The sequence below is a fragment of the uncultured Arthrobacter sp. genome (genome assembly GCF_964021775.1).
In the GTDB taxonomy this organism is placed as follows: Bacteria; Actinomycetota; Actinomycetes; order Actinomycetales; family Micrococcaceae; genus Arthrobacter.
Window position 1 is genome coordinate 1 of record NZ_CAXHZI010000024.1, and the last position, 56,044, is coordinate 56,044.

43 protein-coding genes and 1 tRNA gene are annotated in these 56,044 nt (G+C 69.6%); 24 read left to right on the forward strand and 20 right to left on the reverse strand.

Going from position 1 to position 56,044, the window contains the following annotated elements:
• The coding region (locus ABIN76_RS15405) for a biotin/lipoyl-containing protein (protein WP_346960552.1) at positions 1–933 on the forward strand (933 nt) is incomplete at its 5' end.
• Between the two features lie 33 nt (positions 934–966).
• Positions 967–1,698 carry a glutamine amidotransferase gene (locus ABIN76_RS15410; protein WP_346960553.1) on the forward strand — a complete coding sequence of 244 codons (732 nt, stop codon included), beginning with the start codon at positions 967–969 and terminating at the stop codon, positions 1,696–1,698.
• Positions 1,699–1,854: 156 nt separating this feature from the next.
• On the opposite strand, the gene ABIN76_RS15415 is transcribed toward ABIN76_RS15410, so the two are convergent.
• Complete coding sequence (locus ABIN76_RS15415) at positions 1,855–3,267, reverse strand: MFS transporter (protein WP_346960554.1); 1,413 nt, start codon at positions 3,265–3,267, stop codon at positions 1,855–1,857.
• Positions 3,268–3,456: 189 nt separating this feature from the next.
• Here ABIN76_RS15415 and ABIN76_RS15420 point away from each other — a divergent pair, with 189 nt between their 5' ends.
• The 6 genes from ABIN76_RS15420 to ABIN76_RS15445 all read left to right on the forward strand — a co-directional run bounded on the left by ABIN76_RS15420 (position 3,457) and on the right by ABIN76_RS15445 (position 10,764).
• Positions 3,457–3,783, forward strand: coding sequence for a winged helix-turn-helix domain-containing protein (locus ABIN76_RS15420; protein WP_346960555.1), 327 nt, complete (start codon positions 3,457–3,459; stop codon positions 3,781–3,783).
• Entirely contained in the window at positions 3,780–4,556 is a 777-nt protein-coding gene (locus ABIN76_RS15425) for a cation transporter (protein WP_346960556.1), read from the forward strand. Before ABIN76_RS15420 ends, ABIN76_RS15425 begins: the two co-directional genes overlap by 4 nt.
• Before the next feature lie 43 nt (positions 4,557–4,599).
• Entirely contained in the window at positions 4,600–5,301 is a 702-nt protein-coding gene (locus ABIN76_RS15430; protein WP_346960557.1) for a thioredoxin domain-containing protein, read from the forward strand.
• 247 nt (positions 5,302–5,548) lie between these two features.
• On the forward strand, positions 5,549–6,997 hold the full coding sequence (locus ABIN76_RS15435; protein WP_346960558.1) for an MFS transporter: 1,449 nt from the start codon (positions 5,549–5,551) through the stop codon (positions 6,995–6,997).
• Positions 6,998–9,217 carry a molybdopterin oxidoreductase family protein gene (locus ABIN76_RS15440; protein WP_346960559.1) on the forward strand — a complete coding sequence of 740 codons (2,220 nt, stop codon included), beginning with the start codon at positions 6,998–7,000 and terminating at the stop codon, positions 9,215–9,217.
• Positions 9,214–10,764, forward strand: a complete 1,551-nt coding sequence (locus ABIN76_RS15445; RefSeq protein ID WP_346960560.1) for an FAD-dependent oxidoreductase — start codon at positions 9,214–9,216, stop codon at positions 10,762–10,764. The genes ABIN76_RS15440 and ABIN76_RS15445 overlap by 4 nt, the downstream gene beginning before the upstream one ends.
• Before the next feature lie 94 nt (positions 10,765–10,858).
• Here ABIN76_RS15445 and ABIN76_RS15450 read toward each other — a convergent pair whose 3' ends face one another.
• Positions 10,859–11,239, reverse strand: a complete 381-nt coding sequence (locus tag ABIN76_RS15450; protein WP_346960561.1) for a hypothetical protein — start codon at positions 11,237–11,239, stop codon at positions 10,859–10,861.
• Positions 11,240–11,411: 172 nt separating this feature from the next.
• Here ABIN76_RS15450 and ABIN76_RS15455 point away from each other — a divergent pair, with 172 nt between their 5' ends.
• A complete protein-coding gene (locus ABIN76_RS15455; RefSeq protein ID WP_346960562.1) occupies positions 11,412–12,050 on the forward strand; it encodes a hypothetical protein in 639 nt (212 codons plus the stop codon).
• Here the strand turns inward: ABIN76_RS15455 and ABIN76_RS15460 are convergent.
• Complete coding sequence (locus ABIN76_RS15460; RefSeq protein ID WP_346960563.1) at positions 12,047–12,586, reverse strand: flavodoxin domain-containing protein; 540 nt, start codon at positions 12,584–12,586, stop codon at positions 12,047–12,049. The two genes, ABIN76_RS15455 and ABIN76_RS15460, sit on opposite strands and share 4 nt — an antisense overlap.
• A gap of 276 nt (positions 12,587–12,862) precedes the next feature.
• Between ABIN76_RS15460 and ABIN76_RS15465 the strand changes: the two genes are divergently transcribed.
• Together ABIN76_RS15465 and ABIN76_RS15470 are read left to right on the forward strand one after the other, a co-directional pair.
• Positions 12,863–13,729 (forward strand): right-handed parallel beta-helix repeat-containing protein, encoded by an 867-nt coding sequence (locus tag ABIN76_RS15465; RefSeq protein WP_346960564.1) that lies wholly within the window; start codon positions 12,863–12,865, stop codon positions 13,727–13,729.
• 125 nt (positions 13,730–13,854) lie between these two features.
• A complete protein-coding gene (locus ABIN76_RS15470) occupies positions 13,855–15,312 on the forward strand; it encodes a benzaldehyde dehydrogenase (RefSeq protein WP_346960565.1) in 1,458 nt (485 codons plus the stop codon).
• Positions 15,313–15,411: 99 nt separating this feature from the next.
• Here ABIN76_RS15470 and ABIN76_RS15475 read toward each other — a convergent pair whose 3' ends face one another.
• Positions 15,412–16,137, reverse strand: coding sequence for a hypothetical protein (locus ABIN76_RS15475; RefSeq protein ID WP_346960566.1), 726 nt, complete (start codon positions 16,135–16,137; stop codon positions 15,412–15,414).
• A gap of 21 nt (positions 16,138–16,158) precedes the next feature.
• A complete protein-coding gene (locus ABIN76_RS15480) occupies positions 16,159–17,574 on the reverse strand; it encodes an NAD(P)H-quinone dehydrogenase (RefSeq protein WP_346960567.1) in 1,416 nt (471 codons plus the stop codon).
• A gap of 82 nt (positions 17,575–17,656) precedes the next feature.
• On the opposite strand from ABIN76_RS15480, the gene ABIN76_RS15485 reads away from it, so the two are divergent.
• Positions 17,657–18,475, forward strand: coding sequence for a purine-nucleoside phosphorylase (locus ABIN76_RS15485; protein WP_346960568.1), 819 nt, complete (start codon positions 17,657–17,659; stop codon positions 18,473–18,475).
• Between the two features lie 44 nt (positions 18,476–18,519).
• Here ABIN76_RS15485 and ABIN76_RS15490 read toward each other — a convergent pair whose 3' ends face one another.
• Positions 18,520–19,008: an Rrf2 family transcriptional regulator gene (locus tag ABIN76_RS15490; RefSeq protein ID WP_346960569.1), complete on the reverse strand. Its 489-nt coding sequence runs from the start codon at positions 19,006–19,008 to the stop codon at positions 18,520–18,522.
• A 311-nt stretch (positions 19,009–19,319) separates the two neighbouring features.
• Between ABIN76_RS15490 and ABIN76_RS15495 the strand changes: the two genes are divergently transcribed.
• Complete coding sequence (locus tag ABIN76_RS15495) at positions 19,320–21,071, forward strand: phospho-sugar mutase (RefSeq protein WP_346960570.1); 1,752 nt, start codon at positions 19,320–19,322, stop codon at positions 21,069–21,071.
• On the opposite strand, the gene nirD is transcribed toward ABIN76_RS15495, so the two are convergent.
• The gene (gene nirD / locus ABIN76_RS15500; protein ID WP_346960571.1) at positions 21,068–21,451 is read right to left on the reverse strand and encodes a nitrite reductase small subunit NirD; all 384 of its coding nucleotides are present in this window, start codon (positions 21,449–21,451) and stop codon (positions 21,068–21,070) included. The genes ABIN76_RS15495 and nirD overlap by 4 nt on opposite strands.
• A 297-nt stretch (positions 21,452–21,748) precedes the next feature.
• Here nirD and nirB point away from each other — a divergent pair, with 297 nt between their 5' ends.
• From nirB to ABIN76_RS15530, 6 genes are all read left to right on the forward strand, one after another.
• Positions 21,749–24,460: a nitrite reductase large subunit NirB gene (gene nirB, locus ABIN76_RS15505; protein ID WP_346960572.1), complete on the forward strand. Its 2,712-nt coding sequence runs from the start codon at positions 21,749–21,751 to the stop codon at positions 24,458–24,460.
• 1 nt (position 24,461) lies between these two features.
• Complete coding sequence (cobA, locus tag ABIN76_RS15510; protein WP_346960573.1) at positions 24,462–25,496, forward strand: uroporphyrinogen-III C-methyltransferase; 1,035 nt, start codon at positions 24,462–24,464, stop codon at positions 25,494–25,496.
• Positions 25,497–25,561: 65 nt separating this feature from the next.
• Entirely contained in the window at positions 25,562–26,650 is a 1,089-nt protein-coding gene (locus ABIN76_RS15515; protein WP_346960593.1) for a uroporphyrinogen-III synthase, read from the forward strand.
• A gap of 148 nt (positions 26,651–26,798) precedes the next feature.
• Entirely contained in the window at positions 26,799–27,674 is an 876-nt protein-coding gene (locus ABIN76_RS15520; RefSeq protein WP_346960574.1) for an FAD-dependent oxidoreductase, read from the forward strand.
• A gap of 114 nt (positions 27,675–27,788) precedes the next feature.
• Positions 27,789–28,517 carry a deoxyribose-phosphate aldolase gene (deoC, locus tag ABIN76_RS15525; RefSeq protein WP_346960575.1) on the forward strand — a complete coding sequence of 243 codons (729 nt, stop codon included), beginning with the start codon at positions 27,789–27,791 and terminating at the stop codon, positions 28,515–28,517.
• A gap of 62 nt (positions 28,518–28,579) precedes the next feature.
• Positions 28,580–28,810, forward strand: a complete 231-nt coding sequence (locus ABIN76_RS15530) for a hypothetical protein (protein WP_346960576.1) — start codon at positions 28,580–28,582, stop codon at positions 28,808–28,810.
• A 510-nt stretch (positions 28,811–29,320) separates the two neighbouring features.
• Here the strand turns inward: ABIN76_RS15530 and ABIN76_RS15535 are convergent.
• Both ABIN76_RS15535 and mfd read right to left on the reverse strand, forming a co-directional pair.
• A complete protein-coding gene (locus ABIN76_RS15535; RefSeq protein ID WP_346960577.1) occupies positions 29,321–30,148 on the reverse strand; it encodes a metal-dependent hydrolase in 828 nt (275 codons plus the stop codon).
• 6 nt (positions 30,149–30,154) lie between these two features.
• Positions 30,155–33,790, reverse strand: coding sequence for a transcription-repair coupling factor (mfd, locus tag ABIN76_RS15540; RefSeq protein WP_346960578.1), 3,636 nt, complete (start codon positions 33,788–33,790; stop codon positions 30,155–30,157).
• Between the two features lie 220 nt (positions 33,791–34,010).
• Between mfd and ABIN76_RS15545 the strand changes: the two genes are divergently transcribed.
• The 4 genes from ABIN76_RS15545 to ABIN76_RS15560 all read left to right on the forward strand — a co-directional run bounded on the left by ABIN76_RS15545 (position 34,011) and on the right by ABIN76_RS15560 (position 36,872).
• Positions 34,011–35,522 carry an SDR family oxidoreductase gene (locus ABIN76_RS15545; RefSeq protein WP_346960579.1) on the forward strand — a complete coding sequence of 504 codons (1,512 nt, stop codon included), beginning with the start codon at positions 34,011–34,013 and terminating at the stop codon, positions 35,520–35,522.
• Positions 35,523–35,570: 48 nt separating this feature from the next.
• Entirely contained in the window at positions 35,571–36,068 is a 498-nt protein-coding gene (locus ABIN76_RS15550) for a DUF2505 domain-containing protein (RefSeq protein WP_346960580.1), read from the forward strand.
• A gap of 3 nt (positions 36,069–36,071) precedes the next feature.
• Positions 36,072–36,293, forward strand: a complete 222-nt coding sequence (locus tag ABIN76_RS15555) for an SCO4848 family membrane protein (RefSeq protein ID WP_346960581.1) — start codon at positions 36,072–36,074, stop codon at positions 36,291–36,293.
• Between the two features lie 168 nt (positions 36,294–36,461).
• Complete coding sequence (locus ABIN76_RS15560; protein WP_346960582.1) at positions 36,462–36,872, forward strand: VanZ family protein; 411 nt, start codon at positions 36,462–36,464, stop codon at positions 36,870–36,872.
• A gap of 22 nt (positions 36,873–36,894) precedes the next feature.
• Here the strand turns inward: ABIN76_RS15560 and sufU are convergent, their stop codons facing one another.
• The 11 genes from sufU to ABIN76_RS15615 form a co-directional block, all read right to left on the reverse strand.
• The gene (gene sufU / locus ABIN76_RS15565) at positions 36,895–37,368 is read right to left on the reverse strand and encodes a Fe-S cluster assembly sulfur transfer protein SufU (RefSeq protein ID WP_346960583.1); all 474 of its coding nucleotides are present in this window, start codon (positions 37,366–37,368) and stop codon (positions 36,895–36,897) included.
• A gap of 12 nt (positions 37,369–37,380) precedes the next feature.
• A complete protein-coding gene (locus ABIN76_RS15570) occupies positions 37,381–38,688 on the reverse strand; it encodes a SufS family cysteine desulfurase (protein WP_346960584.1) in 1,308 nt (435 codons plus the stop codon).
• 728 nt (positions 38,689–39,416) lie between these two features.
• Complete coding sequence (locus ABIN76_RS15575) at positions 39,417–42,059, reverse strand: LuxR C-terminal-related transcriptional regulator (RefSeq protein WP_346960585.1); 2,643 nt, start codon at positions 42,057–42,059, stop codon at positions 39,417–39,419.
• A 59-nt stretch (positions 42,060–42,118) separates the two neighbouring features.
• On the reverse strand, positions 42,119–44,833 hold the full coding sequence (locus ABIN76_RS15580) for a LuxR family transcriptional regulator (RefSeq protein WP_346960586.1): 2,715 nt from the start codon (positions 44,831–44,833) through the stop codon (positions 42,119–42,121).
• Between the two features lie 245 nt (positions 44,834–45,078).
• Positions 45,079–47,766 carry a LuxR C-terminal-related transcriptional regulator gene (locus ABIN76_RS15585; RefSeq protein ID WP_346960587.1) on the reverse strand — a complete coding sequence of 896 codons (2,688 nt, stop codon included), beginning with the start codon at positions 47,764–47,766 and terminating at the stop codon, positions 45,079–45,081.
• Between the two features lie 10 nt (positions 47,767–47,776).
• The gene (locus ABIN76_RS15590) at positions 47,777–50,446 is read right to left on the reverse strand and encodes a LuxR C-terminal-related transcriptional regulator (protein WP_346960588.1); all 2,670 of its coding nucleotides are present in this window, start codon (positions 50,444–50,446) and stop codon (positions 47,777–47,779) included.
• A 267-nt stretch (positions 50,447–50,713) separates the two neighbouring features.
• Positions 50,714–51,301, reverse strand: coding sequence for an aminoacyl-tRNA hydrolase (gene pth, locus ABIN76_RS15595; RefSeq protein WP_346960589.1), 588 nt, complete (start codon positions 51,299–51,301; stop codon positions 50,714–50,716).
• A 99-nt stretch (positions 51,302–51,400) separates the two neighbouring features.
• A complete protein-coding gene (locus tag ABIN76_RS15600; RefSeq protein WP_346960590.1) occupies positions 51,401–52,027 on the reverse strand; it encodes a 50S ribosomal protein L25/general stress protein Ctc in 627 nt (208 codons plus the stop codon).
• A gap of 224 nt (positions 52,028–52,251) precedes the next feature.
• Positions 52,252–53,232: a ribose-phosphate diphosphokinase gene (locus ABIN76_RS15605; protein WP_346960591.1), complete on the reverse strand. Its 981-nt coding sequence runs from the start codon at positions 53,230–53,232 to the stop codon at positions 52,252–52,254.
• Between the two features lie 5 nt (positions 53,233–53,237).
• Positions 53,238–54,728, reverse strand: coding sequence for a bifunctional UDP-N-acetylglucosamine diphosphorylase/glucosamine-1-phosphate N-acetyltransferase GlmU (glmU, locus tag ABIN76_RS15610; RefSeq protein WP_346960592.1), 1,491 nt, complete (start codon positions 54,726–54,728; stop codon positions 53,238–53,240).
• 209 nt (positions 54,729–54,937) lie between these two features.
• Positions 54,938–55,009 (reverse strand) — tRNA-Gln (locus ABIN76_RS15615).
• A gap of 199 nt (positions 55,010–55,208) precedes the next feature.
• On the opposite strand from ABIN76_RS15615, the gene ABIN76_RS15620 reads away from it, so the two are divergent.
• On the forward strand, positions 55,209–55,808 hold the full coding sequence (locus ABIN76_RS15620) for a TetR/AcrR family transcriptional regulator (protein WP_346960594.1): 600 nt from the start codon (positions 55,209–55,211) through the stop codon (positions 55,806–55,808).
• Positions 55,809–56,044: the final 236 nt, after the last annotated feature.

Genomic DNA, 56,044 nt, shown 5'->3' on the forward strand with positions numbered 1-56,044 from the left:
ATCTCCTTCCTCGAGGTCAACACCCGCCTCCAGGTGGAGCACTGCGTCTCCGAGGAAGTCACCGGGATCGACCTGGTCCGCGAGCAGTTCCGGCTGGCCCGCGGGGAGGAGCTCGGCTACGGCGATCCCGAGGTCCGCGGCCACTCAATCGAATTCCGCATCACCGGCGAGGACCCGGGCCGGAACTTCATGCCCGCCCCCGGCACCATCACCGGACTGAAGAACCCCACCGGTCCGGGCGTGCGGATCGACTCCGGCGTGGAGGAGGGCGACGTCATCAGCGGCAACTTCGACTCGATGCTCTCCAAGCTGATCGTCACCGGCGCCACCCGCGCACAGGCCCTGCAGCGCTCCCGCCGGGCGCTGGAGGAAATGGTGGTGGAGGGCATCCCCACCGTCATCCCGTTCGACCTCGCCGTCGTCTCCAACCCCGACTTTGCCCCCGCCGAGGGCCCGTTCAAGGTCCACACCCGCTGGATCGAGACCGCCTTCGTCAACGACATCCCCGCCTGGACGCCTGCGGGCACCGCAGCGGAAACGGCCGACGTCGGCGAACGCCAGCGCGTCGTCGTCGAGGTCGGCGGCAAGCGCCTCGAAGTGGTGCTGCCGGCCTCGCTGGGCACCGTTTCCGGCGGCGGCGGCGGCAAGCCGGCGAAGGCCAAGAAGCGCTCTCGGAGCGCCGGCACGGCGGCACCGGCCGGCGGCAACGCCCTGACCTCCCCCATGCAGGGCACCATCGTGAAGGTGGCCGTCACCGAGGGCGAGCGGGTTTCCGAAGGCGACCTCGTCGTCGTGCTCGAAGCCATGAAGATGGAACAGCCTCTCACCGCGCACCGCGCCGGCATCGTGATCGGGCTCTCCGCGTCTGCCGGCGAGACGGTGTCCGCGGGCGCGGTCATCGCCATGATCGAGGACGGCGACGCGGCCGAATAGCGGCAACGGTGCGGCGGGGGCAGACTTAGTTACGTGAAGCCATTCCTGCTCCTCGCCTCCCGCGCCGAGGACGCCGCCGCCGACGACGAATACCTCGCCTACCTGCGCTACACCGGCCTGGCCGAGGCCCAGCTGCACCGGATCCGGATGGAGGCCGCGCCGCTGCCCCTGCTGGAGCTCAGCGAGTACTCGGGCGTGATTGTCGGCGGCAGCCCCTTCACTTCCAGCGACCCGGCCGAGCATAAGAGCGGCACCCAGCACCGGGTGGAGCGCGAACTGTTCGCCCTGCTGGACCGGATCGTGGCCGAGGACTTCCCGTTTCTGGGCGCCTGCTACGGCGTCGGCACCCTCGGCCTGCACCAGGGCGCCGTGATCGACCGGACCTACGGCGAGGGGCTCGGCGGCGTTACCGTGAGCATGACCTCCGCCGGGCAGCAGGACCCGCTCCTGCGCGGACTGCCGGAGCAGTTCACGGCGTTCGTGGGGCACAAGGAAGCGTGCACCGTGCTGCCCGGCGGGGCGGTGCTGCTGGCGAGTTCCGAGGCCTGCCCGGTGCAGATGTTCCGGATCCGGTCCAACCTTTATGCCACCCAGTTCCACCCCGAGCTCGACGTCCAGGGCCTCACCACCCGGATCGACATCTACCGGCACGCGGGCTACTTCCCGCCCGACTCCGCCGAGGAGCTGATGGCGCAGGCCAGGCAGCACAATGTCACCGAGCCGATGGCCATCCTGCGCAACTTTGTGGAGCGCTACGCGCGGTAAGGACCCGTCCGCCAGCCGACCGCCGTCGCCGTACCGCCAGCCGACCGCCGTCGCCGTACCGCCCGGTTCTTGCCCGGCAACCGCCCCGCGACACGGAAAAGCCCGGCGTGTCCGCAGAACACACCGGGCTTTTCGATTATGAACCGGGCTGGAGCGTCAGGCTACGTTGTTCTCGTAGTCCAGGTCGCGGGTTTCCTTGCTCACAAACAGGGCGATCAGCGTCAGCACGGCCATAGCCGTGAGGTACACACCCACCAGCACCGGGCTGCCCTTCGCCATTTCCCAGAGCCAGACGGCGATGAACGGTGCCACGGCCGCGCCCAGGATGGACGAGACGTTGTAGCTGATGGCCGAGCCGGTGTACCGGACGTTGGTCGGGAACAGCTCAGGCAGCAGCGCGCCCATCGGACCGAACGTCAGGCCCATCAGCGAGAAGCCGATGATCAGCAGGCCCATGGTCCCCGCGAAGCCGGCGCTGAAGAGCGGAACAAACAGCAGGCCGAAAACGAAGATGCCGGCGGTGACCGCGATCAGCATCTTGCGGCGGCCGTACTTCTCGGCCAGCGGGCCGGAGACCAGGGTGAAGATGCCGAAGAACACGACGCCGGCAATCAGCATCCAGAGGAAGTCATTGCGGGTGTAGCCCAGGCCAGGGACAAACGCGGCGGCTGCCGCTTCGGTCATCGGCTTGCCGGCCTTCTCGGCGGCGGCCTTGGCTGCGGCCAGGCTGGACGCCCGGGTGCCGTAGGTCAGCGTGAACGTGGTCATCAGGTAGAAGAGCACGTACGTGGCGAGCATGATGAAGGTGCCCAGGATCAGCTGGCGCCAGCTGCTCTTGAAGACGCGGCCCAGCGGCAGCTTGGCGACCTCGTTGGACTCGATGACCTTGGTGAAGGCCGGGGTTTCGATCAGCTTGAGGCGGACGTAGAGACCGATGATGACCATCACGGCGCTGAGCAGGAACGGCACGCGCCAGCCCCAGGCCTCGAAGGCCGACGGGGACAGGGTGTAACTGAAGACCAGGAAGATGACGTTGGCGATGATGAAGCCGATCGGCGCGCCCAGCTGCGGGAACGTGCCGTAGATGGCGCGCTTGTTCGCCGGGGCGTTCTCGGTGGCCAGCAGGGCCGCGCCGCTCCATTCGCCGCCGAGGGCGAGGCCCTGGGCGAAGCGCATCACGACGAGCAGTGCCGGTGCCCAGAAGGTCCAGCCGGGAACGGTCGCCGTCGGGAGGCAGCCGATCAGGAAGGTGGCGATGCCCATGGTGAGCAGCGAAGCGACGAGGGTCCCCTTGCGGCCGAACTTGTCACCGAAGTGGCCGAAGACGATCGAGCCGAGCGGGCGGGCAATGAATGCGACACCGAAGACGGCGAAGGAGCTCAGCAGCTGGGTGGTTTCGTTCTGGCCCGGGAAGAAGAGCTTCGGGAAGACCAGCACGGCGGCCGTGGCATAGACGTAGAAGTCGTAGAACTCAACGGTGGTGCCGATCAGGCTGGCGACGATCACGCGGCCGCGCGAGTTCACCTGCTTGGCAGACCCCTGCTCCGCTGAAGTGGCAGTGGATGACATGTAGTGACGCTTTCATGAAGACCGGACCGCACTGCGGAGAGAGGCCGGCTAAGGAATGGATATAACTCCAATAATAGTTCCTTGCGTCCACCCAATGGACAAATGTTCCGCTATTTGGACGCTGCGTGTCGTCCGGATACGGCTCAATACAAAATTGCTTGAATACATCCTGCGATGTACTTTGAGGGGATGGAAACCCTCACATACGCCCCGGTGCTGGCCCGGTTCGGCTACGCGGTCTCCGACCCCACCCGGGCGCGGATTCTGCTGGCTTTGGCGGAGGCGCCCGCGTACCCCTCGGAGCTCGCCGATTCCCTGGGGGTCTCGCGGCAGAGCATGTCCAACCACCTGACCTGCCTGCGGGGCTGCGGCCTGGTGGTGGCCGTCCCGGACGGCCGGCGGACCCGGTATGAGCTCGCCGATGCCCGGCTGGGCCACGCGATCAGTGACCTGCTCGGCGTCGTGTTGACCGTTGACCCCGCCTGCTGCACCCCGGACGGGACGTGCCTGGCATGACCACAACAATCCAAGCAGCCCCTACCGCCGCCCGCCGTGCCACCCTCAGCCGGCGCATCCGGCTTTTCGCGGCAGCGACGATCACGTACAACGTCGTTGAGGCCGTCGTCGCGCTCTGGGCAGGCAACGTCGCGGATTCCTCCGCCCTCATCGGCTTTGGACTTGATTCGGTGATCGAGGTCGCCTCCGCGGTCGCCTTGTCCTGGCAGTTCTCCGCGAAAGACCCGGAACGGCGTGAGCACCTGACCCTGCGGATCATCGCGATCTCCTTCTTCGCCTTGGCACTGTTCGTCTCCGTGGACTCCGTCAGGTCGCTGACCGGAGGCGGCGAGGCACAGCACTCCATCCCGGGCATCGTCATCGCCGCCCTGAGCCTGGCCGTCATGCCCGTCCTGTCCTGGCTGCAACGCCGGGCCGGCCGCGAGCTCGGCTCCAGGACCGCGGTGGCAGATTCCAAACAGACGCTGCTGTGCACGTACCTCTCCGCGGTCCTGCTGCTCGGCCTCGTCCTGAACAGCACGCTGGGATGGTGGTGGGCGGACGCCGGCGCGGCACTGGTCATCGCCGGGATCGCCATCCGCGAAGGCATCAACGCGTGGCGCGGGGACGCCTGCTGCGCTCTCCCCCACGCCGCGGCCGACGACGGCGACGCGCACGTTGCCGGCGCCCCCGACGCGACCCCGACCGGCGCTGCTGCTGGCTGCTGCGAGGGTTGCGGATCCGGTCCCGAACCGAAAGTTGTCACACTCTCCATGCCGCCACGGCATGGCTGAGCCGTAGACCCTGCCCGCAACGAAGAGAACAGCGCCGCCATCCATGACACGAGCCCTGAATAAAACGCCGTCCCCCAGCGGCCCGACAAGGACGGCCCGGACGGCCCGCCTGCTGATTTGGGTCCTGCTCGGACTCATCGTCGCCGGCGGCCTGATCTGGTACGCGGTCTTCACCGCCACCGAACCCGCAACCGCACCCCTGCCTGCGGCCGCGGACGCACAGCTCGTCCGGGAGGACAGCCACCGGGTGACCTCCCCGGCCACGGAGAAGGCGCAGCTGGTCGAGTTCCTGGACTTCGAGTGCGAATCCTGCCACGCGGCCGAGCCGCTCGTGCAGGAGCTGAAGCAGGAGTACGGGGACCGGATCACGTTCGTCCACCGCTACTTTCCCCTCCCCGGGCACCGGAACTCCGGAAACGCCGCCCTCGCCGTCGAAGCCGCGGCCGCGCAGGGCCAGTACGAGCAGATGGCTGCAAAGCTGTTCGAAACCCAGCCCCAGTGGGGCAACAAGCATGATTCCCAAAGCGCCGTGTTCAGGACTTTCGCGCAGGAGCTCGGCCTGGACCTGGCGGCCTACGACGCCGCCGTGGCGGATGAAAAGACGAGAGCCCGGATCCGCCAGGACGTCGCGGACGGCACGGCCCTGGGAGTGACCGGGACACCCACGTTCTTCCTCAACGGCAAAAAGCTCATCCTCAACAGCGAAGAAGAATTCCGCCAGAAACTCACCGACGCCGCAAAGTAGGCCGGAGTCCGGACCGGAACCGGCTCCTTCCGCAGCGGGCCGCCCAGCGGGGAGCCCGCTTGCCGGATCTACCCGACACCCGGCGGCCATGCGGGCGCGCCGACCAAGTCATCGAAGCGCTGAAGAGCTCAGGCCTCACGCCGTCACAAAAGTGCCGATAGGCAAACGTCACAGCACGTTAACAATGCGCGAGCCTCCCGGAAACGCGGTGTCCCTAGTTTTGAGGGACACCGCGAAGGAGGTCCCCGTGACTGCAGAACGTATTGCCGACGCCGCTACCGGCGTCTCCCCGAACCACGACGAGCGCACCGCCGTCGGCGGCCCCGTCGGCACCGCCGTCGGCGCCCCCGCCCTCGAGTACCGCCCGGGCCGCTGGATCGCGAACTGGGACGCTGAGAACAAGAGCCAGTGGGAGTCGCTGGGCCGCGGCATCGCGCGCCGGAACCTGAACTGGTCCATCTTCGCCGAGTTCCTGGGCTTTGTGGTCTGGCAGCTCTGGTCGATCGTGGTGGTCCAGCTTCCCGCGGCCGGGTTCCGGTTCTCCACCAACGAAATCTTCTGGCTGATCTCGATGCCCAGCCTGGTTGGTGCGACGCTCCGCATCCCCTACACGTTCATGGTTCCGCGCTTTGGCGGCCGGAACTGGACGATCGTCTCGGCCCTGCTGCTGCTGATCCCCTCGACCGGACTGGCCCTGTGCGTCGGAAACCCCGGCACCCCGTTCGGCGTCATGCTGCTCGTGGCGGCCCTGGCCGGTTTCGGCGGCGGCAACTTCGCCAGTTCGATGGCCAACATCACGTTCTTCTACCCGGCCCGGGAAAAGGGCTGGGCGCTGGGGCTGAACGCCGCCGGCGGAAACCTGGGCGCCGCCGTCGCCCAGCTCGCCGTGCCGGTCGCCATCACGGTGCTGGCCGCCGGGACCGTGAACCTGCCGGTGGCCGGGCTGATGTGGATCCCGCTGATCCTGCTCGCCGCATTCGGCGCCTGGAAGTACATGGACAACCTGACCAGCGCCAAGGGCGACGTCGCGGGCTCGCTCGCCGCGGTCAAGGAACCGCACCTGTGGATCATGGCCCTGCTCTACATCGGCACCTTCGGCTCCTTCATCGGCTTCGCCGGCGTGTTCCCCAAACTCATCAAGGACTACTTCCCGGCGTTCTCCTCGATCGGCGTCGGTACGGTGGCCCTGTCGCTGGCGTTCCTCGGCCCGCTGGTCGGTTCACTGGCCCGGCCCTACGGCGGACGGATGGCGGACCGGCTGGGCGGCGCGAGGATGACCGTGACCGCGTTCGCCGCGATGGCCGTCATCACCCTGACCATGGTCTGGACCCTGCCGCTGGGCAACTTCTGGCTCTTCCTGGCCCTGTTCCTGGCCCTGTTCACGGCCAGCGGCTTCGGCAACGGGGCCACCTACCGGATGATCCCGGTGATCTTCGCCCTGCACAGCCGGGCAGCCCTCTCCGGGGCCAGCACGGTGAACACCCAACGGCTGGCGTCCTCCGCGCTGGGCCTGATCTCCGCGATCGGCGCCTACGGCGGGTTCGTGATCCCCCAAGTCCTCAACGCCTCCAACACCGCCAGCGGCTCCTACACTCCGGCCTTCTACGGCTTCGTCGCGGCCTACCTCGTGATGCTGGCCGTCTGCTGGGCCTGCTACCTGCGCCCCGCCGCACGCCACGGCAAAGGACACGTCTAAATGGCCGACGGCGCCGCCACCCACTGCCCGTACTGCGCGCTGCAGTGCGCCATGACGCTGACCGCTCCGGCGGTGCCGGCGGCGGCTGCAGCGGCCGCACCGGCACGGCCGGAGGAGGCTCCGCTGGAGGTGGCCGGCCGGGACTTCCCGACCAATCGCGGCGGGCTGTGCCGCAAGGGCTGGACCTCGGCGTCGCTGCTGGAGCACCCGGGGCGCGTCACCGAGCCGCTGCTCAAGGGCCCCGACGGCGTGCACCGCCCGGTCAGCTGGGAAACGGCGCTGGAGCTCGCCGCCGCGGCGGTCAGGGACACCCGCGCCGCGTACGGGCCGGACGCCGTCGGGGTGTTCGGCGGCGGCGGACTCACCAACGAGAAGGCGTATCAGCTGGGCAAATTCGCCCGGCTGGCGCTGGGCACCTCGCGGATCGACTACAACGGCCGGTTCTGCATGTCCTCGGCCGCCGCGGCCGGGATGCGCGCCTTCGGCCTGGACCGGGGCCTGCCGTTCCCGCTGGCGGACCTCGATACCGCCAGCACCATCCTGCTGCTTGGCTCCAACGTCGCCGAGACCATGCCGCCTTTCGTCCAGCATCTGCAGGGCGCCCGCGACGCCGGCGGCCTGATCGTCGTCGACCCGCGGCGCTCCGCCACCGCGGCGTTCACGGCCGACGGCGGCGGCCTGCACCTGCAGCCGCTGCCGGGCACGGACCTCGCCCTGCTGCTGGGCCTGGCCCACGTGGTGGTCCACGAGGGCCTCACCGACGCCGGGTACATCGCGGAGCGGACCGCCGGCTACAACGCCCTGGCCCGCAGCGTCGCCCCCTACTGGCCCGAGCGCGTGCAGTCCCTCACCGGGGTCCCGGCCGGGCTGATCCGCGACACCGCCCGCCGGCTGGCCGAGGGCTCCCGGCAGGGCGGCAGCTACATTCTCACCGGCCGCGGCGTGGAACAGCACGTGGACGGCACGGACACCGCCACCGCCGCCATCAACCTCGCCCTGCTGCTGGGCCTGCCGGGCTCGGCGCGCAGCGGTTACGGCACGCTCACCGGCCAGGGCAACGGCCAGGGCGGCCGGGAGCACGGCCAGAAGGCGGACCAGCTTCCCGGCTACCGCAAGATCACCGACCCCGCCGCGCGCGCCCACGTCGCCGCCGTGTGGGGAGTCCCGGAGGCTTTGATCCCCGGGCCGGGCATCCCCGCCGTGGAACTGCTCAAGTCGCTGGGACAGCCCGACGGCATCCGCTGCCTCTTCGTGCACGGCGCCAACGTGGCGGTCTCCGCACCGGATGCGAACGCCGTGATTGCCGGCCTGCGCAGCCTGGACTTCCTGGTGGTCTGCGACTTCTTTGTCTCCGAGACCGCGGCCGAGGCGGACCTGATCCTGCCGGTCACCCAGTGGGCAGAGGAGGAAGGCACCCTGACCAACCTCGAGGGCCGGGTTCTCCGCCGCCGCCGAGCCATCGCTCCCCCGCCCGGGGTGCGCAGCGAACTCTGGATCATGACCCGGCTGGCCGCAATGCTTGACGCGCCGTCAACGTTCAGCGAGGACCCGGAGACCGTGTTCGAGGAGCTCCGCCTCGCCTCCGCGGGCGGCCTGGCCGACTACTCCGGAATCGATTACGCCCTGCTGGACCGCGGCGAGGAAGCCTACTGGCCCTACCCGGCCGGAAGCACCGGGACGCCGCGATTGTTCCTGAACTCCTTCGCCCATCCGGACGGCCGGGCGGTGTTCACTCCGGTGGCGCCCCGCCGTCGGACGCCTTCGCTCACCGAGACGGCCGCCGGCCCGGCGAGCGCTGGCCCGGCCGGCACCCCGATGACCCTGATCACCGGCCGACTGCTGGAGCATTACCAGTCCGGCGCGCAGACCCGCCGGGTGGCCGCCCTCGCCGCCGCCCGGCCCGAGGCCCGGCTGCAAATCCACCCGGCGAGCGCCGCGGCGCAGGGCATCGTCGAGGGCGACCTCGTCGCTATCGCCAACGGGCGCGGCGAGGTCCTGTGCCGGGCGGAGCTGAGCGCGGGGATCCGGCCGGAAACCGTGTTCCTGCCGTTCCACTTCCCGGGCCTGGAGAGCGCCAACCGACTCACCGAAGCCGCCACGGATCCGATCTCCGGGATGCCGGAGTTCAAGACCAGCAAGGTGTGGGTGCGGCCGGCCGTGGCAGGCTCCCGGGTCGAAAAAGGGCAGGCCGAAGTTCTGCAGATGGAAGGTGCCCCATGACGGAGCGGATTGTGGTGGTGGGCTTCGGCCCGGTGGCGGCGCGGCTGATCGACGAGTTGCTGCCCGCGGTGCGGGATGGTCTGGTGGAACTGACGGTGGTCGGCGAGGAGGCGGAAGCGGCCTACAACCGGGTGCTGGTGGCCGACCTGGGCGTCGGGCGTGCCACGGCCGGCGCGCTCGCGCTGGCGGACGCAGCGGCGCTGGTTGCCGAGGGCCTCGACGTGCGGCTGGGCGTCCGGGTCCGCCGGGTGGACCGGGCCCGGCAGCGGGTCCTGCTCAGCGACGGCAGTTCCCCCGGCTACGACCGGCTGGTCTTCGCCACCGGTTCGCGTCCGGTGATCCCCAACCTCACCGGCCTCAACCCGGATCCGGCCGCCCCGGTTCTGCCCGCCGGCGTGACGGCGCTGCGGGACCTGGCGGATGCGTCGACGCTGCAGGCGGCGGTGGCCGGCGGCAAGCGCGTGGTGGTCCTGGGCGGCGGGGTGCTGGGCCTGGAGACGGCGCTGGCCGCGGCCGAGGAAGGCGCCACCGTCACCGTGGTGCACAATGGCCCGCACCCGCTGGGCCGCAACATCGACCGCGGCGGCGGCGCGGTGCTCGCGGCATCGCTGCGGAACTGCGGCGTGAAGGTGGCTGGCAACGCGCGGTCGGTTGCTGTGGAGACCGGGGCCGACGGCGGCTTCTCGGCGCTGCTGCTGGCGGACGGTTCCGCGATCGACGGCGAGTTGCTGGTGCTCTCCTGCGGCGTGCGGCCGCGGACGGAGCTCGCGGAGGGGTGCGGCCTGTCGACCGGGGCGGGCATCCTGGTGGACCACCGGCTGCGGGCGCACCACGAACCGCACATCTTCGCGATCGGCGACTGCGCCGAGGTCCGCTGCCCCGACCCGGAGTGCGTGGCCTGCCGGAGCGCCCGCGGCCCGTCCGGGCTGGTGGGACCGGGCTGGCGGCAGGCCGAATGGCTGGCCGCGTACCTGACGCTGCTGGCCTCCGGCGCTGTCGAGGCGGAGGCGTTGCCGCCGCTACCTGCGGAACAGCCCGGTGTGCTGGTGCTGAAGGCACGCGGCCTGACCATGGCGGTGGCCGGGGATGTTTCCGCCGATCCGTGGGACGAGGAGGCTTTGACCGCCGGGGCCGTGGGCGGCCGGGCCCGGCTGCAGGTGGCCCAGTGGGCCGATCCCGAGCACGGCCGCTACGTCAAGATGACCACCCGGGCCGGCGTACTCGAGGGCCTGGTGGCAGTGGGCATGCCCCGCACCGCGGCCGAGCTGGTGCAGCTGTTCGAGCGCGGCGCCGAGCTCCCCGCGGACCGGTCGCTGCTGCTGCGCTTGGACGGCCTGGACCAGACGGCGGCTGCTGCGGCCGATCCGGAGCGCACGGTGTGCCGGTGCGCCGGGGTGAGCGGGACTTCCATTGCCGCCGCGGTTTCCTCGGGCTGCGGGACGGTGGCCGAGGTCTCAGCCTCCACCCGCGCCGGAACCGGCTGCGGGGGCTGCCACGAGGACATCAAGGGGATTATCGAGAAGCATTTCCAGGGCGCAGAGGTTTGAGGGCCTGACTGCACTGACGTCAGACCTATACCGAAGCCAAGTTCAGGAGCGATCACTCCCGCACCCGTGCACCCGCGCCTCCGACGGGGCTTCGCTAAGCCACGCTGTCGAACTGCTTCTGCCAGTCATCATGCTCGCGATCAGTATAAAACCGGCGCGTGGTGGTCCATCTGGGCAGGTAGTCCGGTGCCGGCAGCTCACGCGCCGGCATGGGCTTGGGCTTGGCTAAGGGCCCCCGGCCGCCCCTGGGCACAGGCATGGCCAGGACGGGCTGGGGCATGGGCGGCCGCTGCGTTCTCGGCGCCGGATACGGGGCGGCGTTCTTGCTCAGATGGACCTTCCACAGGATCCGGACAAGTACGTAGAGGATGATTCCGAGCAGGATCCATTGCCAGAACGCGACCACCAGCGCAATGGCGATCAGCGCGACTACAAGGCCGGCGGACGGTCCGTCATTTCTGCGGGATTTTCCCATGGCGGACACTCTGGCATAGGCCCCACGGCCGGGTATAGAGGACTTAATCCCTGGTCGCCCGCACCGGAATTGTCGACCGTTTGGTCCACGCCTATCAGGTCTTTGTCCCCTTGGCTTCGCCTCCCGGCAAGGTTTCAATGGGCGCAGGTTCCTGTCGACCCAGGAGGCACCAGTGTCCGTCCCCATCATCCTGGCGGTGGCCGCCGTCGTCGTGGTCGCCGTCGTGCTTGGAGTTGTCTTCAACCGGCAGAAGGATCCGCGGCGGCGGGCGACCGTACTGACGAGGACGGGCGTAGTGCTGATGGCGGTCTTCACCGTCTTCGGCGGCGCGTTCATCGGCGGTTACGCCCTGGAGGAACCGGGCGGGTCTGCCGGGCTGATGATGATCCTCACCTGGGCGGCGCCGATGCTGGTCCTTGCCGTCCTTGCCTGGTTCTGGCCGGCCGGGACCGCTCCCCTGCTGGTGGCACTGACGGCGGCCTTTGTCGCGCTTTGCGTGTGGTTCGCCGTCGACCCGGCGACGGCGCGCAGCTTCCAGGAAGTGAACGGGCCGGTGCTGGCTGTCGGCGTCGTCGCCCTGGCGTTCCCGGCCGCCGTCCTCGGGCTGAAGCGCCCCGCCCCGGCGGGGTGGCTGCTGCTGGCGCTGGGGGCGCTGCCGCTGCTGATCACCGTGCTCGGCCGGTCGGGCCCCATAGCCTCGCTCGCCGCGGCAAGCGTGATCCCGCTGATCACCGGAATCGTCTACCTGGTGGCCGCCCGGATGGCCCGGGGAAGTTCGACGACGGGGAACGTGCGGGCCGCGGCCGTCTAAGCGCCGGCTGCTGGCAGCCCGGCCAGGAAGTCCTCCGCAAAGCGCCGGACGCTGTCCCACTCGGTATAGACGTAGTCGCGGGACAGGTCCGTATCCGTGGAGCCCTGGCCGCTGACGATCCTTTTCATCATGTGCCGCTTGAGGAAGCCGTACTGGGTATAGGGCAGCGCGCCGGCGAACAGGCCGACGTGCGCCGGGCGCCAGCCGGTCTCCTCCTCGAACTTCTCCACGTAGCCTTCCGCGCTCTCCTCGTCCCCGTGCGCGGCGAGGCTGACCGAGAACAGCGCCGAGGGCAGCCGTTCCAGCGCGGCCTTGTTCGCGCGGACAAAGTCGGTGACCACCGCCTCGTGCTTGCCCATGTGGACCGAGGCGCCGACGATGACGCCGTCGTAGTCGTCCGGGAGGGCGGTGCCCGAGGTCTGGAGGTCGGCGGCCCGTGCCTCGTGGCCGTGTTCACGGATGACGTAGGCGAGGTACTCGGCGATCCGGGCGGTCTGGCCCTCGACGGTCCCGAACGGAAGGTAGATGTTGGCCATGGTCCACCGTGCCCGCGCCTGCCGGGCCGGGGCTAGGGCCGAACGTCACCCTGCGGGCCAGGAGGGGGCCTATGTGAGCGCCCGGGCGGCAACGCCGGCCGCGGCACGAAACCAAGTAGTGGCCACCAGAAAAACAAGTACTCCGGTACCCGACTCGGGCGCGATCAGTGTTTTAGGGTTAGCTGAAATCCTGCCGCAGGAAACCTAAGGGGACCTGCGCGGGGACGCGGGGGCCGAGGACGGTTTCCGCCCACATCAAGTTCTGGGGGACCTCTTTTGAAAAAGCCATTCCTTGCCGTGTTCCTTGCCGCCGGTTTCGCGGGAGCCGGGATCGCGGCGCCGGCGGCCTCCGCTGCCGCGCTCCACACCGTCTGTGCCGAGGGCTGCAGCTACACCTCCATCCAGTCCGCCGTGGACGCGTCCCAATCCGGAGACACCATCCAGGTCCAGGGCGCACTGACAGTGTCCGGCACCACCACCGTGAACAAAGACGTCACGGTCACAGGCACCAGCGGCGCCACCCTTACGCAGACCTCTGATGCCGTGACCGTCCTGCTCGCCGCCGCCGGATCGAGCCTGACGGACCTCACCATCACCAGCAACGCCGCCTACCCCAAGGAATTTATCCAGGTCGGCGCCGCCGATGTCACCATTTCCGGCACCACCGTTTACGGCCCCGGCCAGGCACTGCCGATGAGCAGCTGGATTGCCAACCGCGGCGTCGTCACCCAGGGCAGCATCACCGGGCTGACACTGAGCGGGAACACCTTCCACTCGCTGCGCAGCGGCGCCTACCTGAACCCCAACGGCAGCGGCCTGATCGAAGGCAACACCCTGTACAACACCAAGGGCGACTTCCTGATCGACAACGCCAACTTCACCTTCCAGGACAACCGCGCCGGAGACGCGGCCCAGCCCAGCGAGTGGGGCTTCGTCGTCTTCGCCAACACCAGCGCCGACCGGTACCCGTCCATGGCAGCCCTGAGCACGGCGAATAACGGCATGTCCGCGTGGGACCAGCGCAACGGAGACAAGGTCGTCGTGCCGCTGTCGGCCCAGAGCTGCAAGGACGGCGGCTGGGAAAGCTTCGTGCCGGCCTTCAAGAACCAGGGGCAGTGCATCAAGTTCGTCAACGCAGGCTAAGCCAGGCCGTCCCGGCGCAGGGCACTCCGCAGGCGTGCCCTGCGCACGCCTGCGGCTCGGGTGCCGCGGCGGTCCCGCTTCGGTAGGCTTCGGTCAAGCGACATCCCACGATGAAAGGCCACGTCATGTCCCTGCTCGACTCCGCCCTCTGGGAGGGCAAGATCTACCTCAACGGCTGGCGCACCGGCGGCGGCGGGACAGCTGACGCCGTCGAACCAGCCACCGGCGAGACCCTGGGCAGCTACGGCGTCGCCTCCGTGGACGACGTCCGCGAGGCCGCCACGGCCGCGGCCAAGGCACAAAAGGAGTGGGCCGCCCGCAACCCGGAGGACCGGGCCGCCGTGCTGCGCCGCGCCGGCCTGCTCTGGGAGGAGCACGCCGCCGAAATCCAGGACTGGATCGTCCGCGAATCCGGCGGCATCCCACCCAAGGCCGGGCTGGAAACGCACATCGCCGCCAACGAATGCTACGACGCCTCCGCGCTGCCCGCGCTCCCGGCCGGCGACGTGCTCACCTCCAACGAAAACCGCTGGTCCTTCGCCCGGCGCCGGCCGGTGGGAGTGGTCTCGGTGATCGCGCCGTTCAACTTCCCGCTGATCCTTTCGATCCGCGCCGTCGCCCCGGCCCTGGCCCTCGGCAACGCCGTGCTGCTCAAACCGGACCCCCGCACCGCGGTCTGCGGCGGCGTGACCGTAATGCGGATCTTCGAGGAGGCCGGCCTCCCGCCGGGGCTGCTCTCCCTGCTCCCCGGCGGCGCGGAGATCGGCGCCGCCGTCGTCGAGGCCCCCGAGGTCCGGGTGATCGCCTTTACCGGATCGACGGCGGCCGGCCGCAAGATCGGCGAAACCGCCGGCCGGCTGCTCAAACGCGCGCACCTCGAACTGGGCGGCAACAACGCGCTGATCGTGCTGCCCGGAGCCGACCTGGCCAAGGCGGCCTCCGCGGCGGCGTTCGGATCATTCATGCACCAGGGCCAGATCTGCATGGCGGCCGGCCGGCACATTGTGCACGAGGACATCTACGACGACTACGTCGCCGCCCTCGCCGAAAAGGCCGGGCACCTGCCGGTGGGAGATCCGAAGAGCGGCACCGTGGCACTCGGCCCGGTGATCGACGAACGCCAGCTGCACCGGGTGGACGGGATTGTCCAGGACGCGGTGCAGGCCGGCGCCCGGCTGGCTGCCGGCGGCACCCACGACGGCCGGTTCTACCAGCCCACCGTGCTGGTGGACCTGGCCGAGGACAGCCCCGCGTGGAAGGACGAAATCTTCGGCCCCGTGGCCCCGGTCATGAAGTTCTCCACCCTGGACGAGGCCGTGGCGCTGGCCAACGACAATGAATACGGGCTGTCCATCGGCATCCTGGGCGACGTCGGCATGGCCATGACCATCGCGGACCGGCTGGACTCCGGCAAGGTCCACATCAACGAGCAGACGGTGTCCGACGAGGCGAACTCCCCCTTCGGCGGGACGAAGAACTCCGGCAACGGCTCACGGATCGGCGGCCACCACGCCAACATGGAATCCTTCACCGAGATCCAGTGGCTCACCATGCGCCCGGACATCGCACCGTACCCGTTCTAAGGCCCGTGCCCGTTTTTCGCGGGAGGAGGCGGGGGGACGACGGCGGCTGCCGCTGTACCCCTGCCTCCTCTGCTTCCCTGCGTCAGTGCCCTAGGTGGTTCAGCGTTCCGCGGCGAGGTGCGTGGCCGGGTCAAAGGGCTCGAACACCGAAGAACCGATCATGAAAATGCCGCGCTGGGGAATCCAGAAGTCCCCCAGCCTGTCCTGGACCGGCAGCGCCGAAGCCTGCCCCAGGCTATGGCCCCGCAAGTGCGCTGTGCTGTCGCGGATAAACCACATCCGGCGCGGGCGCGCACCGAACGTCTGGCCGTTGGGCACCCTGCCCGTCAGCCCGATGTGCCCGGCGCCCAGCATCGGGCCTGCCACGGCGCCCATGGCGCGCAGGAAGGTCCGGTTGCGCCACAGTGGCTCGGGGACAGACCCCGCCACGGCCGACATCAGCCGGGTGACCGGCGTCGCAGCCAGTGTCACGTCCCAGGCCAGGTCCACCCCGTCACCTACCTCCACGTGGAAGGAGTAGTCGTCATGCCACCGGAGGGAAATACCGACGGTGGACGCGGCCCCGAGCGCGCTGCCGAAGTAGCGGGGACAGGACGACGCGGCGGCGGTGGTGCTGTGCATCGTCCAGACACCGGCGGGGTCACGGATCCAGACCGAGGTGTAGCCCGGGCCGACGGAGGACGCAGCAAAACGCCGCAGGGCCAGGATGTAGCCGGAGCTGAACGGAACGCCCATCACGCCGTAGCCGGCAAAGCGTTCCTCCGGTCCGGAAGGCAGCGCGGGATGCTGTTCCACGGACTCAACCAGGGTGCGGGGACTCTGCATGGCTACTGCCTCCGTTAGTTGCTACATGTGGACGTGCAACCGCCGCGCCGCCTCGGAGATGGAACCGCTCAGCGACGGGTAGACGGTGAAGGTGCTGGCGACGTCGTCAACGTGCAGTTTCTGCGTCACCGCCAGGGAGATCGCGAAGATCAGCTCGGAGGCGTTCGGCCCCACCACGACGCCGCCGATCACGGTGCCGGAGCCCTTGCGGGCGAAGATCTTGATGAAGCCGTCCTTGTGGTTGCGCATCTTGGCGCGCGCGTTGCTGCGCAGTGAGAGCTTGACGACGTCGCCCTGGTACTTTCCGGAGTCGATCTCCGCCTCCGAGACGCCGACGTTGGCGATCTCCGGGGAGGTGAAGATGTTCGACGCCACCTGGTGCAGCTTGAGCGGGGTGACGCTGTCGCCGAGGAAGTGCGCGATCGCAATGCGTCCCTGCATGGCCGCGACCGAGGCGAGGGCCAGCACGCCGGTGCAGTCGCCCGCGGCGTAGATGTTCGGGGCGGTGGTGCGCGAGACGCCGTCGACCTTGATGTGGCCGCTCTCGGTCAGCGCGACGCCGGCCTCCTCCAGGCCGATCCCGGCGGTGTTCGGGATGGAGCCCACGGCCACCAGGCAGTGGCTGCCGGTGACCTTGGAGCCGTCGCCGAGGGTGACCACGACGCCGTCATCCGTGCGCTCCACGGTCTCGGCGCGCGCCCGGGACAGCACTTTCACGCCGCGGCGTTCGAAGACGCCCTCCAGCACCTCCGCCGCGTCCGTGTCCGAGCCGGGCAGGACCCGGTCACGGGACGAAATCAGCGTGACCTTGGAGCCCAGGCCGTTGTATGCGGAGGCGAATTCGGCACCGGTGACGCCGGAACCCACCACAATCAGTTCCTCGGGCAGCTCGTCCAGGTTGTAGATCTGCGCCCAGTTGAGGATGCGTTCGCCGTCCGGGCGGGCCGTGGGCAGTTCGCGCGGGTGGGCGCCGACGGCGAGCAGGATCGCGTCGGCTTCAATGGTCTCGGTGCCCGCGGCGGTGAGGACCTCGATCGTGTGGTTGTCCAGCATCTTGCCGGAGCCGAGCAGGATGCGGACGCCCTGGCCCTCCAGGCCCTTCTGGATGTCGGAGGACTGCTGCCGGGCCAGGCCCAGCAGGCGGTCGTTGATGTGCTTGAGGTCCGCGCGCATCGTCGGGCTGCAGTCGCCGCCGTCGAGGTCGAACTTCACACCCAGTTCACCGGCCTCGCCCACGCGGGTCATCAGGTCCGCCGTCGCGATCAGCGTCTTGGACGGTACGACGTCGGTCAGCACCGCGGATCCGCCGAGCCCGGCGCGCTCAATGATGGTGACCTGCGCCCCCAGTGAGGCGGCGACCATGGCGGCTTCATAACCGCCGGGCCCTCCGCCCAGAATCGCGATACGGGGTGCAGTGAAATCGGGATGCGTAGTCACAATCATCCATTGTCCATCATCCGGACCGGCGCCACCAATAAAGATGCTGGGCTGGGCGGGAGCGGCACGGTAGCTTGTACCAGTGAGTAATACAGAATTCCTTAACACGGACCCCTTCGACGCCGCCCGCGCCGCCGCCGACTACATCGCCGAAGAGACCGGCGTCGACAGCCACGACGTCGCGCTGGTGCTCGGCTCCGGCTGGGGCGACGCCGCCGAACTGATCGGCGAGACCACCGCCACGCTCTCCGCGGACGAGGTCCCCGGCTTCTCCTCCCCCTCTGTGGTGGGCCACGTCGGCACCATCCGCTCGGTGCTGACCCGTGAGGGCAAGCGAGCCCTGGTGCTGGGCGCCCGCACGCACTACTACGAGGGCAAGGGCGTCCGCGCGGTGGTGCACGGCGTGCGCACCGCGGCCGCCGCCGGCTGCAAGACGCTGGTGCTGACCAACGGCTGCGGCGGCTTGAACGAGGACTGGGCGCCGGGCACCCCCGTGCTGATCAGCGACCACATCAACCTCACCGCCACCTCCCCCCTGGAAGGCGCCACCTTCGTGGACCTGACCGACCTGTACTCCTCGCGGATCCGCGGCCTGGCCCGCGAAGTCGATCCCAGCCTGGACGAAGGCGTCTACGCCCAGTTCATCGGCCCGCACTACGAGACCCCGGCCGAGGTGCAGTACGCCAAGCGGATCGGCGCGTCCCTGGTGGGCATGTCCACCGCGCTGGAGGCCATCGCCGGCCGCCACGCGGGCATGGAGGTCTTCGGCATCTCGCTGGTGACCAACCTCGCCGCCGGTATCAGCCCGGTGCCGCTGAGCCACGCCGAGGTCCTTGAGGCCGGCCAGGCTGCCGGCCCGCGCATCTCCAAGCTGCTCGCGGAGATCATCGCCAAGCTCTGAGCCGGGCGCCCCTGGGCAGCGGGGTCAGCTGCCGGGGGCGGGGGTCAGCTGCCGGGGGCGGGGGTCAGCTGCCGGACCGCGTTGGCCCGGTCATCGGGGAACCGGCGTTCCATCGAGTCGGCGATTCCGGCAATGGTCTGCCGCGCCAGTGCCTGCCGCCACGCCAGCTCCGCCTGCCGCATGGTCTGCGAAATCAGGCAGGTCCGGACGAAGTTCTCCTGCCGGTCCGCGTCCGGCATGTCGCCAAGGATGGCCTCGCAGCGGAAGGCCGGCTCCGTTCCTTCCAGGGCCAGCACCACGTCCAGCACGGAGATGTTCTCCGGCCGGCGCGCCAGGTGGAAGCCGCCGCGCGGACCCGAGACCGAGGTCAAGATACCGGCCCGGACGAGGGCCTGGAGCTGTTTGTTCAGGTACGCCGCGGGCAGCTTGTAGAAAGCCGCCAGCCGGGCACTGTTCACGGCCTCCCCCGGCGGCGTCCACGACATGTTGACGCAAGAGTGCAAAGCCCACTCCACCCCACGGCCCATTTTCATATTCCAGACGTTACGTGTCCGGAAAATCGGGTGTCAATGAGCACCTGCCCCGGCGCCCCGGTCCTGCGCGGATCTTTCGCTGACCCTGCGCCGAGCTGGCAGTTCGCGGCAGTTCCGGCCGAAAACACTGCCGCGAAGTGTCACCTCGGCGGGCTCTTCGGCGGGCGCCAAGACGGTGCCGGCTTGGCCGTCCCGCGGGCACGGGACGGGACCGGACGGGACTTCCGCCGGCCCGGGTGTGATGGAACTGTAAGCCCGGCCCGCGCTTGTCGGGACGCACCGCGCCGCCGTTTGACGCTAGTTTGGTACCCATGACGTCTTCCGATGCCGCATTGGCCCAACTGTTGAGCGACGCCCGCACATGGGCGGCCCAGGACCCGGATCCCGCGACCGCCGCCGCCCTGACCGAGCTGGTCCGCCTCTCCGACGAGGGAGTCGCGGCAGCCCGGCAGGAACTCGCCGACAGCTTCAGCGGCACGCTCCAGTTCGGCACCGCGGGACTGCGGGCGGCCCTCGGGGCCGGACCGAACCGGATGAACCGCGTGGTGGTGCGCCGCGCCGCCGCCGGCCTCGCCGCCTTCCTCGGCACCGCCGTCGCGCAGTCCGCGCCGGGAACCCGGCCGCGCGCCGTCGTCGGCTACGACGCCCGCCACAACTCGGCCATCTTCGCCGAGGAGACCGCGGCGATCTTCACCGCCGCCGGCATCGAGACGTTCCTGATGCCCGCGGCGCTGCCCACGCCGCTGCTTGCCTACGCGGTCCGCGCCCTGGACTGCGACGGCGGCGTGATGGTCACGGCCAGCCACAACCCGCCGCAGGACAACGGCTACAAGGTCTACCTGGGCCGGCACGCGGTCGAGGAGAGCGGGCGGGGCGCCCAAATCGTGGCGCCGTACGATGCGCTGATCGCCGCCGAGATCGACGCCGTCGGCGCGCTGGACTCGATCGTCCTGGCCGCCGAGGGCTGGACGGTGCTGGATCCCTCCATCGCCGCCGACTATGAGGCCGCCGTCGCTGCACTGGCTGCGCCGGAGCGCTTCCCCGCCCGGGAGCTGAAGATCGTCCTGACCCCCATGCACGGGGTGGGCGGCGAGACCGCCGTCTCCGTGCTTAAGGCCGCCGGCTTCGCCGACGTCACGCTGGTGGCCGAGCAGGCGGAACCGGATCCCGACTTCCCCACCGTGAACTTCCCCAACCCCGAGGAGCCCGGCGCGCTGGACCTTGCGCTGGAAACCGCGGCCCGGGTGGACGCCGACATTGTGATCGCCAACGACCCCGACGCCGACCGCGCCGCGGTGGCTGCGAAGGACCCGGACACCGGCGCCTGGCGGATGCTGCGCGGCGACGAGGTGGGGTCCCTGCTGGGGGCTCACGTGGTGGCCCGGCTGGCTGCCGCCGAAGCTGCCGATGGCAGTTCCACGGCCGGGGTCTTCGCCAACTCGATCGTTTCCTCCCGGCTGCTGGCCCGCATCGCCGCCGCCGCGGGCTACGCCCATGAGGAAACCCTCACCGGTTTCAAATGGATCGCCCGGGTGCCGGGCCTGCTCTACGGCTACGAGGAGGCGCTGGGCTACTGCGTCGCGCCGTCACTGGTGCGGGACAAGGACGGGATCTCCGCCGCCGTGCTGATCGCCGAGCTCGCGGCCGCTGCCAAGGCCGAGGGCAAGACCATCTTTGACACCCTGGACGAGCTCTACCTGGTGCACGGCCTGCACGCCAGCGACCAGCTCAGCATCCGGGTGGCTGACCTGGGGCTGCTGGACGCCATGATGAACCGGCTGCGGGTCAGCCCGCCGGACTCGTTCGGCGGCTCCGCCGTCGAAACCGCCGCGGACCTGGCCGAAGGCAGCGAACAGCTTCCGCCCACGGACGGGCTGCTCTACCTGACGAAGGACGGCAGCCGCGTCATCATCCGCCCCAGCGGCACCGAACCAAAGCTCAAGTGCTACCTCGAGGTGATCCGCAGCGTCGGATCCGCCGCCGAACTGCCGCAGGCGCGGCTCGAGGCCCGCGCCGCCCTGGACGGGGTCCTGGCCGACGTGCAGGAGGCGCTGGGGCTCTAGAGCTCCACCTCGACGAAGCCGTCCGTGACCCGGACGGGGTAGGTGCCCAGGCGCAGCTCCGGGCTGCCGAGGCACTCCCCGGTGCCGAGGTCGTAGACCTCCTTGTGCAGCGGCGAGGCCAGCGTGGGGCGGGCGCCGCGGGAGCCGGTGATGCCGCGGGCCATAACGTGGGCCCCGGTGGCCGGATCGGCGTGCTCGACGGCGAAAACCTCACCGGCGGCGGTCCGGATCAGGGCCACCTGGCGTCCGGCGATCAGCGCGGCCTCGCCCCAGCCCGGCTCCAGGTCCTCGACGGCGCATACCCGGTGCCAGCCGGCTCCGCCTTCTCCTGCGACGCGCTCCACAAAGCTGCGGGCTGCGCTTTCCAGTACGGCAGTCATCTTGGCCCCTCTCAAGGTTCGTTCGGCCACTGCTGCGGCCATCACCCCACGCTAGGACCGCGGTGTTTCAACGGCATGCGGCCAATGTGTCCGGCCGGTAAAAGAGACCTCACGCGGCCCGAAATGCGCCCGTGATGCAGAAGTTAAGATCACGAAACAAAAGGGAAACTGAAGCGAAACTGCCAATCCCTAGGCTGAACGGACCAGCTGATCGATGCTGCTGAGAGCACGGGTCGATCGAAACAGCTGGGTCGAACCGTTGCAGAGCACCGCCTGCGGCCCAACGAAAGGCCACCCGTGACCGGACAGACCGCCAGCCCCGAAAACGCTTCTCCTGAGACTGCATCCGGGCAGACCCCGCGCCGCGTCGTCGTCGCCGGCGGCGGACCCGCCGCGCACCGCTTCGCCGATGCCATGCATGCCCGCGGCCTGGACGGCTGGCAGGTCACCGTCCTGACCGAGGAAGCCCACCTGCCCTACGACCGGGTCGCGCTGAGCAAGGCGCTCACCGACGCGGACGTGGACCTCACCCTCGGCAGCGCGTCGATGTGGGACCACGACGCGCTCACGCTCAGGACCGGCGAGCGCGTCACCGGCATCGACACCGCCGCGAAAACGGTGGAAACCGCTGCCGGCAGCGTCTACCCGTACGACGAGCTGGTGGTCGCCACCGGCTCGGACGCGGCCCGCCTGCCGATCCCCGGCGCCGAACTCACTCACGTCTACCGCACCCTCGAAGACGTCTGGTCCATCAACCGGACCATCGCCGAGCTCACCGCCAAGCTGGGCCGCAAGGTCAACGCCGTCACGATCGGCGGCGGCCTGCTGGGCCTGGAATCCGCGGCCGGCACCGAACAGCTCGGCGCCACCCCGATCGTCATCAACGGCTCCCCCTGGCTGATGAACACCCAGCTGGACGAGGGCGCCGGCCAGGCCCTCGGCCGGCTGATTGAGGCCAAGGGCTTCACCGTCCACGGCGGGGTGTTCCCCTCCGAGGTCCTCTCCGACGACGACGGGCAGGTCACCGGCGTGCTGATGGCCGACGGCCGGATAGTCGACGCCGACATCGTGATCGTCGCGATCGGCGTGCGCCCCCGCGACGAGCTGTTCCGCACCGAAGCGGGCGGTGTGCAGCAGTTCGAGCTCGGCCCGCGCGGCGGCGTCGTCATTTCCGACGGTTGCCAAACGCAGGTCCCGGGCGTCTGGGCGATCGGCGAGGTCGCCAACTTCGGCGGCATGTGCCTGGGCCTGGTGGCCCCGGCCAACACGATGGCGGAGATCGTCGCGGACCGGCTGCACGGCGGGGCCGCGACCTTCCCGCGTTTCGACACCGCCACCAAGCTCAAGCTCTCCGGCGTCGACGTGGCCAGCTTCGGCGACGCTTTCGCCAAGACCGAGCACGCGCTCGAAATTGTCTACGCCGATCCGGCCCGCGGCGTTTACCAGAAGATCGTCACCACCGACGACGCCAAGACCCTGCTGGGCGGCATCTTCGTCGGCGACGCCACCCCGTACACCTCGCTGCGCCCCATGCTGGGCCGCGAACTGGCCGCCGAACCCGGCGCCTACCTCACCGCGGCCGGCAGCGGCGACGCCCCGGACACCGAGCTGCCGGACGACGCGATCCTGTGCTCCTGCAACAACGTGGCCGCCGGCGCCATCCGCGACGCGGTCAACGGCTGCGGCGCCTGCGAGGGCAACGCCCCGGTCCAGGAACTCGGCGGGCTCAAGGGCTGCACCCGCGCCGGCACCCAGTGCGGCTCCTGCGTCCCGATGCTGAAGAAGCTGCTGGAAGGCGAACTGGCCAAGTCCGGCATCGCCGTCTCCAAGGCCCTCTGCGAGCACTTCGAACTCTCCCGGCAGGAACTCTTCGACGCGATCAGGGTCCTGGAACTGGCCTCCTTCGAGGACATCCTGGCCCGCTACGGCACCGGCACCGGCTGCGACATCTGCAAGCCCACCATCGCCAACATCCTCGCCAGCCAGCACAGCGCCTACGTGCTCGACGCCGGCCGCGGCACCTTGCAGGACACCAACGACCGCGCCCTCGCCAATATGCAAAAGGACGGCAGCTACTCCGTGGTTCCGCGGATCGCGGGCGGTGAGATCACCCCGAAGAAGCTCGGCGTGATCGCCGCCGTCGCCGAAAAGTACGGCCTGTACACCAAGATCACCGGGGGCCAGCGGATCGACATGTTCGGCGCCCGGCTGGAACAGCTCCCGGACATCTGGAAGGAACTGGTAGACGCCGGCTTCGAGTCCGGCCAGGCCTACGGCAAATCGCTGCGGACCGTGAAGTCCTGCGTCGGGTCGACCTGGTGCCGCTTCGGCGTGCAGGACGCCGTCGCCCTCGCGATCACGCTGGAACTGCGCTACCGCGGACTGCGCAGCCCGCACAAACTGAAGATGGGCGTCTCCGGCTGCGCCCGCGAATGCGCGGAGGCCCGCGGCAAGGACGTCGGCGTGATCGCCACGGACAAGGGCTGGAACCTCTACGTCGGCGGCAACGGCGGCTTCCAGCCGGCCCACGCCCAGCTCCTCGCCCAGGACCTGGACGAGGAGACCCTGCTGAGGTACATCGACCGCTACCTGATGTACTACATCCGCACCGCGGACCGGCTGCAGCGCACCGCGCGCTGGCAGGAGGACCTCGAGGGCGGCCTGAAGCACGTCGAGGACGTGGTGGTGCACGACTCGCTCGGCATCGCCGAGGACCTTGAGGCGGCCATGGGCAAGCACGTGGACACCTACCAGGACGAGTGGGCCGAGACGCTCAAGGATCCCGAACGGCTGCGCCGCTTCCGCTCCTTCGTCAACGCCCCGGACCAAAAGGACAACTCGATCTCCTTCGTCCCGGAGCGCGGCCAGATGCGCCCCGCCACCGCCGAGGAGAAGGCTCAGGCCGGCCGGCAGCCGGTGCTGGTCGCCGCCAGCATCCCGGTCCGCCCCAGCGACGCCGCCACCGGTACCCCCGCCGCCACTTCTGCTCCTACCGAAAGCCAGGCCTAACATGCAGCTCAGCATCGATCTCACCGGCCGCGAAGTCCTTGTCACCGGCTCGGACACCGCCGCGCGCCAGGCCGTCCGCCGCTACCGGGCCGCCGGCGCCGTGGTGTCCCGGCTCAGCAGCCCCGACGGCGGAGCGCACGACGGCCCGCTGCCGGAGCGGCCCTTCCTGGTCGCCGCCGTCGACGACGGCCAGCCGGGCTGGGCGGGCCTGATGGAGCGCTGCCGCGCGACCGGCATCCCGGTCGCCGCCGAGCCGGCCGCCGGCCCCGCCGGGCACGTCACATTGGTGGGCGGCGGCCCGGGAACCGCCGAACTGTTGACCTTTGCGGCGATCACGGCCCTGCGGGACGCCGACGTCGTCTTTTACGACCGGCTGGCCCCGTACCAGGAGCTGCCCGGGCTGACGACGGCGGAGCTGGTGGACGTGGGCAAGCGCCCCGGCCACCACCCGGTCAGCCAGGCCGGCATTGAAGACCTCATGGTCGAGGCCGCGCTGGCCGGAAGGAATGTGGTCCGGCTCAAGGGCGGCGACCCGTACGTCTTCGGCCGCGGCGGCGAGGAAGTGGCCGCCTGCGTGAAGGCCGGCGTGCCCGTGCGGGTGATTTCCGGGGTCACGAGCGCCATCTCGGTGCCCGCCGCGGCCGGGATCCCGGTCACGCACCGCGAGGTCAGCCACCTGTTCACCGTGGTCTCCGGCCACGCCCCGCTGACCGAGAAGGAACACACCCACCTGGCCGGTCTCGGCGGCACCATCGTCGTGCTGATGGGCATCGGGACCTTGCACCACCTGGCCGCCGGACTGCGCCGCGCCGGGATGCGGGCGGACATGCCGATGGCCGTCGTCGAACGCGGCTACCGCCCGGGCCAGCGCACCACCATCGCCGAGCTGGGCAGCATCACCACGGCGGCCGCGGGCTGCAGCAACCCCGCCGTGCTGGTGATCGGCGAGGTGGTCCGGGTGGCCGAGGCCAACCGGGGCTGCGCGGAAGCCGAAGCCGAGCTGGACCGCCTCGCTGCGTCCCTGATGGGAGCGTGAGCGCCGTGAGCGCGCTCGAAGCCCTCGCCGGCACCGCCGGGGACGAGGCTCCGGAGAAGGCGGAGCTGCCGCTGGAGGGCTTCCGGATCGGAGTCACCTCGCACCGGCGTTCCCAGGACCTGATCGAGGCCCTGGAGCGGCGCGGCGCCGAGGTGCTGCACGCCCCGGCGCTGAAAATCGCCCCGGTCCAGGAAGACCTGCGGCTGATCGAGGACACCCGTGCCATCATCGACGCCCGGCCCGAGCTCTGCATCGCCACCACCGCCTACGGGATGCGGCGCTGGTGCGAGGCGGCGGACACCTTCGGCATCGGCGAGCAACTGCTGGAGACCCTCGGCGCCACCCGGATGTTCGTCCGCGGCCCCAAGGCCCGCGGCGCGGTCCGCGCGGCCGGGCTGGCCGACGTCGGAATCAGCAGCGACGAAACCACCGCCACCCTGGTGAACATGCTGCTGGCCGAGGGCGTGCGCGGAAAGACCGTCGCGGTGCAGCTGCACGGCTACACCGATGTCCGCCAGCTGGAGCGGCTGCGGATGTCCGGCGCCAACGTCATGACCGTCACCCCGTACCGCTGGGTCAAGCCCGACGGCGCTGACCGGCTGCCTAAGCTGATCGAGGCGGCGTGCAGCGGCAACCTGGATGTGCTGACCTTCACGAGTGCGCCGGCCGTGGACGCGCTGTGGAGCACCGCGCATGAGATGGGCCTCTACAAACAGCTGGTGGAGAGCCTGAAGACCACGGTGGCCACCGCCGTCGTCGGCCCCATCACCGCCCAGCCGCTGATCGACGCCGGGGTGCAGCCGCTCATCCCGGAACGGTTCCGGATGGGCGCCCTGATCCGGCTGGTTGTGGAGCACCTGGCCCTGAACCATGTGCGGCGGCTGGACACCGCCTCGGGCGCGGTGGAGCTGCGCGGCCGGTCCTTGCGGATTGACGGCGAAGCGGTGGAGCTGGCCCCGGCCCCGCTGTTGCTGCTGCGGGCGCTGCTGGGCGCCGGCGGGGCCGTGCTCTCCCGCGAGGCGCTCTCCGAGCTGCTGGAACTGCGCGGATCCGTGCACGCCCTGGACATGACGGTCAGCCGGCTGCGGTCCGCGCTGCCGGACGGCAGCCTGGTGGAGACGGTGGTCAAGCGCGGCTACCGGATCCGGGTGTGACCCACGGCATTACCGGCTGGTAACGGTTGGCGAACGAACCGCGAAAATACTGCAACAGGGCGGTAACCTCCGCGAAAAATCGGCCCCCTACGCTGGGGAACATCAAGAACACGGGCCACATCCGGCCCACCAGCGAAAGGGCCAGCACATGTCCGTCACGGAAGCGTCCGCCATCCCCACCGAGTCCGCCACGTCCCAGACCCGGCCGCGGATTGTCATCGCCGGCGCCGGCCCGGCGGCGCAGGCGCTGGTCCGCCAGCTCACCCGCACCCCGTTCGCCGGCGGCATCACGGTGCTCAGCAACCGCGATGACGCCCCGGACGAGCTGCTGGACCTGGCCGCCCTGCCCCAGGTGTCAGTCCGCTTCGGGCAGCCGGCCAGCTTCATCGACGCCGCGGAGCAGCGGGTCACGACGGCTGACGGGATGGAGTTCAGCTACGACCAGCTGGTGATCGCCACCGGTTCGGCGCCGGCCCTGGCGCCGATCGAGGGCGAGGGCCGCTGCCTGAGCTACTCCACGATCGATGACGCCACCCGCCTGGGCGACGCCGTCAAGGACGTCACCCGGGTCCTGGGCCGCCGGCCGCTGGGCATCCTGGTGGGCACCGGCACCGCCGCGGGCCAGGCCGAGGCCGTGCTCCGCGCCCGCGGCGTCCGGCCGGTCCGCACCACGCTGCGCCCGTCCGCCGTCGTCCCCACCCTCGCCGGCTCCGCGCTGCCCGCCGCCGGAATCGTCTTCGACGACGGTTCGAGCATGAGCGGGGACCTGGTGGTCCTCGCCGAAGAGCGCATTTCCCGCGACAGCCTCGCCCGCACCGCCGGCCTGGCCACCGCGGCGCAGGGCGGGATCGTGGTGGGCAAGGACTACCGCACCTCGGTGCCGGGGATCTGGGCGATCGGCGACGCGGCGGCGTACGACGGCGTCCGGCTGGGGCTGCTGGTGGCCGCCGGTTCCGCCGCGGGAGTCTGCGCCACCGGGCTGCTCCAGGCCTCCCTGTCCGGGCCCCTCGCGCAGGCGGCATAGCGCCTGCTCCGGCCGGTCCCGTTATGGCAAGATGGTGCACTGAGAAGCCACGACACACGCCGTGTCAGCAGGCCGGGCCGGGCACCACCCGGGGCCGGCAGGAAAGGGACCACCATGAGCAACGAAGCCACCACGGCTGCCGGCGCGGCCGGCACCGACCACCAGGGCGCCGCGGGCAACATTGCCTCGTACATCGACCACACCCTGCTCAAGCCGGAAGCCAGTGAGGCCGAGGTCCTGAAGGTCTGCGCCGAGGCGGCCGAGTACCACTTCAAGTCCGTCTGCGTGAACCCCATCTGGGTCAAGACCGTCAAGACCGCGCTCAAGGGCTCCGGGGTGCTGACCTGCTCCGTGATCGGCTTCCCGCTGGGCGCGACCCCGAGCGACGTCAAGGCCTTCGAGGCCCGCGGTGCGGTGCTCGACGGCGCCGACGAGATCGACATGGTGATCAACATCGCCGCGGCCCGCGCCAATGACAAGGGCGCGCTGGTTGATGACATCCGCGCCGTCGCCGAGGCTGTCCACTCCGGCGGCGCCATCCTGAAGGTCATCATCGAGACCGCACTGCTGGACGACGCCCAGAAGGTGCTCGCCTGCGAGGCCTCCGTCGAGGCCGGGGCCGACTTCGTTAAGACCTCCACCGGCTTCAACGGCGGCGGAGCCACGGCGGAGGACGTCGCCCTGATGCGGCGCACGGTGGGTGCGGGACTCGGCGTCAAGGCCTCGGGCGGCGTGCGCTCCCTGGCCGACGCTCAGGCTATGATTGCTGCAGGTGCAACACGTATTGGCGCCAGCTCCGGCATCGCGATCGTCAAGGGTGAACAGGGTTCATCCGCGTACTGACCGTACCGAACACCGCCGCAGCCGCCACAGTTTTTAAGCCCCGCGGGGCCGAGGAGGAACGAATGTCCAGCAGCAACAACACCACCAAGACTCCGCAGGGCGAGAACAGCCTCGCATCCAGCATCGTGCTGTTTGTCATCATGATGGCCCTGTTCTTCGGCGCCCTGTACTCGCTGTCCTTCCTCAGCCTGGGCAACCCGTGGCCGATGGCCGCCTGCCTGATCCTGTTCGCCCTCGCGTTCTGGATCCCGCAGACCATCACCGGCCGCTCGGACTCCGCGGGCGAGAGCTAGACCCCTTCGCGTTGATGTCCTGTTGCCCCGGCTGTCCGGGGCAACAGTTGTTTAAGCTGCGGTTCCGGAAAAGCGCGGCGGTTCCGGACCAAGGCACCCCGGGCCCGGGGTGCGTCCGTCCGGAACCGTAGCGGAAAACCCAGGGCGGCCCGGCGTCGGCCAGCAGGCGGTTGACCAGCCCCAGCGCACCGCCGATCTCGTCGCCGGGAGGTCCATACCGGGGGCACTTTGACAGGGACACGCCGCCCGGCGGAGACCTGAAAGCGGAAACAGGAGCCATAGCCGCCCCGGACGGCCAACGCGGGGGCGTCCCGACGTCGGGCAGGCCATTGACGCGTCACCCTAGCCGCCCGCCAAACGGCTGATCAGCCCCATCCCACCGCGGACCCGTCGCGGGGAGGTGCGTTCCGGGGGCACTTTGACACGGACACGCCGCCCGGCGGAGACCTGAAAGCGGAAACAGGAGCCATAGCCGCCCCGGACGGCCGACGCGGCGGCCCGGCGTCGGCCCTAGGCTCCGACGGCGGCCAGCAGGCGGTTGACCAGCGCGGTCCCCTGCGCGAGCACCGCCGGGAAGTGGCCCTTGGCAACGGTGAGGGCGGCGGAGAACATGCCGACCATGGCGTAGCCGCTGACCGGGATCAGGACAAACCATTCCCGCCGCGAACCGGCCCGGCCCAGCAGCGGGATGGAAAACGCCCCGTTGGCTTTCCAGACGTCCTTGACCAGCGGCAGCTTGCGCAGGAACTTCGGCGGTTTCACCACGAGCGGCCAGAGCAGCGGCACTCCCCCGGTGGTGATCATGTCGCCCACGATGTGCACTAGGACGCCGGTCAGCATGGACACCGGCAGCCAGGTCCACTGGTCCGGGGCGAACCAGGTCACCAGCCCGGCCATGGTGAGGGCGAAGACCCAGTTGCTGATCCAGCCGTATTTGGGAAATAGTTTGAGCGCCTTCGCGGCGATGTTGATCATGAACATGCACAGCAGGCCGGCGCCCACGGACAGCAGGCCCCAGTCGGTCTGCAGCTGGAGCTGCCCGGCCAGTGCCGCGAGCAGTACAAAGAACGCGGCGCCCAGCACCGAGTGGGTGCCCTGCCGGTGGCCGCCGGACGCGTTTTCGATGCCCACGGCGATGAGGTTGGACAGCGGCGGGAGGGCGTGCGCCACCGTGCTGGAGCGGTGGTCCCAGTCGCAGACCAGGGCCGTCCCCGCCGTCGCCATCCCGCCGATCACGATGCCGGTGGCGTCCAGCGGATACCAGCCCAGCGCGTACGGCCCGGTCGAGGCAATAGCCACCCACGCCGCGGCCCCGGACGCGGCGTGGTGTCCTCCCATCACGGCCTAGCCGACCGAGAGCGGGACGTCGGAGAAGATCGCCTCGATCACGCCGTTGGCCCAGGCCAGGATCTCGGCGTCCTGCAGGTCGCGGCCGCCGATCCGGGCCGTCTTCGGCTTGGGGATCAGCACCGCGTCCAGGGCCGGCTTCGCCTGCGAACCGGGGTACATCCGGGCCAGCCGCATCAGCTTGGACTCGGGCAGTTGGGCGGGCGAGAACTTGATGAAGTTGCCCTGCAGGGCGACGTCGGTCAGGCCGGCCTCACGCGCGCCGACCCGGAAGCGGGCCACCGCGACCAGGTTCTGCGCCGGCAGCGGCAGCTCGCCGTAGCGGTCCACGAGTTCGGCCTCGACCTCGTCGATTGCCTCGTTGCTGAGCGCGGCGGCCAGCTTCCGGTACGCCTCCAGGCGCAACCGCTCACCGGGCACGTAGTCGTGCGGCAGGTGCGCGTTCACCGGCAGCTCGATCTTCATTTCCGCAGCCTTCTCCTCGGCCTCGCCGCGGTAGTCGGCCACGGCCTCGCCCACCAGCCGGATGTAAAGGTCGAAGCCGACGCCCTGGATGTGGCCGGACTGTTCGCCGCCCAGCAGGTTGCCGGCGCCACGGATTTCGAGGTCCTTCATGGCCAGCTGCATGCCGGCGCCGAGTTCGTTGTGCGTCGCAACCGCCTTGAGCCGTTCCAGCGCCACCTCGCCCAGCGGCTTTTCCGAGGGGTAGAGGAAGTAGGCGTACGCCCGTTCCCGGCCGCGGCCCACGCGCCCGCGCAGCTGGTGCAGCTGGGAGAGCCCGTACTTGTCCGCGCCGTCCACGATCAGGGTGTTGGCGTTGGAGATGTCCAGCCCGGTCTCGATGATGGTGGTGCAGACCAGCACGTCGAAGCGCTTCTCCCAGAAGTCCACGATGATCTGTTCCAGCCGGCTTTCGGACATCTTGCCGTGCGCCACCTCGACGCGGGCCTCGGGGACCAGTTCGCGGATCTTCGCGGCGGTGCGCTCGATGGTGGAGACCCGGTTGTGCACGAAGAAGACCTGCCCCTCGCGCATCAGTTCGCGGCGGATCGCGGCCGAGGTCTGCTTGTCCGTGTACGGGCCCACGTAGGTCAGCACCGGGTGCCGCTCCTCCGGCGGGGTGGCCAGGGTGGAGGTCTCCCGGATGCCGGTAAGGGACATCTCCAGGGTGCGCGGGATGGGGGTGGCGCTCATGGCCAGGACGTCCACGTTGGTGCGCATCTTCTTCAGCGCTTCCTTGTGTTCGACGCCGAAGCGCTGCTCCTCGTCCACGATTACAAGGCCGAGATCCTTGAACGCGAAGTCCTTGGACAGCAGCCGGTGCGTGCCGATGACGACGTCCACCGAGCCGTTCTTCACACCTTCGGCGGTCTCCTTGGCCTCCTTGGCGCCCTGGAAGCGGGACAGCGGCTTGACCCGCAGCGGGAAGCCGGAGAAGCGTTCGGTGAACGTCTCGTAGTGCTGCTGCGCCAGCAGCGTGGTGGGCACCAGCACGGCCACCTGCTTGCCGTCCTGGACCGCCTTGAACGCGGCCCGGACCGCGATTTCGGTCTTGCCGTAGCCAACGTCGCCGGAGACCAGGCGGTCCATCGGGATCTCCCGTTCCATGTCCGCCTTGACCTCGTTAATGGTGGTCAGCTGGTCCGGGGTCTCCACGTAGGGGAAGGCTTCCTCAAGCTCGCGCTGCCACGGGGTGTCCGGGCCGAAGGCGTGCCCGCGGGAGGCCATCCGGGCCGAGTACAGCCGGATCAGTTCGCCGGCGATTTCCTTGACGGCCTTGCGCGCCTTGGACTTGGTGCTGGCCCAGTCCGAGCCGCCCATCTTGCTCAGCACCGGAGTGTCGCCGCCGACGTAGCGGGTGACCTGGTCCAGTTGGTCGGTGGGGACGAAGAGCCGGTCACCCGGGGCGCCGCGCTTGGAGGGCGCGTATTCGAGCACCAGGTATTCGCGCACCCCGTCTCCGCCGCCCGCGACTTTACGCTGGATCAGCTCCACGAACCGGCCGATGCCGTGCTGTTCGTGCACCACGAAGTCGCCGGCCAGCAGCTGCAGCGGGTCCACCGCGTTCCGCCGCTTGGACGGCATCTTCCGCATGTCCTTGGTGGAGCCGGCGGAGGTGCGGCCCAGCAGGTCGGCCTCGGTCAGCAGCGCCACCTTCAGCCCGTCCAGCACAAAGCCGCGGCCGACGGCGGCGGTGGTCACCTCGATCAGGCCCGGCTGCGGGTCCGCGTCGAGGGTTTCGACCCGGGCGCACGGGATGTCGTTGTCGTGGAAGAGTTCAGCGAGGCGCTGCGCCGGGCCGGGACCCTCGGTGGCGACGACAATCCGCCACTGCTCCCGCACGTGCGAGCCGATGAAGTCCATCATCTCCGCCACGTCCCCCTGATAGCCGCGCGGTTCGCGGGCGTGCAGGTTCAGCACATCGATCTCCGGCAGCAGCTCCTCGTCGCTGGCGAGCGAGCTGATGGACCACCAGGACACGCCGTGCGCCAGCGCCGTGCTGCGGGTCTCGCCGAGGGAGCGGAAGCTCGCCGAATGCAGGGCCGCGGACGCCGCGGAGCTCAAATCCAGCGGGGCGGTCCCGCCGTCGGACGCCGTGGACCACGCCGCCTCAAGGAATTCCTCATTAGTGGCGGCGAGGTCGTGGGCGCGGGTGCGGACCTTTTCCGGTTCGATCACCACCGAGATGGAGCCCTCCGGGAACTGGTCCAGGAACGGCACCATGGAGTCCACCAGCACCGGGGCCAGGGATTCCATGCCTTCGACGGCGATGCCGCCGGCGATTTTCTCCAGCATGTCCGCCGCGGCCGGCAACTGGGACTTCAACGTCGCGGCCCGGGACATCACCGAGGGCGTGATCAGGATTTCGCGGCACGGCGGGGCGTGCAGTTCGGTGGGGTGGTGCACGCCCGGCGCGGTCAGCGAGCGCTGGTCGGCGACGGCGAACCAGCGCATTTGCTCGACCTCGTCGCCGAAGAACTCCACCCGGATCGGGTGGTCCTCGGTGGGCGGGAAGACATCCAGCATGCCGCCGCGGACAGCGAATTCGCCGCGCCGGGTGACCATGTCCACCCGGGCGTAGGCGGCGTCGGCGAGGTTCTTCACGACGTCGCCGAACGGGACGTCCTGGCCGACTTTCAAGGTCACCGGGACCAGCTCGCCCAGGCCCGCCACGATCGGCTGGACCACGGCCCGGACCGGGGCGACCACAACGCGCAGGGCGCCGCCGGTCTCCGGGTGCGCGAGCCGGCGCAGCACCGAGAGCCGGCGGCCGACGGTGTCCGAGCGCGGCGAGAGCCGCTCGTGCGGCAGGGTCTCCCAGCTGGGGAACTCCGCGACCGTGTCCGCGGGCAGGAAGGCGCCCAGCGCGGCGGCGAGGTCTTCGGCCTCGCGGCCGGTGGCGGTGACGGCGAGCACCACGGGCGCGGCGCCGCCGTCGGGCGCGGATCCCGACGCGAGCCCGTCAGCCATTTCCGCCAGCAGCGCAGCGCGCAGCCCGGCCGGGGCGCTGATCTGGTAGTCCTCGCTGCGGGCCGTGACCGGCCGGGACGCTTCGGCCTGCACCCGGGCGAAGGTCTTGTCCTCGGCGAGGACACGCCGCAGACCGGTGAGAGAGGGGCCGTTGAGGCTCATGGCGGAACTCCTGACGTGATCACGGGCATGCAGGCAACACGAATACCCGAAATTCGCAAGAATCCCGGGTCCTTCCAGCCTACCGCGCCGCGGCGGCGGGCCGGGACCCGGGGCTAAGCTGGCAGAGGGGCGCAGGCCGCACCGGCTGCAGTCCGGCGGGACCCGCACTCCGAATGGCTTATATCCGCTGGCTGATGTCCCCGACGAGAAGGAGCCACCCATGAACGGCACCCCCAAGGCTGCGCACCCGAAGACCGTGCTGGTGACAGGCGCCACCGGTTACATCGGCGGCAGGCTGGTCCCCCGGCTGCTGGAGGCCGGGCACCGGGTGAAGGTCCTGGTCCGCACTCCGGCGAAGATCGCCGGGGTGCCGTGGCTGGAGGACGTCGAGGTGGTCCAGAGCAGCCTCGACGACGGAGCGAAGCTGCGGGAGGCGCTGGACGGCGTGGACGTGTTCTATTACCTGGTCCACTCGATGGCGGGCGGCGCCGGGTTCGAGGCCAAGGAGAAGGCGATGGCCGAGACCGCTGCGCAGGCGGCCGCGGCGGCCGGCGTAGACCGGATCGTCTACCTCGGCGGCCTGCACCCCTCCGGCGCCGAACTCTCCACCCACATGCGCTCCCGCGAGGCCGTCGGCAAGGTCTTCCTCGACGGGGCCGTGGACGCGGTGGTGTTCCAGGCCGGGGTCGTGATCGGCTCCGGGTCGGCGTCCTTCGAGATGATCCGGCACCTGTCCGAGACGCTGCCGGTGATGCCCGCCCCCAGCTGGGTGCGGAACAAGATCGAGGCCATCGCGGTGCGGGACGTGCTGCACTACCTCGTCGGCGCGGCGTCGCTGGAGGGCCGGATCAACCGCACCTTTGACATCGGCTCCCGGCAGGTGCTCAGCTACGCCGGGATGATGCAGGAATACGCGGCCGAGGCCGGGCTGCCGCACCGCGTGGTGCTGGCCCTGCCCATCCCCGCGCCGAAGCTCGCGGGGATGTGGGTCGCACTGACCACCCCGATCCCGCTATCCATGTCGCTGCCGCTGGTGGAGTCGCTGCAGCACGACGCCGTCTCCCGCGAGCGTGACATCGACTCCTACATTCCGCTGCCCGACGGCGGACTGACCCCCTACCGGCGCGCCGTCGCCCTGGCCCTGGGCAAAGAACGGGACGGGCAGGTGGAGACGACATGGGCCAACGCCGGAGCCGACGCCGATCCGCTGCCCAGCGACCCGGACTGGGCCGGGCACCGCGTCTACGTCGACGAGCGCAGCTACTCCAGTGCGGTCAGCCCGAAACACGTCTGGACCATCATCGAGGGCATCGGCGGCCGCAACGGCTGGTACTCGCTACCACTGGCCTGGAGCGTGCGCGGCTGGCTGGATAAGCTCACCGGCGGGGCGGGGCTGGCGCGCGGCCGGCGGCACCCGCACCTGCTGGCCGACGGCGAGGTGGTCGACTGGTGGCGGGTCGAGCGGATCGAGCGGGGCCGGCTGCTCCGGCTGCGCGCGGAGATGCGCGCCCCGGGCCGGGCCTGGCTGGAACTCTCGGTGGAGCCGGAGGGGACGGGCAGCCGCTACCGGCAGCGGGCCATTTTCTTCCCCAAGGGACTCAGCGGCAAGCTGTACTGGCTCGCCGTGCTGCCGTTCCACAGCCTGATCTTCCCTGCCATGTCGCGGAATATCACCGCCGCGGCGCAGCGGCTGGAGGCCGCCGAGTCGGAACCGGCGGGGCCCACCGCGTAGGATGTTGGGAGCCCGAAACGACCAGCCAGACCCCATGGAGGACCCCCAATGGCCCTGAGTGCATCCACCACCCTGCCGCACAGCGTCGAGAGCGTCACGGCAGTCTTCGTCAACGAGGACTTCCTGCGCCACACCAGCGAACTCGTCGGCGGCACCCTTGAATCGTTTGCCGTGGACGGCGACCCGGCCGGCGCCTTCAACACCACGACGGTCCGCACCATCCCCACCACCCGGATGCCCGACCTGGCCCGCAAGTTCGTGGGCGAGAGCCTGAAGGTGACGCAGCTGGAAAGCTGGGGCGCCCCGGAGGCCGACGGTTCGCGGCAGAGCAACATCTCGCTGAAGGTCGCCGGCGCCCCGCTGGACGTCAACGCCGTGCAGCGCCTCGTCGCCGACGGCGGCAGCACCCGGATCGAGCTGGAAGGCACGGTCACCTCGTCCGTGCCGCTGCTGGGCGGCAAGATTGCCGATGCGGCCGAGCCGATGGTTGGCAAGGCCCTCAACATCCAGTCCACCCAGGCCCAGGCCTGGCTCGAGAGCCACTAGCCGATGGAACTTCCCGCGGCCCTTGCCGTCGTCCTGGTTGTGGCCGGCGCCTGGTCGCTGGCCGTGTGGCCGCAGTTCCTGCGCCGGGTCATGAAGGACCCGCGGGCGCGCGACGCCGGCGGCAAGGCCACCCGCTTCCTCACCGTGCACGTCGTGCTGGTCAGCATCTCGATGCTGCTCGGCGCGGCGACGGCGGCGATCGGGATCGCGGGCCTACTCGCCTAGGCCGGGGGAATGTCCTTCCCCGCACCCTCCGACCGGCTCGCAGTTGTGGTCGTTTTGACTCCTCAAAACGACCACAACTGCGAGTCAGTTGGGTTAACCCGGCCGCGGCGGCGGCACCGGAGGCTAGAATCAGGCCATTGCCGGTCCGCTGCCGAAGGGAAGATGCCAGTGCGGCCCCACCGTGTGGCCCTCTGGGCACTCCTGGCTTACCTTGGGCTGCTCGCTGCGGTGGCGCTCTGGCCCCAGCCAGTGGACCGGCCCGTGGCGGGGCTGTTGCGCTCAACGCTCCGCTGGCTGCACCACAGCGGCGTCCCGGGCTGGGTCGACTACGGCTTCCTGGAGTCCGCCGCCAATGTGCTGCTCTTCATCCCGCTGGGCGTCCTGGTGACCTGGCTCGCGGGCCGGGGCTTCTGGTGGCTGGGGACGGCCGCCGGGCTGCTGACCTCCTGCGCCATCGAAGCCGCGCAGTTCCTTTTCCTACCGGCCCGCTACCCCACTGCCGCCGACGTGCTGGCGAACACCCTGGGCGCGCTGCTGGGGACCCTGCTCGCGGCGCTGCTGGGACGACGGCGGTCCTGAGGTTCCCGTTTCCCGGCCGGGGCTAGGCCTGGTTGCCCTGCTGCCCAGCGAGCGCCTGGCCGAGGGCGTCTTCGGCGGCAACCCAGGAGAGCATGGCGCACTTCACCCGGGCGGCGTACCGGGACACGCCTTCAAAGGCAGCCGCGTCACCCAGGATCTCCGGGTCGGCCGGCACCTTGCCGCGCGAGCGCAGCACCTCGCGGAAGCTGTCGATCACGCGGTGCAGCTCCTCCGGGTCCAGGCCTTCGGCGAGCTCCGTCAGCACGGAGGCCGACGCCATCGAAATCGAACAGCCGTCCCCGTCCCAGCGCAGCTCGCTGACCTTGCCGCCGGACACGGAGACCCGCAGGGTGATTTCGTCGCCGCAGACCGGGTTGAGCTGGTGCGACTGGCCGCTGCTGGCGCCCTCGGGCACGCCGGCGCCCGCGAGGCCGCTGCCATGCCGGGCTTTGGAGTGCTCCAGGATGATTTGCTGGTACAACTGGTCAAGACTCATGCAGTGCCGTCCTCAGGCTTGAAAGTATCCGCGGACACCGGCGACGGCGTCGAGGAACGCGTCGACGTCGTCCGTGGTGTTGTAAAGGTAGGTGCTGGCCCGGGTGCTGGCTGTGATGCCGAGGCGGCGGTGCAGCGGCTGGGCGCAGTGGTGCCCCACGCGCACCGCGATGCCGCGGCTGTCCAGGAACTGCCCGACGTCGTGCGCGTGCACTCCGGCGACGTCGAAGGCGGCCAGGCCGATCCGCTCCTGGCCGGCGGCCGGACCCAGCACGCGGATCCCGGGGATGCCGGCAAGGCCTTCCACGAGGCGCTGGCCCAGTTGTGCTTCCCAGGCGTGGATCCGGTCAAGGCCCGTCTCACTCAGGTAGTTCGCGGCAGCGGCAAGGGCCACGGCCTGCGAGATCTTCTGGGTGCCGGCCTCGAAGCGCTGCGGGCTGGGCAGGAACGCGGCGCGCTCCATGGTGACGGTGGTGATCATGGAACCGCCGGTCAGGAAGGGCGGCATGGCGTTGAGCAGTTCCGAGCGTCCGTAGAGGCCGCCGATCCCGGTGGGGCCAAGCATCTTGTGCCCGGAGAAAACGGCGAAGTCCACATCCAGCGCCTTGACATCGAGGGCCAGGTGCGGCGCGGACTGGCAGGCATCAAGCACCACGAGGGCGCCGGCGGCCCGGGCAAGGGCAACCAGCGCGGCCACCGGGTTGATGGTCCCCAGGACGTTGGAGGCGTGGGTGAAGGCCAACACACGGGTGCGGGGGCCGATCAGGCCGGCGGCAGCGTCGAGGTCCAGGGCGCCGTCGTCGTCGACCGGGATGAACTTCAGTGTGGCGCCGGTCCGTTCCGCCAGTTGCTGCCAGGGAATCAGGTTGGCGTGGTGCTCCATCTCGGTGACCACGATTTCGTCGCCGGCGGCGAGCGCGAAGCGGGCGGCCTCGGCCGGGGCGCCGGGCAGGGAGGCGTTCAGGAAGGAGTAGCTGAGTAGGTTCAGGCCCTCGGTGGCGTTGGACGTCCAGATCAGTTCATCCGCCTCCGCCCCGATGAAGGCTGCCACGGTTTCGCGCGCGTCCTCGAAGGCTTCGGTGGCTTCCACCGCGAGGTAGTGCGCGCCGCGGTGCACGGCGGAGTTTCGCTGCTCGTAAAACTCCTGCTCGGCTTCCAGGACGCTGAGCGGGTTCTGCGAGGTCGCCCCGGAGTCCAGGTAGACCAGCGGGTGCCCGTTGACGGACCGGTGCAGGATGGGGAAGTCGTTGCGGATCCGCATGACCTCATCATTGCCCAGCGCCGTGGCTGAGCGGAGGAGATGGGCTGGTGTGGCAACCATGGGCTGATACTCCTGGGTCGGTCGTCGCTGAGGCGTAGCGCGGGGCCGGCCGGAGCCGGCTCCTATTACGTCACACAGATTAGACCTAATTGTCCCACGTTCCGACGGCACCGGGTGGCGGGCTGCCGGCGCATGATCGCGGGACCAGGTTCCGGGACGCCGAAACGCCCCGCCGGCGGGCCGTCTGGCCCGGGCGGGGCGTCGCTTCCAACGACTGCCGCTTATTACCTCTTACTGCCTCTTACTCGGCGCTGGCCCGGTGTTCTCACCGGGCTCCGGCAGTTCCCCATCTTGCAGTGGTGCAGACCGGTAAAGGGAGCCGGCGGCGGCTGGGGGGAGAGCCTCGGTCTCAGAAGGCTCTGACGCCGCCGGCTCCGTCTTTGGGGTACGGCTGCCGGTGAAGGCACCGCACGGTTTCCAATGAAGGAAGTCGGGGTGGGAGGTGTCGCCGCGGCCATGTTTACTCCTGGCTGCTGCGGCTGCCCGCAGTCGGGCTCCTCCCCGGGTCTGTTTTTAGTTCTGGGTTGTGATCCTGGGTTTGATTCTTGGGTTTTGATCTTGGGTCTGGATCTTGCTGATTCGTTCCCGGGACTGACTCAAGTCAATCGTGGGGGCCCGGTCTGCACACGAGTAGGGTTTACCCGACTTCTTCCGCCACCGGGGGGCTGCACTACTTGGGCATACTCGCGCGGCGTCCGAGTACTGCTCGGGATACGCAGGTCCAGGCATTACGGCGGCTGCAGATCCTTCTGGATCTCCACGAGCTCGCCGCGCCGGCTGATGCCGAGCTTTCCAAAAATCCGGTACAGGTGCCCTTCGACGGTCCGCTGCGAAACGGTGAGCTTGGCCGCGATTTCCGCGTTCGTGTCACCGCCCGCCACCAGTTTGACGATCTCGGACTCCCGGGCGGTGAGAGCGGCATGACGCTCGCCGTGGACAATGTTCAAATGGCCGGACATGCCGGCCGCGACCATCCGGTGGTGCACCTTGCGCTGCACCGCTGTGAGCTTCCACTTTTCCGGATCGTTTTCCAGCAGGCGTTCGGCCTGCTGGGCGGCCTCGAGCGCTAAAAGCAAGTGTCCGGCGCTCGCGGCCTGGTCGCTGATCGCCATGAGTCCGCTCGCATCCGCGGCGGTCACGGCGAGCGCGTAGGCACCCAGCAGGCGCCCCTCAGGTACGTCCACGCTGCCGGCACCGGCCGCCAGTCCCGCGGCAGCCGCAGTGTCCCCGCCGCGGAGGGCGATCCGGCGGATGTCGGTTTCAATGGCTCGCAGTCCCTGGCGCTGCGCCTCGTCCGCGAGCCGGGCCAGCTCACGCCGCGCGTCGCCGGTGTCCCGGCCGGAGGCCTGTTCGGCGGCGGTGCAGTAGGCCTCCGCGAGGAGCCGGAGCGTTTCCGGGGCCCGGTAAGCGGCCCTGCGGAAGGCTTGCGCCTGCTCCATCGCGTCACCTGAATGGCCGACGGCGGAGGCCGCGTAGGCCGTGATCGCGCGGGCGAAGGCGGTCAGTTGCCAGGGGTCGGCGATCAGAAGTTCTTCGACGCCGAGCAGCAGCTCGGCCAGGCTTTCCGGGACCCGTCCCTGCCGCAGCCGGGAGTATCCGCGCATCACGTGCAGCAGTCCCCCGCTGTACAGCAGCCGCGAAGGCAGCTTCGAGGAATAGTCGTCCAGCACCGAGGCGAGTTCTTCCCATTCTCCGGCCCGGATCAGGCTCAGGCAGTACCGGGCCAGCACGTCCTCGTAGACGAGCGGAAGCGCCAGCCCGTCCTCACGCACCCCGCGCCAGGCCTCCCGGCTGAGACCGAGACCCGCCAGCACCCTTCCCTGGGCGTTCCAGATCGCGGCAAGGCGGGACACCGCCGGGATTCGGATGTCCGGCTCGCTTTCGGCGGCGGCAACGAGCTCCTGGAGCCCCTCCTCCAGCCCGGCCAGCCTGCCCTCCCAATCATCGAGCAGGAGGCCCGAGGCAGGGCCCACGGTGGGTGCCGCCCTGGCCTGCCGGTCGGCGCCGCCGGGGGCTGGTTCGCCGGCACCCGGCCCGCGCGGCACCTCAACGCCTGCGGCCACGGGTCCGAGCCTGGCGGCCAGGAGGGCGGCAAGGTAGGACCCGCGGCCGTACTGTATCGGCTGCGCGGCCGCCAGGTGGGCGGCCGCCTCGTCGCGATGACCCAGTATGTAGTGGGCGTAGGCCAGCTGGATTCTCGCCTCCGCCAGGTAGGGTCCCTCGACCACGGCATCCGCGGCGCGGAGCGCGGTCGCGGTGTCCAGTTGTACGTTGGCCTGGGTGGCTGCCTCCAGCAGCTCCGGGGCTGCCGGCTCCGCACCCGAATCCAGCGACCAGCGCAACTGGTTCAGGAAGGCGTCCGGGAGCACCGTACCCACCCTGGGAAGGGCCAGCAGGCTCGACCTGAGGCTCGCGCTGCGCCCCGCCGGGACCCTGCGCCGGATGATCTCGCCAATCAGCGGGCTGGCGGGCCTCACGATGCGGTCCAGGTCCCTGGAGACGGTGATGATCCCGGCCATTTCAAGGGCGTCGACAGCACGGGGGCTGCTGAACCTGAGGATCTGGCCCAGCGACAGCGGGCCGGCCAGCGCAACGACGGCGGCGGCGGTTTTTTCCTCCGGTGACATGGCGCGCACCTGGTGGTCCACCAGGTCTGCGGCCGGAACGTTGCCGAGCTCCGGTGGCACCAGCAGGAACCAGGTTCCGCGGCGCTGTCCAATCGCACCGGTGGTCCGGGCGTGCTCGATCAGGGACATCAGCATAAACGGGTTGCCCGCCGTCAGCTTGGCGAATAATTCGCTCACCCAGGGAGAAACGTCAGACCGCAGCACCTGCTCGCAGAGCTGATGCACCTCGGCCCGGCTCAGGGGGGCGAGGTCGAATTTGGAGATGAGGCCGTCGCCCCACAGCGCAAGGAACTCCTCAGGGACCAGCGGGCCGGGCCGCGAGGCGGCGAGCAGGCGCGCCGCGCCGGTAGCCACCGCCTGGGCGACCAGCTGGATGCTCCCCCGGTCCAGGTTTTGGGCATCGTCGATCACGAACAAGGCCAGGGCAGGCTCGGACCTGAGGCTGGCGGTCACCGCCCCCAGCACGGCCGCGTAGGAATCAAGGTCGTGGTCCGGAAGGCCAGCCAGGTACGGCGTCAGCGCCCCGAACCGGACTGACGCGAGCGCCGGAGTCGCAGCGAGCCGGATCACGGTTCCCGGCGGCCGAAGTTCCGCCAGCACGGCCTTGACGACAACGGTTTTTCCCGACCCCGCACCCCCGATGATCAGTGCGCCGGCCCTGCCTTCGTCACGCAGGCAGTGGACCACATCCTTGACGACGCCTGATCTGCCGATCAGTGCGGCAGCATCAGTCAGGCTTTCCACGGAGGGCTCCTCCCGCCGGCGTCGGCCCCATCCGGCACACCGGGTCTGTCACTTTCCGGTCAGCCGATGCGGGCGCTGGCCGCGGGTGCCGAGATGACATCCTTGAGCTCCGAGCGGCTTGCGACGTGGAGTTTTGAGTAGACCTGGTACAGGTGGCCTTCGACCGTGCGGACCGAGACGTGCATCTGTTCAGCGATCTTGCGGTTGGAGGTTCCGGCTGCGGCCCGGACAGCCACTTCGCATTCGCGTGCCGTCAGGGTCGAGGTGGTCAGCGAATGCAGGCCGTTTCCCGGGCTTCCGAATCGGTCATCGAGGGACTGTTCGGTGCGCTGCGAGATGCGTAGCGCGATCCGGTTACCGGCTTCATTGGCGCAGAAAACCGCGCGACGGGCGACGTCGCGGGCAAAGACCGCGTTCCCGGCGGCGTCGGCGTCCTTGGCCACGGCCAGCAGCTGCTCGCTGGCGCCGTCCCTTACCCCGTCTGCCAGGCGCAGGCACAGCTGGGCGAACTGCCCGGTGACCTGGGCGGCGAGGCCGGCAAGCTTCTGGCACAGCTGGCGGTCCCCAAGCCGGGCCGCGGCGGACAGGAAGAGCAGTCCCATGGCCGGGGCGCCGGCATCCGCCTCGCTGCCAGCTTCGGCGACGAGGGTCCGGATAGCAGCGGCGCGCTGGCCAAGTTCGGCCAGCGCGCAAAGCTCGAAGTAGCGTGTCACCCGGCCCACCAGCCAGGAGCTGTGGCGCTTTGGCTGCGCCACTTCGGCAAGCAGCAGGCTGGCTTTCTCCTCATCGCCGGCAAGCCCGGCGGCGTAGGCACACGCGGCCGTGGCCAGGCCGGCCAGGCCCTCGGGATCGTAGGCCCGGAGCTGCCACATCCCGGCCTCCAGCAACGGAACAGCGCTGTCCAGGCGCCCGGCATGGAGGTCAATGACGCCCTGCCCGATTTCGAACATCCCGCCGAGCCGGGCCTGCGGCTCGGCGGTGCCGGAGGCGGCTGCAATGAAGGCGGACGCCTCCCGGAACTTCGCGGAAAGCAGCAGGAGGAGCAGGAAGCGGCCCCTGATGTCCCGCACGGTGCGGTCGGCCAGCGGGACGGTCGAGGCCGCTGCGATGATCTGCTTGCCCAGTGCCATCGCGCCGAGGACATTTCCGCTGACTGCCATGGTTTCGCAGAGCAGGCTCGCGGTGAGGATCCCGGTTTCGGTGCCCAGATCGGGCTCAAGATCGGCCCTCACGGCGAGGACGTCGTCATAGCGGCCTTCGAAGGCCGCCAGTTTGATCTCGGCTAGGCGCACCTGCCCGCGGGCCCGTTCGACCGCGGCCGAATCGTCCGCCGGCTGCGCGGAGAGGCGCTCCCGTACCAGCTCCAGCCTGGTCCGTGCGTGGGCTGCGGCGGCCGGGCTGCGGTGGTCCATGTCAACCCGGAGCAGCTGCAGGGTGACCCACTCGGCCAGCGGATATTCCTCACCGGCGGCGCCGTCCATGCTTTGCAGGATGCGCCGCGCGGATTCCTTGTTGTTGACGGCGAGGTGGGCCTGCACGGTTTCGACGGTGGCTCCGGCGAGCGCCGCGCAGCCGTCGATTTCGTGGATGAAACGCAGGGCCGAGGTCGGATCCGAGGCATCGTTGGCCAGCTGGGCGGCTGCCAGGGCGGTTTCGGCGCTGATCCGTTCCCCGCAGTCCAATGCCCAGGCGATGTCCGTCGCCCGGCCCGGTTCCGACTGCCCGGTATCCGGCAGCACGGCCGTGAGCCGGCGCCGGAGTTCCGCGCTGCGTCCCGGCGGAACCACACTGGCCACGATGGCCGCTGTGACCGAGTTGACGACGCTGACCATCGGCGGGTGGTCGTGGCTGACCTGGATGAGGGCGCGCTCCTGCAGGTTGTCCATGTCCTGCGGATTGAAAATCCTCATCAGCGTCTGCAGCGGAACGGCGCCGGCGAGCGCCAGAAGTTCAAAGACGTCGCGCTGGCCGGGGCTGAGCCTGTTCAGCCGCGCCTTGACGACGTCGCGGACTTCCCCGGTCAGGGTGATGGGACGGCCGTCGAGGATCCAGGCGCCGTCCTGCCGGACCACCGTGCCGAGCTTGATCTGTTCCCGCGCCAGCGAGTGCAGGAAGAGAGCGTTCCCGCCGCTGGCGCTCCAGAGCGCCCGGGCGGCCGCATGCGAGAAGTGTCCGCGGTACTCCTGGTTGAGCGTGGCCGCTGTCTCGGCGAAGTCGAACGGCTCCAGGTCCACACGGCGGAGCAGGTCATCCTTCCAGAGCCCCATGATGTCGCCGCCAACATGGTGGAGGTCAACGCAGGCGGCCAGCAGCCTCACGTGGCCTCCCGCACTCAGCTGGGCCACCATCATGCAGGACAGGTCGTCCAGGTCGTTGACGTTGTCCACGAACAGGACGACGGCGCGCCCCTGGGCCCTGCTGTGGAGCAAATGCGTCAGCCCGCGCAGCACCATGAGGGGGTGCTCCAGGTGGGAGGCGTCGAGGTCGTTGAGCAGGACGCTCAACGCGCCGTACGGGAGTTTTGAGGCAATGGAACTGCCCCGTACCTGCACAACCAGGTAGTCGTCGCCCAGCCGCTCCAGGGCCCGTTGGGCGATGAAGGACTTTCCCGCCCCGTGCTCACCCACGAGGATGACACCGCAGCCGGCGCCTGAGGTGAGAGTCTCGACAACGTCCGAAACGGTCTGCTGCCGGGTGAATGGTTCGTCCCGCCGTCCCTGGGATGGCCGGTGTGCTGGTGAAATCGCGTCCGTTTTGCCGCTGCCAGCAGGCACGCCGGCTTCTTGCTGAAACATAGGAGAGACCTTCGCAATCAATGTTTGACCAGTGATAGCTCCACGCTATGGACTAACCTCCGCGAAGGCATCCGTAGGTAGTACTCGATTACGTGCGGGTACTCTTCCGGTCTCTACGTGGCTGTACTCGGAAACCATCGAGCACCCGGGGGTGGCTAACCAAGTAGTCGCCGGGGGTCTGCAAGTGCCGCCGGGGCGGTGCGCTGCGGCCAAACGGGAAACACTCAGTCCGCGGCCACGCTGCGGAGCTCATCGCGCCCCTTGATGTTGAGCTTCGCGTAGCTGCGGTAAAGATGGCCCTCAACGGTCCGGACCGAGACCTGCAGCTCGGCAGCGATCTGCCGGTCGCTGAGGCCGCGCAACGCCAGCGCCACGATGTCACGTTCCCGGCGGGTCAGCAGCCCGAGGCCGTCGTCCTGGCCCGCCGGCTCCTGGCCGGGGAGGCTCTCGGCGCGGTCCCGGCAGCGCTGCCGCTGCGCCGCTGCCACACGCTCCCGCAGCGTGTCGCCGGCCGCACGGTAGGCGCCGGCAGCGGCGTCGTACGCCAGCGCGGCGAAGCCCCAGAGCTGGGCCTCTTCGCAGCCCCTGGCGGCGTCGTTCAGCTCGGCGGGCCGCCCCGCCTCCAGCGCGCCGGCAAAGCCGCAGACGGCCGCAGCCCGGCGGCCCTCCAGCACCGGCCCGAGCTCGCGCAGCCTCACGGCCGCGTCCTGGTCGCCCAGGGCCAGCCTGAAGCAGAGCGCATCGAACTCCAGTCCCGCAGTGTTGCGGCCGGCGTCGGGCCGTCCCAGCCGCTTGAGCTCTTCCGACGCGCTGCCGTGACCGTCCAGCCGGGCCTTGCCGTACACCACGGCCATCTCGGCGAGCGTGCGCAGGTAGCGGGACACCGCCGGCCGGGCCGATTCGTAGTCCGACAGGAACTCCGCGGCTTTCTCCCGGACGCCGGCCTCGGCGGCGGCGGCAAAGGCCATCGCCGCCGTCAGGGAAAACAGCTGCTGCGGGTCGGCGACCCGCAGCGCCTCAAGAGCCGCACGCAGCGTCCGTTTGGCCTCGGCTGCCCTGCCCTGGTACAGCAAAATGATGCCGGTGGCCGCGTGGACCCCGCCGCCGAAGGAGATCAGGCTGGGGCCGAAAGCCGCCACGAATCCGCCCAGCGAGGATTCCGCCGCGCCCCAGTCTCCGCCGTGGATCAGCGCGGTGACGGCACGGACCGCCAGGAAGTCGGAGAGGAAGTACAGCTCGTCGTGGTCGGCGCCCGCCGCGCCAAGGGCAGCGGCGGCCGCAGCGTAGGCACTGTCCGGTTTGCCCTGCACCAACAGCTGCTCCGATTCAAGGGCAAGCCTGAAGGCCTTCTCGAGGTTGTTGGCCGGCCCGCCGTCGCTCCCGCCCGGGGCATCGCCGTCAGTCCCGCCGTCGCCGCCGGCGCCGCCGGCGAGGGCCAGGACCATGCTGCCGATCGTCCGCACCCGGTCCTTGGTGGCGGCCAGGATGGCTGCGGCGTCGCCGGGATTCTCCCCGGCCAGCCGCTCACCGGCGCCCAGCAGCGCGGTGGCCCGTTGCATGATGTCGGCCGGTGAGTGCCCCAGCGCGGACAGGACCGCAGCCCACAGCAGGGACCCGCTCAGCAGGCCGGCGACCGTCCGTCCCTGGGCGAAATCCGCCTCCAGGATGTCCCGCGCGGCTGCATGGTTTGAGGTGTTGTAGTACGTCCGGGCTATCACCGACCGCGCTGCGAGCTGCAGTTCCGGATCTTTGACCTGGGAAGCGGCCTTGCGGGCCAGTTCGTCTTCGAAGAGCCGGCTGGCCAGCACCGCGGCCCGGAGCAGCTGCCGGTCCTCGACCTCGACACCGCATTCCATGGACCAGCTCACATGGCGCAGGAGCCCCTCGGCCGAGGCCGGTTCCCGGTCCATTAACCGCAGCAGGGCTTGCCGGAGCTGGAGGCTGCGGGCAGGGGAAATCAGGTTCCGGAGGGTGTCGCCGTACACCGAATGCCACAACCGCAGTTCCGGGTCGGGTGCATCGGAGACCCGGATGAGTTCCTGTTCGATCAGGCCGGCAACGGTGGCTTCGTCCACCATGGCTTCAATCAGGCGCCTGGGCACCGGTTCGGCCAGCGCAACGAGGTTCAGGGCCTTCCGTTCCTGGGCTGAGCGCCGCAGCAGCTGCCGGCGGACGACGTCGGTCAGCCGTTCCCCGTGGCTGTTCAGTTGCCGGGTGAGCAGCCACACCCCGTTGCGCTGCAGCAGCGTTCCGTCGCTTTTCGCATCGTCGACCAGGCAGTTCAGCAGCAGCGGGTTACCGGCGGACGATTCCCAGAGGACCTCGTCGACGGCCGGCAGGACCTGGGGTCCCAGCTCCTGCGCCAGGAGCTCGGTCGTTTGTTCCTTGGTGAGCGGGCGCAGGTCGTGTCTTTCGGCAATCCCCTCGAACCAGAGCTGCAGGAGCGGCTCCGGCAGCCCCGGCCTGGCCGCCGCCCCGACAAGCAGTTTGGCCCAGCCCGCGGCGGCGAGCTCCCCAAGGACACCGGCCGTCGCGTCGTCCAGGTCGTGGGCGTCGTCCACGATCAGCAGTAGCGGCTTCTGGGTCGCCCGCCGCTCCGCTTCGAGGTAGCTCCAGAAGATCCGCAGCACCGCCAACTGGGAAGTAGCATCCTCCACCGGCAGGTCCACGATGAAGGGCGCCAGCACGCCGTACGGCACGTGGCTCAGGGCAGGGCTGCCGTGCAGGCGTACCGGCGTCACTTGGCCGTCAAGCTCCGCGGCGACGGCATCCATCAGCGTCGACTTGCCGATTCCGTGGTCGCCAAGCAGCAAAACGGCGACGTGGGTGCCTCCCTGGAGGGCCTCCACCGCAGAACTGACGTCCTCGGTGCGGCCGGTCAGGGCGCGGTGCTCCTCATCGGCGGGGGCCACCGCGCGGACCCTAGATGAGTCCAAGCAGATCACTCCGTGACGATACCCCGAGCTTGGTGAATACCTGGTACAAATGTCCCTCCACCGTTCGAACCGAAATCCCCACTTCCACGGCGATGTCCTTGTTGGTCACTCCGTTCCCTGCGAGGGCCGCGATTTGCCGTTCCCGTTCGGTCAGCAGGGGCCCCTTGCTCCGGGGCACGATCGGCAGCGCCGGTACCGATTCGGACAGGGATTCCAACATGGTGTGGGCCGCGGTCGCGCTCCCGGCCAGCCCGGCGGACTTGGCAAAGTCGAACGCGAGCGCCGCGCACCGGGCTTGGACGGCGTCGAGCTCAAGGGCAGCGGCCAGGCCGGCGGCCTCAAGCATCGTGACGGCGTCCTTCTTTCGGCTTCCCACCGCCACCACCCGGGAAAGCTCCGCGAGGGGGCCCTGCCGGTGCGCGGCGATGTCTTCCATGAACTGGAAGTCCTTGGCGGTGCCGTTGACGGTGGCGCCCAGCATGCAGATGCCGGCCAGCGTGAAGCGGCCATTCCGGTAGTGCCGTTCCGCGGCCTGGACCAGCCGGTCCTTGGCGTCCGGATCGCCCAGCCACCGGGAGGCCATGTCCATGCAAAACTCGGTCGAGCTGCTGACCACAAAGCGTGCCGGCCCGTCCGCGGACCGCGCGCGGTCCAGGTACACGGTGGCCTGCACTGAGTTCCCCATCTGCGCGTAGGCGAAGGCCGTGGCGGCGTAGGCCTGGCGCAGCGCGTGCAGGCTGGTCCTGACTTCCAGCTGGGCGATCGCGGCCAGCAGCGGGTCCAGGGCCAGGTGCCCCCGGCCCGCGTAGACATAGGCAAGACCGACGGCGAGGTCGGTGGCGGCGCTGCCGGAATGCAGGCCGTGCCCGGCCCGGCCGCTGGCGTCCTTGAGCATGTCGATGCTCTGCCGCCACTGGCCGGAGAGCAGCAGGACGTTGAAGGCCCGCCAGGCGAAGTTTTCGCGGATCCGCGGAACGTTGGACCATTCGCCCAGCTTGCCGCCGATGTCGCGCATCAGCTCGCGCGCCTCAACTTCCTTGCCCGTCACGCACAAGGCTTCCATCAGGATGATCGAGGTCCGGAGCCGGTGGACCGGGTTGAGGGCGTCGGCGTCGGCGTCCGTGGCGGCGGCCCGGAGCCGGTCCATCATCGGCTCGTAGTCGCCGATGAAGGACAGGTAGTTAAATTCGCACAGGTCCAGGCAGAGTTCGGCGCGGGCCAGGGCCTTCGTGCCGCCCGGGTCCCCCTCCTCGCGGAATTCCTGCAGCCTCAGCCGGGCCTGCCGGATAACCTCGGGGACCTTCCCGCAACGGTCCTCCAGCCACGCCATGCAGTCGGCCCGGGCCGCGACCAGCTCGGCGAAGGCCTCCGGCCCGAGCCGTTTGATCTGTGCCTCGGAGATGTCGTCGAGCGAGGACATCGCCTGGAGCGGAAGCCCCAGCTGCAGGTACGCCGCGGCTTTCTGCAGCTGCCCCTCCGCCCACTCGTTGTCGCCGGAGCTGATGCTGCCGGCGCATTTGAGCGCGAATTTCGGGTCGAACAGGCGGACGGCCGCCTGGGCGGCGGCCAGCGCGTGGGCCGGCGCCAGCTCGGCATGGCAGTCGTGCGTCCACGCCGCGTAGGCAAGCAGGTCCTCGACAGTGAGCTCCGCCAGCTGGTCTTCCTGGTGGCCGGGAACCTTGTCACGCAGTTCGAGCCGGCGCTCCACGCTGAGCCAGTTCCGGACAATGTCCCCCAAATACCGGTCCCCGAGCGTGACGAAGTGCCGGTCGGTGCGGTCGACGACGATCTGCCCCGCATCTTCCATGTCCGCTATCAGCCCGGGGCCGTACATCCTCGCCAGCCGGGACAGGGACATGGAGCGCGCGCAGGAGAGCACCTCGATGACCTCGCGCGCCTGCGGCGACTCCCTGGCGTACCGCGCCCTGACGATGTCCTCCAGGGCGGTCCTGCCGTCCAGGACGACCTCGTCGACCAGCGTCCACACCGAGCCGGACAGCACCAGGTTGCCCCGTTCGATCTGCTCGGAGACCACGGCCTGCAGCAGGGTGGGGCTGCCGCCCACGAGTTCATGCAGCTGCGTCGCCAGGGCAGTCGAGACCCGGTGTCCAAGGGCGGCCTGGAGCACCTGCTGGGTTTCGATCACGGTCATGTTCGCGAGCCGCACCTCAGCAAGCTGGCCCGAGGTGATGAGCCAGTAGAAGTCGGGCGGCAGGTCGGTGGTGCGCTGCGCGGTGGCGACCAGTCTGGCCGTGCCGGTCTGCAGCAGGTTCAGCAGGACCCCGGTGCTTTGTTCGTCAAGGGAACCCGCGTTGTCCAGCAGGATGATGCACTTTCGACCCGCGGCGTCATTGCGGATCAGCGAGGTGATGCCGTGCAGGATTGCGGTAGGTGATCCGAGGGCGCTTTGCGGCAGCCGGGCCAGGGTGAACGCGAGGCAGCCGTAGGGTGTGGCTGAGCCGGAGCCGGTGGTTCGCAGCTGCAGGGTGAAGACGTCGGAGCCGAAGCCCGCGAGGGCACTGCGCCCCACCAGGGATTTTCCTACGCCCCGGTCCCCCGTGATGACCACACCCATGCTGTCAGGCGCGGTGAGGGCGTTCCGGACACGGTCAGCGTCGGCACCACGTGCCAGTCCCGACCACGCGTGTCTGTTCACCGCCCCCGCGGCCTCTTGGACTTCGGCAGGTGCCAATGCAATGGAAACATTCCCCCAGCCCAGTGAATCCCTCGACATACAGTTTCCTCTTACCGCTCTGCGGCCGGCAATCCCCAGTCCGTCCGCCTAGAAGTAGCGTAACCCTATCCCCCGACAACAGAGTAGACAGATCATAACGGCATGGCCGGACGCTTGGAAAGGAAATCCGGTCCGTGAGACGGGGCAGGCGGCGTCCGGGTCACCGCGGTCGGGGCGTAGGGGCGGGAGTTACTGGGCTTTCGCGGGGTGGAATTTCTGTTGGGCCGTCTGTAGTCCGTCGCGCACCAGCGCCTCGACGGCGTCGGCTGCAGCGTCGATCAGGAAGGGCAGTTCTTTCTTCTCCGGCGTGGCGAAGTCCCGCAGCACGAAGTCAGCGGTGTCCATCCGGCCCGGCGGCCGACCCACGCCCACCCGCACGCGCAGGTAGTCCTTCGTGGCCAGCGCCTTGGAAATGTCACGAAGGCCGTTGTGGCCGCCCTCGCCGCCGCCGATCTTGAGTTTGACAGTATTAAAGGGAATGTCGATCTCGTCATGGACGGCAATGACGTGGTCCGGCTCGATATCGAAGAACTTCGCCAGCGCGGACACCGGGCCGCCCGAGACGTTCATGTAGCTCATCGGCTTGGCGAGCACCACCCGGGGGCCGCCGATGTCCAGCCGGCCTTCAAGGACCTGCGCCCGCGACTTGTGCGACTTGAAGCCGCCGCCGACCCGGTGCGCCAGTTCGTCGAGCACCATCTGGCCGACGTTGTGCCGGTTGTGGGCGTACTCGGAACCCGGATTGCCGAGGCCTACGATCAGCCAGGTGTCAGTCATGGATCCATCCTTCTTAGGGGCACGGGGTGCGGCGCGCGGGAGCGGAAACGACGGCGGCCGGGCCCCGTAGGGACCCGGCCACCTGAGAATACGCCGGAATTACTCGGCAGCAGCCTCGGAGGACTCTTCGGCTTCCGCGGCTTCGGCGGCCGGGGCCTCGGCGCCGGTCTCTTCTTCCTCGACGGCGATTTCGACGGCCTCGGAGATGTTGACGACCAGGGCTTCGGGGTCGGTCAGCAGCACGGTGCCCTTCGGCAGTACCAGGTCGGACGCGTGGATGTGCTCGCCGGCAGCGCGGCCTTCGACGCTGACCTCGACGGCGGTCGGCACGTGGGTGGCCTCGGCCTCAAGCGAGACGGTGGTCATCTCGAGGTTCTGGACGTTGCCGGGGGCAACGTCACCGGAAACGTGGACGTTGACGTCCACGGTGACCTTCTCGCCCTTGCGGACGGTCAGCAGGTCCAGGTGCTCGATGATCTGCTTGATCGGGTTGCGCTGGATGTCCTTGACCAGGGCCAAGTGCTCTTCGCCGTTGATGTCCAGGGACAGCAGGGCGTTGGCGGTGCGGACGGCCAGCGTGGTGGCCTTGGCCGGGAGGGTGACGTGGATCGGCTCGGCGCCGTGGCCGTAGATGACGGCCGGGATCTGGTTGGCCATGCGGGCGCGGCGGGCAAAGCCCTTGCCGAATTCGGTGCGTACTTCTGCTGCGAGCTTCTGCTCAGCCATGGGTGTCTCCTCTGGGACTAGCGGTGTTCAGCAAGGGCGGAGGTCTGTCAGCGACCTTCAACGCCGGGCGGCACGGCCGCCCTTCCGAAGGGAGATTCAGACCCAGTCGATAACGGAGACCAGCAGTCCGGCAGTCAAAGCCGGCGCTCTCCCTCGCCAAGGTATCGGATCGAGTTTAGCAGTGCCGGGCCCCGTCGCGAAAACGGGGCCCGGCAGGGCGGCTGCTACGCGTTGCCGTCGAAGAGGCTCGTGACGGAGCCGTCGTCGAACACTTCACGGATGGCCCGGGCGATCAGCGGTGCGATGGACAACACGGTGAGCTGCGGGAAATGCTTGCTCGCGGAGATCGGCAGGGTGTTGGTGACCACCACTTCGCGGGCTCCGGACTCGGCAAGGCGCTGCGAGGCCGGATCCGAGAACACGGCGTGGGTCGCCGCGATGATGACGTCCTTGGCACCGGCGTTCTTGAGCACCTGGACGGCACCGGAGATGGTTCCGCCGGTGTCGATCATGTCGTCGATCAGCACGCAGGTGCGTCCCTCGATCTGGCCCACGACGGTCTTGGAGACCGCCTGGTTGGGCACCGTGAGGTCGCGGCTCTTGTGCACGAAGGCCAGCGGCGCGCCGCCGAGGCGTTCAGCCCACTGCTCGGCCACGCGGACGCGGCCGGTGTCCGGGGAAACGACCGTGATCTTGTCCGAGCCTACGCGGGTGCGGATGTAGTCCGCGAGGAGAGGGATCGCCATCAGGTGGTCCACGGGGCCGTCGAAGAAGCCTTGGATCTGCGAGGTGTGCAGGTCCACGCTCATGATGCGGTCGGCTCCGGCGGTCTTGTACAGGTCGGCGACCAGCCGGGCCGAGATCGGCTCGCGGCCGCGGCCCTTCTTGTCCTGCCGGGCGTAGGGGTAGAACGGCGAGACCACGGTGATGCGCTTGGCGGAAGCCCGCTTGAGCGAATCGATCATGATCAGCTGTTCCATGAGCCAGTTGTTCAACGGGGCGGGGTGCGCCTGGATGACGAAGGCGTCGGTGCCGCGGACGCTTTCGCCGGCCCGGACGTAGATCTCGCCGTTGGCGAAGTCGTACGCGTCCAGGGGCAGCAGTTCGGTGCCCAGCTCCTTGGCGATCTCGCGCGCCAGCTCCGGGTGTGCGCGCCCGGCGGCAAGCACCAGCTTCTTCTCGCCGTGTGCCGTAATTTCGCTCATTTTTGCTAGCCCTCTTCTGTCGATGCCGGAGTACTGGAGGATGATGGGGTGGCGCCGGCGGCCTCGGCCAGCGCGGCGGAAATGGAGCCCGGGCGGTGCGAGACGACCCAGCCCTCGGAGTTCCGCTGCTTGGCCAGCGACAGCGCCAGGGCGCCCGCGGGCACGTCGTTGCGGATCACGGCGCCCGCGCCGCTGTACGCGCCGTCGCCGACCTGGACCGGGGCCACGAACACGGTGTTGGAACCGGTCCGCACGCCGGAGCCGATGAGCGTACGGTGCTTCTTCTCGCCGTCGTAGTTGGCGGTGATGTTGCCGCAGCCGATGTTGGTGTCCTCGCCGATCTCCGCGTCGCCGGCGTAGCCGAGGTGGGAGAGCTTCGAGCCGCGGCCGATCGTGACGTTCTTCGTTTCGTAGAACGCGCCGATTTTGCCGGTCTCGCCCAGGACGGTGCCGGGGCGCAGGTAGGTGAAGGGGCCGACGCTGGAGTTGGCGCCGATGACGGCGCCGGAACCGTGGGTGCGGACCACCTTGGCGCCCTCACCGATCCGGACGTCGGTGAGCGTGGTGTCCGGGCCGACGACGGCGTCGCGCGCCACGGTGGTGGCGCCGTGCAGCTGGGTGTTGGGCAGCAGGCGGACATCCTCGTCGAGGGCCACCGTGGCGTCGATCCAGGTGGTGGCCGGGTCGACGACGGTGACGCCGGCGCGCATCCAGGCATCGACGATGCGCCGGTTGTGTTCGGCGCCGAGGGCGGAGAGCTGCACGCGGTCGTTCGCGCCTTCAACCTGCCAGCGGTCCTCGGTGACGACCGCGGCGACCCGGCCGCCGGCGGCGAGGGCCAGCGAGAGGACGTCGGTGAGGTACTTCTCGCCCTGGGCGTTGTCGGTGGTGACGTGCGCCAGGGAGTCGCGCAGCGCTGCGGCGTCGAAGGCGTAGATGCCGGAGTTGATCTCCCGGATTTCCCGCTCGGCGTCGCTTGCATCCTTGTGTTCGCGGATGCCGGTGACGGTCCCGTCCGCGCCGCGCAGGATGCGGCCGTAGCCGGTGGCGTCGTCGAGGACGGCGGTGAGCACGGTGACGGCGTTGCCGTCCGCCTCGTGCACGGCGACCAGTTCGGACAGGAGTTCGCCGGTGAGGAGGGGCACGTCGCCGTAGGTGACGACGACGGTGCCGCTCAGCCGGCGTTCGGGGTGCAGCGCGTCAAGGGCCTCGAGGGCGGCTTCGACGGCGCGGCCGGTGCCGGGGACGTCGTCCTGGTCGACGATCAGGGCCTGCGGATCGATCTCGGCGATGTGCGAGGCGACCCGGTCGCGCTCGTGGCGGACCACAAGGGCCAGCTCACGCGGCCGGAGGGCGCGGGCAGCGTGAAGGGCGTGGCCAACGAGGGAGCGTCCGCCGATTTCGTGGAGGATCTTGGGGGTACGGGACTTCATCCGGGTACCGGCACCTGCAGCTAGGACAATGACGGCGGCGGGGCCGGTGTTCTCGGGGCTCACGTACGGGCTCTCCTTGCTCAGTGGCCTGACTAAGTGCCACTGCTCGGTCGATCTCAGTTGACCCGTGGGCGACAGCCAGGTGGTCCACCTCGTTGCCGGCGCCGCGTGTCCGTGCCGGACCGCATTCCGGTCGCGGCAACGTCTTCATCCTACTGGACTGCCGCCGGACCGCGCCCGCCGGGACCGGTCATGCCGGCCGCGCGCGGCAGTTCCGCCCATAGGACTCGAACCTATACTCCACGGCTCCAAAGGCCGGGGTGCTGCCATTACACCAGAGCGGACCGTGCCAGCGCGGCAAGCCGGTGGCACAAGAGACAATTCTGCCACGAAGGATGTTGCTCGTGCGACTCAGCGGCCGGGCGGGCGGCGACGGCTGTAGGGCATGATGGTGCTGTGAGCAACAGCGCAGGCGTGTCCGGAGGGGCGGACCACCGCACCGGCAGGCCGGTGCGGGCGCCGGGCTACATCCCCAGGACGCGGATGACCGGGCCGCAGCGCCGCATCCAGCTGATCGGCATCGGACGGGCACTCTTCGCCCTCCGCGGCCTGGACGGGACCACCCTCGAAGAGATCGCTGCTGCAGCCGGTGTCTCGAAGCCGGTGATCTACGAGCACTTCGGCTCCAAGGAGGGCCTCTACACCCAGGTGGTGGAGTACGAGTTCCGGATTTTGCTCGACTCCATCAACGATGCGCTCTCCGGGGAAGCCAAGCCGCGCGTCCAGGTCGAACGGGCTGCCCTGGCACTGCTGGGCTACATCGAGGACCGGACGGACGGGTTCCGGATCCTGATGCGCGATGCCCCGCCGTCGCAGCCCGAGGGCGCGTTCTCGACCCTGCTCTCGCAGGTGACAAAACGGGTGGAGCACATCCTGGCCGACGAGTTCGCGCACCGCGGCTTTGGCTCCGCCGACGGCGCCATGTACGCCCAGATGCTCGTCGGCATGGTGGCGATGACCGGCCAGTGGTGGCAGGAAAGCCGGACCCCGGACAAGCGCGAAGTCGCCGCGCACCTGGTCAACCTCGCCTGGAACGGCCTCACCGGCCTGCAAAAGGACCCGGAACTCCACAGCGAGGACTGAGTCTTCCGCCGCACGTGCCCCCACCCGTCCGCGGGACATGCCCTCCCTTGGTCGCGGGAAATGGACATACCGGCACTATGTCCATTCCTGAGCCCGGCCACCGGGCATGTCCAGCCGTCCTGGTCCGCGGCCACCCGAGGGGCATGCCCTCCCTTGGTCGCGGGCGATGGACATATCGGCACTATGTTCATTCCTGAGTCCGGCCGCTGGGCATGTCCCGTAGTCCTGCAGGGCGG

Excerpts from the sequence above, each read along its gene's own strand:
- ABIN76_RS15415 (WP_346960554.1), bottom strand. The coding sequence starts at position 3,267 with ATGTCATCCACTGCCACTTCAGCGGAGCAGGGGTCTGCCAAGCAGGTG.
- ABIN76_RS15420 (WP_346960555.1), top strand. The coding sequence starts at position 3,457 with ATGGAAACCCTCACATACGCCCCGGTGCTGGCCCGGTTCGGCTACGCG.
- ABIN76_RS15425 (WP_346960556.1), top strand. The coding sequence starts at position 3,780 with ATGACCACAACAATCCAAGCAGCCCCTACCGCCGCCCGCCGTGCCACC.
- ABIN76_RS15430 (WP_346960557.1), top strand. The coding sequence starts at position 4,600 with ATGACACGAGCCCTGAATAAAACGCCGTCCCCCAGCGGCCCGACAAGG.
- ABIN76_RS15440 (WP_346960559.1), top strand. The coding sequence starts at position 6,998 with ATGGCCGACGGCGCCGCCACCCACTGCCCGTACTGCGCGCTGCAGTGC.
- ABIN76_RS15445 (WP_346960560.1), top strand. The coding sequence starts at position 9,214 with ATGACGGAGCGGATTGTGGTGGTGGGCTTCGGCCCGGTGGCGGCGCGG.
- ABIN76_RS15450 (WP_346960561.1), bottom strand. The coding sequence starts at position 11,239 with ATGGGAAAATCCCGCAGAAATGACGGACCGTCCGCCGGCCTTGTAGTC.
- ABIN76_RS15460 (WP_346960563.1), bottom strand. The coding sequence starts at position 12,586 with ATGGCCAACATCTACCTTCCGTTCGGGACCGTCGAGGGCCAGACCGCC.
- ABIN76_RS15470 (WP_346960565.1), top strand. The coding sequence starts at position 13,855 with ATGTCCCTGCTCGACTCCGCCCTCTGGGAGGGCAAGATCTACCTCAAC.
- ABIN76_RS15475 (WP_346960566.1), bottom strand. The coding sequence starts at position 16,137 with ATGCAGAGTCCCCGCACCCTGGTTGAGTCCGTGGAACAGCATCCCGCG.
- ABIN76_RS15490 (WP_346960569.1), bottom strand. The coding sequence starts at position 19,008 with ATGAAAATGGGCCGTGGGGTGGAGTGGGCTTTGCACTCTTGCGTCAAC.
- ABIN76_RS15495 (WP_346960570.1), top strand. The coding sequence starts at position 19,320 with ATGACGTCTTCCGATGCCGCATTGGCCCAACTGTTGAGCGACGCCCGC.
- nirD (WP_346960571.1), bottom strand. The coding sequence starts at position 21,451 with ATGACTGCCGTACTGGAAAGCGCAGCCCGCAGCTTTGTGGAGCGCGTC.
- cobA (WP_346960573.1), top strand. The coding sequence starts at position 24,462 with ATGCAGCTCAGCATCGATCTCACCGGCCGCGAAGTCCTTGTCACCGGC.
- ABIN76_RS15520 (WP_346960574.1), top strand. The coding sequence starts at position 26,799 with ATGTCCGTCACGGAAGCGTCCGCCATCCCCACCGAGTCCGCCACGTCC.
- deoC (WP_346960575.1), top strand. The coding sequence starts at position 27,789 with ATGAGCAACGAAGCCACCACGGCTGCCGGCGCGGCCGGCACCGACCAC.
- ABIN76_RS15530 (WP_346960576.1), top strand. The coding sequence starts at position 28,580 with ATGTCCAGCAGCAACAACACCACCAAGACTCCGCAGGGCGAGAACAGC.
- ABIN76_RS15535 (WP_346960577.1), bottom strand. The coding sequence starts at position 30,148 with ATGGGAGGACACCACGCCGCGTCCGGGGCCGCGGCGTGGGTGGCTATT.
- mfd (WP_346960578.1), bottom strand. The coding sequence starts at position 33,790 with ATGAGCCTCAACGGCCCCTCTCTCACCGGTCTGCGGCGTGTCCTCGCC.
- ABIN76_RS15545 (WP_346960579.1), top strand. The coding sequence starts at position 34,011 with ATGAACGGCACCCCCAAGGCTGCGCACCCGAAGACCGTGCTGGTGACA.
- ABIN76_RS15550 (WP_346960580.1), top strand. The coding sequence starts at position 35,571 with ATGGCCCTGAGTGCATCCACCACCCTGCCGCACAGCGTCGAGAGCGTC.
- ABIN76_RS15555 (WP_346960581.1), top strand. The coding sequence starts at position 36,072 with ATGGAACTTCCCGCGGCCCTTGCCGTCGTCCTGGTTGTGGCCGGCGCC.
- sufU (WP_346960583.1), bottom strand. The coding sequence starts at position 37,368 with ATGAGTCTTGACCAGTTGTACCAGCAAATCATCCTGGAGCACTCCAAA.
- ABIN76_RS15570 (WP_346960584.1), bottom strand. The coding sequence starts at position 38,688 with ATGGTTGCCACACCAGCCCATCTCCTCCGCTCAGCCACGGCGCTGGGC.
- pth (WP_346960589.1), bottom strand. The coding sequence starts at position 51,301 with ATGACTGACACCTGGCTGATCGTAGGCCTCGGCAATCCGGGTTCCGAG.
- ABIN76_RS15600 (WP_346960590.1), bottom strand. The coding sequence starts at position 52,027 with ATGGCTGAGCAGAAGCTCGCAGCAGAAGTACGCACCGAATTCGGCAAG.
- ABIN76_RS15605 (WP_346960591.1), bottom strand. The coding sequence starts at position 53,232 with ATGAGCGAAATTACGGCACACGGCGAGAAGAAGCTGGTGCTTGCCGCC.
- ABIN76_RS15620 (WP_346960594.1), top strand. The coding sequence starts at position 55,209 with ATGACCGGGCCGCAGCGCCGCATCCAGCTGATCGGCATCGGACGGGCA.